The 57,237-nt window shown below is 68.6% G+C and carries 55 protein-coding genes and 1 tRNA gene (2 of these 56 cut by a window edge); 24 read left to right on the plus strand and 32 right to left on the minus strand.

Annotated features, from left to right (window positions below):
* Positions 1–965: the 3' portion of an aldo/keto reductase gene (locus tag ABD817_RS05070; protein ID WP_344915438.1), read on the plus strand. 64 nt of this gene lie to the left of the window's left edge; only the last 965 of its 1,029 coding nucleotides appear in the window; the start codon falls outside the window, past its left edge; the stop codon is at positions 963–965.
* Positions 966–1,080: 115 nt separating this feature from the next.
* Here ABD817_RS05070 and ABD817_RS05075 read toward each other — a convergent pair whose 3' ends face one another.
* From ABD817_RS05075 to ABD817_RS05085, 3 genes are read right to left on the minus strand one after another with little or no spacing between them, the layout of a single operon-like run.
* The gene (locus tag ABD817_RS05075; RefSeq protein WP_344915440.1) at positions 1,081–1,854 is read right to left on the minus strand and encodes an ABC transporter permease; all 774 of its coding nucleotides are present in this window, start codon (positions 1,852–1,854) and stop codon (positions 1,081–1,083) included.
* Positions 1,851–2,789, minus strand: a complete 939-nt coding sequence (locus tag ABD817_RS05080) for an ATP-binding cassette domain-containing protein (RefSeq protein WP_344915442.1) — start codon at positions 2,787–2,789, stop codon at positions 1,851–1,853. Before ABD817_RS05080 ends, ABD817_RS05075 begins: the two co-directional genes overlap by 4 nt.
* An 11-nt stretch (positions 2,790–2,800) precedes the next feature.
* Positions 2,801–3,469, minus strand: a complete 669-nt coding sequence (locus tag ABD817_RS05085; protein WP_344915444.1) for a DUF4097 family beta strand repeat-containing protein — start codon at positions 3,467–3,469, stop codon at positions 2,801–2,803.
* 221 nt (positions 3,470–3,690) lie between these two features.
* Between ABD817_RS05085 and ABD817_RS05090 the strand changes: the two genes are divergently transcribed.
* Positions 3,691–4,446, plus strand: a complete 756-nt coding sequence (locus tag ABD817_RS05090; protein WP_344915617.1) for a GbsR/MarR family transcriptional regulator — start codon at positions 3,691–3,693, stop codon at positions 4,444–4,446.
* A gap of 93 nt (positions 4,447–4,539) precedes the next feature.
* Here ABD817_RS05090 and ABD817_RS05095 read toward each other — a convergent pair whose 3' ends face one another.
* Entirely contained in the window at positions 4,540–5,430 is an 891-nt protein-coding gene (locus ABD817_RS05095) for an SDR family NAD(P)-dependent oxidoreductase (RefSeq protein WP_344915446.1), read from the minus strand.
* A 94-nt stretch (positions 5,431–5,524) separates the two neighbouring features.
* On the opposite strand from ABD817_RS05095, the gene ABD817_RS05100 reads away from it, so the two are divergent.
* From ABD817_RS05100 to ABD817_RS05120, 5 genes are all read left to right on the plus strand, one after another.
* Positions 5,525–5,959, plus strand: a complete 435-nt coding sequence (locus tag ABD817_RS05100) for a MarR family winged helix-turn-helix transcriptional regulator (protein WP_344915448.1) — start codon at positions 5,525–5,527, stop codon at positions 5,957–5,959.
* 84 nt (positions 5,960–6,043) lie between these two features.
* Positions 6,044–6,784, plus strand: coding sequence for a DUF6461 domain-containing protein (locus tag ABD817_RS05105; protein WP_344915450.1), 741 nt, complete (start codon positions 6,044–6,046; stop codon positions 6,782–6,784).
* A gap of 118 nt (positions 6,785–6,902) precedes the next feature.
* The gene (locus tag ABD817_RS05110) at positions 6,903–7,322 is read left to right on the plus strand and encodes a hypothetical protein (protein WP_344915452.1); all 420 of its coding nucleotides are present in this window, start codon (positions 6,903–6,905) and stop codon (positions 7,320–7,322) included.
* A 42-nt stretch (positions 7,323–7,364) separates the two neighbouring features.
* The gene (locus ABD817_RS05115; protein WP_344915454.1) at positions 7,365–7,952 is read left to right on the plus strand and encodes a TetR/AcrR family transcriptional regulator; all 588 of its coding nucleotides are present in this window, start codon (positions 7,365–7,367) and stop codon (positions 7,950–7,952) included.
* A gap of 399 nt (positions 7,953–8,351) precedes the next feature.
* Positions 8,352–8,705, plus strand: a complete 354-nt coding sequence (locus tag ABD817_RS05120) for a PRC-barrel domain-containing protein (protein ID WP_344915456.1) — start codon at positions 8,352–8,354, stop codon at positions 8,703–8,705.
* Between the two features lie 213 nt (positions 8,706–8,918).
* On the opposite strand, the gene ABD817_RS05125 is transcribed toward ABD817_RS05120, so the two are convergent.
* From ABD817_RS05125 to ABD817_RS05150, 6 genes are all read right to left on the minus strand, one after another.
* Positions 8,919–9,761: a helix-turn-helix transcriptional regulator gene (locus tag ABD817_RS05125; protein WP_344915458.1), complete on the minus strand. Its 843-nt coding sequence runs from the start codon at positions 9,759–9,761 to the stop codon at positions 8,919–8,921.
* A gap of 118 nt (positions 9,762–9,879) precedes the next feature.
* Positions 9,880–10,641 carry an SDR family NAD(P)-dependent oxidoreductase gene (locus ABD817_RS05130; protein ID WP_344915460.1) on the minus strand — a complete coding sequence of 254 codons (762 nt, stop codon included), beginning with the start codon at positions 10,639–10,641 and terminating at the stop codon, positions 9,880–9,882.
* Positions 10,642–11,136: 495 nt separating this feature from the next.
* Positions 11,137–12,699 (minus strand): glycoside hydrolase family 43 protein, encoded by a 1,563-nt coding sequence (locus ABD817_RS05135; protein WP_344915462.1) that lies wholly within the window; start codon positions 12,697–12,699, stop codon positions 11,137–11,139.
* 157 nt (positions 12,700–12,856) lie between these two features.
* Positions 12,857–13,699: a carbohydrate ABC transporter permease gene (locus ABD817_RS05140; RefSeq protein WP_344915464.1), complete on the minus strand. Its 843-nt coding sequence runs from the start codon at positions 13,697–13,699 to the stop codon at positions 12,857–12,859.
* Positions 13,696–14,661, minus strand: coding sequence for a carbohydrate ABC transporter permease (locus ABD817_RS05145; RefSeq protein WP_344915466.1), 966 nt, complete (start codon positions 14,659–14,661; stop codon positions 13,696–13,698). The genes ABD817_RS05140 and ABD817_RS05145 overlap by 4 nt, the downstream gene beginning before the upstream one ends.
* Positions 14,662–14,754: 93 nt before the next feature.
* Entirely contained in the window at positions 14,755–16,077 is a 1,323-nt protein-coding gene (locus tag ABD817_RS05150) for an ABC transporter substrate-binding protein (protein WP_344915468.1), read from the minus strand.
* Between the two features lie 216 nt (positions 16,078–16,293).
* Here ABD817_RS05150 and ABD817_RS05155 point away from each other — a divergent pair, with 216 nt between their 5' ends.
* The 3 genes from ABD817_RS05155 to ABD817_RS05165 all read left to right on the plus strand — a co-directional run bounded on the left by ABD817_RS05155 (position 16,294) and on the right by ABD817_RS05165 (position 19,999).
* The gene (locus tag ABD817_RS05155) at positions 16,294–17,298 is read left to right on the plus strand and encodes a LacI family DNA-binding transcriptional regulator (protein WP_344915470.1); all 1,005 of its coding nucleotides are present in this window, start codon (positions 16,294–16,296) and stop codon (positions 17,296–17,298) included.
* A 134-nt stretch (positions 17,299–17,432) separates the two neighbouring features.
* Positions 17,433–19,046 (plus strand): glycoside hydrolase family 26 protein, encoded by a 1,614-nt coding sequence (locus tag ABD817_RS05160; RefSeq protein WP_344915471.1) that lies wholly within the window; start codon positions 17,433–17,435, stop codon positions 19,044–19,046.
* A gap of 281 nt (positions 19,047–19,327) precedes the next feature.
* On the plus strand, positions 19,328–19,999 hold the full coding sequence (locus ABD817_RS05165) for a hypothetical protein (protein ID WP_344915473.1): 672 nt from the start codon (positions 19,328–19,330) through the stop codon (positions 19,997–19,999).
* Positions 20,000–20,060: 61 nt separating this feature from the next.
* On the opposite strand, the gene ABD817_RS05170 is transcribed toward ABD817_RS05165, so the two are convergent.
* Together ABD817_RS05170 and ABD817_RS05175 are read right to left on the minus strand one after the other, a co-directional pair.
* Positions 20,061–20,552, minus strand: coding sequence for an NUDIX domain-containing protein (locus tag ABD817_RS05170; protein ID WP_344915475.1), 492 nt, complete (start codon positions 20,550–20,552; stop codon positions 20,061–20,063).
* A 62-nt stretch (positions 20,553–20,614) separates the two neighbouring features.
* The gene (locus tag ABD817_RS05175; RefSeq protein WP_344915477.1) at positions 20,615–21,874 is read right to left on the minus strand and encodes an NsdA family TPR-like regulatory protein; all 1,260 of its coding nucleotides are present in this window, start codon (positions 21,872–21,874) and stop codon (positions 20,615–20,617) included.
* 143 nt (positions 21,875–22,017) lie between these two features.
* On the opposite strand from ABD817_RS05175, the gene ABD817_RS05180 reads away from it, so the two are divergent.
* Together ABD817_RS05180 and ABD817_RS05185 are read left to right on the plus strand one after the other, a co-directional pair.
* A complete protein-coding gene (locus tag ABD817_RS05180; protein WP_344915478.1) occupies positions 22,018–22,314 on the plus strand; it encodes a hypothetical protein in 297 nt (98 codons plus the stop codon).
* Positions 22,314–22,598 carry a hypothetical protein gene (locus tag ABD817_RS05185; RefSeq protein WP_344915479.1) on the plus strand — a complete coding sequence of 95 codons (285 nt, stop codon included), beginning with the start codon at positions 22,314–22,316 and terminating at the stop codon, positions 22,596–22,598. Before ABD817_RS05180 ends, ABD817_RS05185 begins: the two co-directional genes overlap by 1 nt.
* Positions 22,599–23,074: 476 nt before the next feature.
* Here the strand turns inward: ABD817_RS05185 and ABD817_RS05190 are convergent, their stop codons facing one another.
* Positions 23,075–23,545, minus strand: a complete 471-nt coding sequence (locus tag ABD817_RS05190) for an NUDIX hydrolase (RefSeq protein ID WP_344915481.1) — start codon at positions 23,543–23,545, stop codon at positions 23,075–23,077.
* Complete coding sequence (locus ABD817_RS05195; protein WP_344915483.1) at positions 23,546–24,295, minus strand: DUF5919 domain-containing protein; 750 nt, start codon at positions 24,293–24,295, stop codon at positions 23,546–23,548.
* 190 nt (positions 24,296–24,485) lie between these two features.
* On the opposite strand from ABD817_RS05195, the gene ABD817_RS05200 reads away from it, so the two are divergent.
* Together ABD817_RS05200 and ABD817_RS05205 are read left to right on the plus strand one after the other, a co-directional pair.
* The gene (locus ABD817_RS05200; protein ID WP_344915484.1) at positions 24,486–24,827 is read left to right on the plus strand and encodes a hypothetical protein; all 342 of its coding nucleotides are present in this window, start codon (positions 24,486–24,488) and stop codon (positions 24,825–24,827) included.
* Complete coding sequence (locus ABD817_RS05205) at positions 24,827–25,111, plus strand: hypothetical protein (protein WP_344915486.1); 285 nt, start codon at positions 24,827–24,829, stop codon at positions 25,109–25,111. Before ABD817_RS05200 ends, ABD817_RS05205 begins: the two co-directional genes overlap by 1 nt.
* 322 nt (positions 25,112–25,433) lie before the next feature.
* Here ABD817_RS05205 and ABD817_RS05210 read toward each other — a convergent pair whose 3' ends face one another.
* Positions 25,434–27,191: an AIPR family protein gene (locus ABD817_RS05210; RefSeq protein ID WP_344915488.1), complete on the minus strand. Its 1,758-nt coding sequence runs from the start codon at positions 27,189–27,191 to the stop codon at positions 25,434–25,436.
* Positions 27,192–27,435: 244 nt separating this feature from the next.
* On the opposite strand from ABD817_RS05210, the gene ABD817_RS05215 reads away from it, so the two are divergent.
* The gene (locus ABD817_RS05215; RefSeq protein ID WP_344915490.1) at positions 27,436–28,602 is read left to right on the plus strand and encodes a site-specific integrase; all 1,167 of its coding nucleotides are present in this window, start codon (positions 27,436–27,438) and stop codon (positions 28,600–28,602) included.
* Between the two features lie 69 nt (positions 28,603–28,671).
* Here the strand turns inward: ABD817_RS05215 and ABD817_RS05220 are convergent.
* The 10 genes from ABD817_RS05220 to dnaA form a co-directional block, all read right to left on the minus strand.
* Positions 28,672–28,745 (minus strand) — tRNA-Ile (locus ABD817_RS05220).
* A 140-nt stretch (positions 28,746–28,885) separates the two neighbouring features.
* Positions 28,886–29,524 (minus strand): DUF3566 domain-containing protein, encoded by a 639-nt coding sequence (locus tag ABD817_RS05225; RefSeq protein ID WP_344915492.1) that lies wholly within the window; start codon positions 29,522–29,524, stop codon positions 28,886–28,888.
* Between the two features lie 182 nt (positions 29,525–29,706).
* On the minus strand, positions 29,707–32,238 hold the full coding sequence (gene gyrA, locus ABD817_RS05230) for a DNA gyrase subunit A (protein WP_344915494.1): 2,532 nt from the start codon (positions 32,236–32,238) through the stop codon (positions 29,707–29,709).
* 31 nt (positions 32,239–32,269) lie between these two features.
* The gene (gyrB, locus tag ABD817_RS05235; protein WP_344915496.1) at positions 32,270–34,222 is read right to left on the minus strand and encodes a DNA topoisomerase (ATP-hydrolyzing) subunit B; all 1,953 of its coding nucleotides are present in this window, start codon (positions 34,220–34,222) and stop codon (positions 32,270–32,272) included.
* 299 nt (positions 34,223–34,521) lie between these two features.
* Positions 34,522–35,169 carry a DciA family protein gene (locus ABD817_RS05240; RefSeq protein WP_344915498.1) on the minus strand — a complete coding sequence of 216 codons (648 nt, stop codon included), beginning with the start codon at positions 35,167–35,169 and terminating at the stop codon, positions 34,522–34,524.
* Entirely contained in the window at positions 35,159–36,334 is a 1,176-nt protein-coding gene (recF, locus tag ABD817_RS05245) for a DNA replication/repair protein RecF (protein ID WP_344915500.1), read from the minus strand. Before recF ends, ABD817_RS05240 begins: the two co-directional genes overlap by 11 nt.
* A 103-nt stretch (positions 36,335–36,437) precedes the next feature.
* Entirely contained in the window at positions 36,438–37,382 is a 945-nt protein-coding gene (gene gnd / locus ABD817_RS05250; protein ID WP_344915502.1) for a phosphogluconate dehydrogenase (NAD(+)-dependent, decarboxylating), read from the minus strand.
* Positions 37,383–37,414: 32 nt separating this feature from the next.
* On the minus strand, positions 37,415–38,272 hold the full coding sequence (locus ABD817_RS05255; RefSeq protein WP_344915504.1) for a 3-keto-5-aminohexanoate cleavage protein: 858 nt from the start codon (positions 38,270–38,272) through the stop codon (positions 37,415–37,417).
* A 38-nt stretch (positions 38,273–38,310) separates the two neighbouring features.
* Entirely contained in the window at positions 38,311–39,450 is a 1,140-nt protein-coding gene (gene dnaN, locus ABD817_RS05260; protein WP_344915505.1) for a DNA polymerase III subunit beta, read from the minus strand.
* Positions 39,451–40,025: 575 nt separating this feature from the next.
* The gene (dnaA, locus tag ABD817_RS05265) at positions 40,026–41,768 is read right to left on the minus strand and encodes a chromosomal replication initiator protein DnaA (protein ID WP_344915506.1); all 1,743 of its coding nucleotides are present in this window, start codon (positions 41,766–41,768) and stop codon (positions 40,026–40,028) included.
* 531 nt (positions 41,769–42,299) lie between these two features.
* Here dnaA and rpmH point away from each other — a divergent pair.
* The 8 genes from rpmH to ABD817_RS05305 all read left to right on the plus strand — a co-directional run bounded on the left by rpmH (position 42,300) and on the right by ABD817_RS05305 (position 48,076).
* Entirely contained in the window at positions 42,300–42,437 is a 138-nt protein-coding gene (gene rpmH, locus ABD817_RS05270; protein ID WP_329088117.1) for a 50S ribosomal protein L34, read from the plus strand.
* 109 nt (positions 42,438–42,546) lie between these two features.
* Positions 42,547–42,921, plus strand: a complete 375-nt coding sequence (gene rnpA, locus ABD817_RS05275; protein WP_344915508.1) for a ribonuclease P protein component — start codon at positions 42,547–42,549, stop codon at positions 42,919–42,921.
* Positions 42,918–43,199 (plus strand): membrane protein insertion efficiency factor YidD, encoded by a 282-nt coding sequence (gene yidD / locus ABD817_RS05280; RefSeq protein ID WP_425583256.1) that lies wholly within the window; start codon positions 42,918–42,920, stop codon positions 43,197–43,199. Before rnpA ends, yidD begins: the two co-directional genes overlap by 4 nt.
* A 4-nt stretch (positions 43,200–43,203) precedes the next feature.
* The gene (yidC, locus tag ABD817_RS05285; protein WP_344915510.1) at positions 43,204–44,151 is read left to right on the plus strand and encodes a membrane protein insertase YidC; all 948 of its coding nucleotides are present in this window, start codon (positions 43,204–43,206) and stop codon (positions 44,149–44,151) included.
* A 35-nt stretch (positions 44,152–44,186) separates the two neighbouring features.
* Positions 44,187–44,690 (plus strand): Jag family protein, encoded by a 504-nt coding sequence (locus ABD817_RS05290; RefSeq protein WP_344915512.1) that lies wholly within the window; start codon positions 44,187–44,189, stop codon positions 44,688–44,690.
* A gap of 505 nt (positions 44,691–45,195) precedes the next feature.
* Positions 45,196–45,891, plus strand: a complete 696-nt coding sequence (gene rsmG, locus ABD817_RS05295) for a 16S rRNA (guanine(527)-N(7))-methyltransferase RsmG (RefSeq protein ID WP_344915514.1) — start codon at positions 45,196–45,198, stop codon at positions 45,889–45,891.
* Positions 45,892–46,088: 197 nt separating this feature from the next.
* The gene (locus ABD817_RS05300) at positions 46,089–47,015 is read left to right on the plus strand and encodes a ParA family protein (RefSeq protein ID WP_344915516.1); all 927 of its coding nucleotides are present in this window, start codon (positions 46,089–46,091) and stop codon (positions 47,013–47,015) included.
* Between the two features lie 71 nt (positions 47,016–47,086).
* Entirely contained in the window at positions 47,087–48,076 is a 990-nt protein-coding gene (locus tag ABD817_RS05305) for a ParB/RepB/Spo0J family partition protein (protein WP_344915518.1), read from the plus strand.
* 997 nt (positions 48,077–49,073) lie between these two features.
* Here the strand turns inward: ABD817_RS05305 and ABD817_RS05310 are convergent.
* The 3 genes from ABD817_RS05310 to ABD817_RS05320 form a co-directional block, all read right to left on the minus strand.
* A complete protein-coding gene (locus tag ABD817_RS05310; RefSeq protein WP_344915520.1) occupies positions 49,074–50,132 on the minus strand; it encodes a threonine aldolase family protein in 1,059 nt (352 codons plus the stop codon).
* 533 nt (positions 50,133–50,665) lie between these two features.
* Positions 50,666–51,619: a D-alanine--D-alanine ligase family protein gene (locus tag ABD817_RS05315; RefSeq protein ID WP_344915522.1), complete on the minus strand. Its 954-nt coding sequence runs from the start codon at positions 51,617–51,619 to the stop codon at positions 50,666–50,668.
* Between the two features lie 197 nt (positions 51,620–51,816).
* Positions 51,817–53,049 (minus strand): aminotransferase-like domain-containing protein, encoded by a 1,233-nt coding sequence (locus tag ABD817_RS05320; RefSeq protein WP_344915618.1) that lies wholly within the window; start codon positions 53,047–53,049, stop codon positions 51,817–51,819.
* A gap of 300 nt (positions 53,050–53,349) precedes the next feature.
* On the opposite strand from ABD817_RS05320, the gene ABD817_RS05325 reads away from it, so the two are divergent.
* A complete protein-coding gene (locus tag ABD817_RS05325) occupies positions 53,350–53,970 on the plus strand; it encodes a GNAT family N-acetyltransferase (protein ID WP_326646217.1) in 621 nt (206 codons plus the stop codon).
* Positions 53,971–54,277: 307 nt separating this feature from the next.
* Here the strand turns inward: ABD817_RS05325 and trxA are convergent, their stop codons facing one another.
* The 4 genes from trxA to sigM form a co-directional block, all read right to left on the minus strand.
* Positions 54,278–54,601, minus strand: coding sequence for a thioredoxin (gene trxA / locus ABD817_RS05330; RefSeq protein WP_344915524.1), 324 nt, complete (start codon positions 54,599–54,601; stop codon positions 54,278–54,280).
* Between the two features lie 272 nt (positions 54,602–54,873).
* Positions 54,874–55,806, minus strand: coding sequence for a thioredoxin-disulfide reductase (trxB, locus tag ABD817_RS05335; protein WP_344915526.1), 933 nt, complete (start codon positions 55,804–55,806; stop codon positions 54,874–54,876).
* Positions 55,807–56,056: 250 nt separating this feature from the next.
* Positions 56,057–56,974, minus strand: a complete 918-nt coding sequence (locus ABD817_RS05340; protein ID WP_344915528.1) for a zf-HC2 domain-containing protein — start codon at positions 56,972–56,974, stop codon at positions 56,057–56,059.
* Positions 56,964–57,237: the 3' end of an RNA polymerase sigma factor SigM gene (sigM, locus tag ABD817_RS05345; protein ID WP_329088091.1), read on the minus strand. It continues 374 nt past the right edge of the window; only the last 274 of its 648 coding nucleotides appear in the window; the start codon falls outside the window, past its right edge; it ends in the stop codon at positions 56,964–56,966. Before sigM ends, ABD817_RS05340 begins: the two co-directional genes overlap by 11 nt.

The raw sequence follows: 57,237 nt of genomic DNA on the forward strand, positions 1-57,237 counted from the left end.
TGTTCGGGGCCATCGGCAACCCCGACCACGACGACTCGATCCGCATCATCCACAAAGCGCTGGACGCGGGGATCAACTTCGTCGACACCGCCGACGCGTACTCCCGCGGCGAGTCGGAGGAGATCGTGGGAAAGGCGCTCAAGGGGCGTCGCGACGATGTCGTCCTCGCGACCAAGCTGCATCTCCCGATGGGTGACGATCCCAATCAGCGAGGCAACTCAAGACGCTGGATCATGACCGCGGTCGAGAACTCGCTGCGTCGCCTGCGGACCGACCACATCGACCTCTACCAGATCCACCGGCCGGACCCCGACACCGACATCGAGGAGACGCTCTCGGCGCTCTCGGACCTGATCCACAGCGGTAAGGTCCGGGTGGTCGGATCGTCCACGATGCCCGCCTCCGACATCGTCGAAGCCCAGTGGGTGGCCGAGCGGCGCGGTCTGGAGCGGTTCCGCACCGAACAGCCGACCTACTCGATCCTCAACCGCGGCATCGAAACCGAGGTGCTGCCCGTCGCCCAGCGCTACGGGATGGGCACGCTGGTGTGGAGCCCGCTCGCGAAGGGGATGCTCACCGGGCGCATCCGCAAGGGTCAGCGGACCGACCTCCGCCGCGCCACCTATTTCAAGCAGTTCAGCGACGAGCGTCGTCTCGATGTCGTCGAACAGATCATCCCGCTCGCCGAAGAGGCGGGCCTGCCGATGACGCACCTCGCGATGGCGTTCGCGACCGCTCATCCCGACGTGACCAGCGCGATCATCGGACCGCGCACGATGGAGCAGCTCGACGACCTGCTCGCCGGCGTCGACGTCACCCTTACCGACGAGATCCTCGACCGGATCGACGAGATCGTTCCGCCCGGCACCGACATCGGCGCGTTCGACGAGGCCGCCTACCTGCCCCCGGCCCTCCAGCACTCGAACCTCCGCCGCCGACCCGTCGACGAACGCGCCGCCGCCTGACCGTGTGCTCGCCGAAGGACTTCCGCGGAGGCGTCGCGCCGGCCGGCGCGACGGGCGGAAAGGGCCGAGGCCGTCAGACCCGTTGGTCTGACGGCCTCGGCCGGCCGGTTCACGGTCAGGCCCTGTCGAAGGTCTTCTTGGCCCAGAGGTAGGAGACGACGGCGATGCCCGCGCACCAGGCGATGGCGATGGCGGCGCTGCCGCCGATCGGGGTGCCGAGGAGGAGACCGCGGACGGTTTCCATGATCGGGGTGAAGGGCTGGTACTCGGCGAACCAGCGCAGGGCGGTGGGCATGGAGTCGGTGGGGACGAAGCCGCTGCCGAGGAAGGGCAGCAGGACCAGGGGCATCGGGGCGTTGCTGGCGGCCTCGGGGGTCGGGGACCGCAGGCCGAGGGCGACCGACAGCCAGGTGACAGTCACGGCGAACAGGGTGAGCAATCCGGTGGCGGCGAGCCATTCGACGGCGGTGGCGTCCGGGCGGAAGCCGATCGCCAGGGCGACGCCGACGAGGACCACCATGCCGAGGAGCTGCTGGATGACGCTGCCGACGACATGGCCGGTGAGGACCGACGCCCGGGAGATCCGCATGGTGCGGAAGCGGGCGATGACGCCCTCGGTCATGTCGGTGGCGACCATGACGGCGGTCCCGGTCGCGGCCATGGCGGCCGCCATGAGCAGGATGCCGGGGACGACGTAGTTGACGTACGCGTCACGGCCGCCGCCGAGTCCGTCGCCGAGGGTGCCGCCGAGGACGTAGACGAACAGGAACAGGATGACGACGGGCGTGGCGACCAGCTGCACGGTCATGGACGGGTAGCGGAGCAGGCGCTTGAGCTGGCGCCGGACCATGGTGGAGGAGTCGCGCGCGGCGAGGGCGAGGGTGCTCATCGGGTGGTCTCCTTCTGGCGGCCGGTGAGGGTGAGGAAAACGTCGTCGAGGTCGGGGGTGTGGACGCTCATGTCGTCGAGGTCGATCGAGTGTTCGTCCAGGAGGGCGAGCAGTTCGCGGATCGCGCGGACGCCGCCGTCGCCCGGCACCCGCAGGGTGAGCGCCTCGGGGTCGGCGATCCCCGCGCCGAGGAGGTGGCGAGCGGCGTCGAGCAGGCGCGTGTCGGCGAAGGTGAGCTCGATGTGGCCGCCGGGGATGCGCCGCTTGAGCTCCTCGGCGGTGCCCTCGGCGATCAGCCGTCCGTGGTCGAGGAGGGCGATGCGGTCGGCGAGCTCGTCGGCCTCCTCCAGATACTGGGTGGTGAGGAAGATGGTGACGCCGCCCGCGACGAGTTCACGCACGATCTGCCACATGGAGCGGCGGCTGCGCGGGTCGAGGCCGGTGGTGGGCTCGTCCAGGAAGATCAGGCGAGGGTCGCCGACCAGGGTCATCGCCAGGTCGAGCCGGCGCCGCATGCCGCCGGAGTAGGTTCCGGCCGGTTCGCGCGCCGCGTCGACCAGGTCGAAGCGGTCGAGCAGTTCGGCGGCCCTGCGCCTGCCGTCCCCGCGGGACAGGTGCTTGAGGTCGGCCATGAGGAGCAGGTTCTCCTCGCCGGTGAGCAGCTTGTCGACGGCCGAGTACTGGCCGGTGACGCCGATCGCGCCGCGCACGTCGTCCGGCTCGCGGGCCAGGTCGTGGCCGGCGACCCGGACGGTGCCGCCGTCGGCCCGGACCAGGGTGGACAGGATCTGGATGGTGGTGGTCTTGCCTGCGCCGTTCGGGCCGAGCAGGGAGAAGATCGTTCCTTCGGGGACGGCCAGGTCGACGCCGTCGAGCACGACCTTGTCGCCGTAGGACTTGCGCAGCCCGTTCGCCGCGATGGCCAGGTTGGTCATGATGGTGCTCCTCAGAGGCTGCGGGCGACGATGTCGCCGTAGGCGGTGGTCGCGTGGATGTCGAGCTGGGCGGCGGCGCCCTCGGTGTTCTTGAGCGCGTTGTGGATCCGGCCGCAGGAGGTGCCGGCGTCCAGGGAGGCCGAGACTCCGGCGGCGGCGCCGACCGACACCTCGCCGGCCTCGGTGCGCAGCACGAGCGTGCCGCGTATGGCCTCGGCGACGCGGATGTCGCCCTTGCCGGTGCTGATCCGCGCGGGACCGTTGAGGCGGCCGACCGAGACGTCACCGGCGAGGGTGGTGAGGCGGAGGCTCGCGGCCTCGTCGATCTTGATCGGGCCGTGCGCGCCCTCGAAGGCGAGGTCGCCGAACCGTCCGACGGCCCGGAATTCGGCGGCGGCCGCCTTGGCCTCGACCTGGGAGCCGGCGGGCAGCTGGACCGTCACCTCGATGGAGCCGGAGGGGCCGAGGAACTGGTTCTTCGCCGGGGCCTCGATCCGCAGGACGCCGTCGCGGTATTCGACCCTGGTCTGCTCCGCCATCTTCACGTCGCGGCTCTTGGAGGCGTCCTCGGGCAGGACCTCGACCGCGGTGTCGGCCCGGTCGGCGGCGATGAACCGGACGCGCCCCGCGGGGATGTCGAGGACGGCGGAGATCGGGGTGGGGGTGTCGAACTTCTGCATCGCGCTCTCCTTGCGCTCGTTGTTTCTGACATTGGAAACGCTACGTTGCCTTCGAAAATCCTTCAAGCTACTCGTTGCTTTAAAACAGCATTCATGCAGGTGGAGACCATAAAATCGTTGCGATGGCGCTGCACGTAATGCAACAACAGTCATATATTTGTTGCAATGACTTGCGAGTGAACGCTATGTTGGAGGCACCGACGAGCACGGAGGAGATCGCGATGCCGGGAGGCAGGCTCACCCAGCAGGAACGCCAGCAGATCGCGCTGGGGCTGGCCGACGGCCTCGCCTACGCGGAGATCGCCAGACGTCTCGACCGTCCCACCTCGACGATCACGCGTGAGGTGACGCGGAACGGCGGCCCCACCGCCTACCGCGCCGACCTGGCCCACCGCGCCACCGAACGCCGCACCCACCGGCGCCGACCGGCCGCGCCCCGGGGGCCGGAGGCGGCCCCGCAGCCCCACGGACGCGACGCCGAGGCCGTACGCGAGTACGAGGAGACGTTCACCACCGTCCTCATGCAGGCGGGCACGCCCAAGATGATGGCCCGGGTGCTGGCCTGCCTCCACCTCACCGACGCGGGCAGCCTCACCACGTCCGAACTCGTCCAGCGCCTCCAGGTCAGCCCGGCGTCCATCTCCAAGGCGATCACGTTCCTGGAGGGCCAGGGCCTCATCCGCCGGGAACGCGACGAACGCCGCCGGGAGCGCTACGTCGTCGACGACGACGTCTGGTACCAGTCGATGATCGCCAGCGCCCACGCCACCGCCCACCTCGCCGAGATCGCACGGCAGGGCGTCGGCGTCCTCGGTCCCGCCACCCCGGCCGCCGCCCGCATGGAGAACATCGCCCGCTTCGTCGACTTCGTCTCCGAGAGCATCGTCCGTGCCGCGGAGCAGGCCCGCGAGATCCTCCACACCAGATCCGAAGCGGCCTCGGGCGACACCGTCACGCCAGGTCCGGACCGCGGATAGACAGCCGCCCCGGCGGTCACAGCCGTGGGACAAGGCCGTCGTCACGCCAGACGCCGAGACGGCCCGTCGAGCGAACGGCCCCGGCCGGGCACGTCATGACGTACCGCACGCACCGGTGGGATGGGTGTCGCGGAGGAGTTCGGCGGTGGCGTCCCACAGCGCGCGTTGGATCGCCTCGTCGCGGCCGATCTCGGGGCACTCCAGTGGCTTGGCGGTCTTGGCGGCGAAATAGCCTCCCGTGACACCGGCGAAGGCGGGGTCGGTCGCGAGCCTCACGATGATGTCGGCGCCGTGCCGGGGGTCGCCGATGTTCAGCCGGGTGAGGACCTTCTCCAGGGGCCGGGCGAGGGGGAGTTCACGCCCGAGCCCGGTGACGTTGAAACCCGGACACAGGCAGGTGACCGCGACACCCGTTCCCTCAAGGCGGCGACCGAGCTCCTGGGTGAACATGATGTCCATCAGCTTGGTCCGGCCGTACAGCGGCCCCGACTCGCGGCGGGTGAAGCCCGCCGTGTCGGTCAGGTCCTTGAACGGGTCGATGGAGTGGACCCGACGTGAGGCCCGGGAGGCGACCGTGACGATCCGGGCGGGGGCCGAGGCGGTGAGCTTGTCGCGCAGCGCGTCGGTGAGCACCCAGGGCGCGAGGTAGTTGACCGCGGTCATTTCGGCGAACCCCTCGGAGGTGACCCGCTGGGAGAAGGCGTGCAGACCCGCGTTGTTGATCAGTACGTCGATGCGCGGGTAGTGCGCGTCGATCCGCTCCGCGGCCCGCCGGACATCGGCGAGCAGGGACAGGTCGGCGAGGAAGACGTCGACCGGGGTCCGGGGAGCGACCTGTTCGATCTCCCGGCGCAGCGCGTCCGCTTTGTGCCTGCTGCGGGCGATGACACCGAGGCGGGCGCCGGTGCGGGCCAGGTCGAGAGCGGCCAGACGGCCCAGGCCGTTCGTCGCACCGGTCATCACGATGACGGGCCGGGTGCCCATGGGTTCTCCCCTTCACGGTAATGCTGAGGTACCTCATTAACGTACCATTAGGTGAGGTACCTCACCAATCGGGCGGCGGCGAGAAGAGATGACCGTGAAGGACAGGACGGCGACACCCGCGGAGATCGGCCTGCGATACCTGTCGCTCGGCTACCGCCTGCGCAGAGTCGTCGACGACGGCATGACGTCCGCAGGACTGTCACTGGCCCGTACGAAGGTCTTGCAGGTGCTCGATCGGCATGGCGCCATGCGGCAGTCGTCACTGGCGCGAGAGCTCGGGCACGCCCCCCGGTCGGTCACCCAGTCCGTCGAAGCGCTGGAGCGCGAGGGACTGGTCGAACGAGCGGCGGATCCCACGGACGGGCGCTCCAGGCTCGTCGGCCTCACCCCGGAGGGCGCCAGAGCGCTGGCCGCGGGTACGGCGGCGGGCGAACGGGTCCTGCACGAGATCTTCGGGACGCTGGAACGCGAACGACTGGCGGACCTGGGCGAACTCCTCGACGCCATTGACGCGGGCCTCGGCGGCTGACACGCGCTGCCGGTGTGTCCCGGGTTCGGTGGATTCGGGGTACACCGAGGCTGGATCCCTGTGGTTCCGACCGGGATCCCACACGTGGGCCTCGAACCGGAAGATCTCCACCCGGTATCCCTGAGCAGTGGTAGCACCCTTGTCGGTGACGGCTGGCATCATGACGCGCAACCGATCATGGGAGTCACGGTGACAGACCCGCACGAGGAATTCGGCTGGCTTTCGGAGTTCGGGCCGCTCCACGACGTCTCCTGCGTGTCCTTCGTTCGATCCCTCACCCCCGTCGAGGCGCTGACTCGTCTCGGGGCGGAGACCGGCGGGATCGAAGCGGCCGCCTTCGAAGAACTGCAGGAACGAACGATGAAGTGCGTCGACTCGGACGACAGGATGCGCATCGGTTACGTAGGCGCACTGGAGAAAGACGGCTGGACCGTGCTCATCCAGCTCTGGGGGGCATCGATCGCGGTCGAACGTTCCCTGCTAAGACGGCTTTCTCAGGCGACCGAGGTCGTGTCGATCAACCGCAATCTCCACGCCACGGACTTCTTCGTCTACGCGGCCGACGGCGACCTGGTCACCTGGTTCGACCTGCTGGGTCCCGAGGCGCGCGTGGGCAGCGACCCCGATCGACTTGTCGACATGATGCGCGAAGTCGGACTGGACCCCGATCTGGATCCCGACCTGGACCTGGACGAAGACCTGGAGGACTCTGACCCCGGAGAATTCCCGCGTGCCTTCGCCCTGGCAAGAAAGATCACCGGTTTCCCCTTCTCCCAGAACATGCTCGACACGCGACTCCTGGGTGCCGTGATCAACAGCAGGTGATCACGATCAGGCGGGAACGTGGCATCGACTCCCAGAGGGCTCGCCTCATCCGATCTACCGAAAGCCGTGACTCGACCACCGATTGCCCTTTTTATCCGACTGTGTAATTATTACTCACATGGATAACAAAGCACTGGTGGATCTCCGGCGGATCCGGTCCCTGTTCATCGGGATGGCGGCTGTGTCGCTGGTGACCCTGATCATCGCCACCGCGCTGCGGAACCGGCCCGACCTGGTCAACTGGGTGGTCTGGGTGCGCGGCGGCGCCGTGGCGGCGGCCTCGCTGTGGCTGGTCTCGCTCGCCGGGCAGGCACTCGGGGGCAAACGGCCGGCCTACGTACGGATCAGAACCCTCTCGATCCTGGGCACGATCGGCATCGTGCTGATCTGCGTGGCGCCCGACAGCGGCTACCCGCTGTGGATGAAGGTCGACCAGGGGCTGATCGGCTTACTGCTGGCGGGAGTCGCGGTCCTGGCCAACCGGCGTGCCGTACGGGCGGCGTTCCCGAGTCCCGGCCAGACTGGCAAACTGGGCTGACCAGGCTCGGCGGGAGGGTCGCCGATCACGGAAAGGCCCACCATGCCCACACCCGCACCGGTTGACCGAGCCCAGGCGACCCAGGCCCGCAGAGAGCAGATCGTGCGGGCCACGATCGAGGTCCTGGCCGAGCGGGGCTACACGGGGACGACCTTCGAAGCGATCTGCGGTCACGCGGGACTAAGCAGCAAACGCCTGATCTCCTACCATTTCGCCACAAAGGACGATCTGCTCGCGGCCGTGCTGGCCAAGGTGCTCACCGATGCCGCGGCGTACATGCATCCGAGGATCGTGGCCGCGGAAGGCTCGCGCGAGAAACTGGCGACGTACATCCGCGCCAACGTGGAGTTCATCGCCGCCAATCCCGCCCATGTGCGCGCGGTCCAGCAGATCGCCTTCAACGCGGCACCGGCGCCGGCCGGAACCCAGGACAGGGCCCTGGGCCTGCTGGCCGAGCTGTTCGAGCAGGGCGGCCGGGCCGGCGAGTTCCGCGTCTTCGACGCGCGGCTCATGGCCATGACCGTCCGCGCGACGATCGACGCCGTCGCCGCCCGGCTCCTCGGCGGCCTCGACCCCGCCGTCGCCGCCGAGGAACTGGTCACCACCTTCGACCTCGCCACCCGTAGCTGAAGCCGGGCCTTTCGCACAACATTCCTCGTTTCATCACCGGCTTCGTCTGCGGTACGCGTGGGCGGGGCCAGCGTTCGCCCACGAGTTCCAGGCCCTCCCACCCGTCCGCGGTGCGGACCGCGAGCCGCCGGGAGCTCGGACCTCATCGGGGAGACGGCCCTGTCGGGGCGGCGGTCAAGGGGTGGGCGACGGCATGCAGGTTGGCGACCATCGCCCGGATGGATCATGAGCCGTCGTCCGGTGGCCGATACCGGGTCCAGCGATGGTCTTCAGTGAGGGGATCGTCGCCTCTCGGAGGCGATCGACGAAATTCGCGGGCACATCTGCCGTGGCCTGTTTACCGGCGAGGCCGGGGGTAGAGCGGTGAGGGTCCTACCTTCGACGACGAGGAGAAACGCCGTGACCGAGAACGTGTGGAACTACCGCCCCGAGACCCGCGGCGAGCAGGTCCTGGACCTGGTCGGGTTCGACGTGGAGGCCACCGACGGCAAGATCGGCTCGGTGGACGAGGACAGCAACGCCGTCGGCGAGAGCTACATCGTCGTCGACACCGGTTTCTGGATCTTCGGCAAGAAGGTCGTCCTGCCGGCCGGCACGATCACCGAGATCGACCCCCAGGAGCGCAAGGTCCACATCGCGCGCACCAAGGAGGAGATCAAGAACGCGCCGGAGTTCGACGAGGCGACCTACAAGGAGCCCGACTACCGCGACCGGCTCGGCGGCTACTACGGCCCCGGCACCGGCACCCTGTAGACATCGAGCGCGCGTCGAGCCCCTGCCCAGCGTGGGCAGGGGCTCGACGCGCGTTTCGACGGTGAACGCCCGGCAGGGCGACGATGACCCGGTGGGCGGGCAGGTTCCTCATCGGAAGGAACACGAGGTGGCCGCGTCCCGCCGTGACACGCCTCATCGTCCCGAGCGACCTGCCCCCTCGGGTCTTCGCGATGACCGGGCCGTCTCGCGGGGTCATCGTTGGGATGGGCGGTCCCCGACGACGGACAGGAGCTGGAGTTTGTCGTGGCTGTCGGTGCCGGGGGTGGCGGTGTAGACGAGGAGGGCTTGGGCCTGGTCGGCGTCGAACAGGACCTGGCAGTGGAGTTCGAGGATGCCGAGGTCTGGGTGTTGGATGCGCTTGAGATCCCCCTCGCGGCGCACGCCGATCTCGTGGGCGCTCCACAGCGTGGCGAACTCCCCGCTCTTCTCCAGCAGTGCGTTCACGATCTGGCCGGCGCGTGAGTCGGTTCCCTGCCGTGAGTAGGCGTTGCGCAGTTCGGAGGTGAAGATCCGGCTGTGGGTCGCGTGGTCGGCTTCGGGATAGATCCGGCGGGCGTGGGGGTGGGTGAACCAGCGGTAGGCCAGGCTGCGGTCCAAGCCGGTGTAGCCGGTCTCGTTGCCGACCAGGGCCACGGCCAGGCGGGTTTGCACCAGGGTCTCGGCGAGGGTGCTGATGACCTGGGCGGGGGTGTCGGTCAGGCGGTCCAGGATGCGCATCATCCCGGGGGAGACGTGGTCGGTGCGCAGGGTGCGGCTGGGGGTGTTGTGCCCGGCCATGCGGAACAGGTGGTCGCGTTCGTCCAGGGACAGGTGCAGGCCCCGGGCGAGGGCGGCGAGCATGGGTTCGGAGGGCATCGGGCCGCGCTGCTGCTCGATGCGGGCGTAGTAGTCGGTGGACATGCCACACAGGGCGGCGATCTCCTCGCGGCGCAGGCCACGGGTACGGCGGCGCGGTCCGCGCGGCAGGCCGACGTCCTCGGGCCGCAGGGCCTCGCGGCGGGTACGCAGGAAGTCGGCCAGCTGTGCTCGGTCCATGGTGACGATTCTCCCTTCGGTGACGTGAGACGGGAGCCGGGCACGCTGGTACGGACCGGTCCTGTTTCCCCCGTCCGGCCAGGGTCAGGTGGCCGGGAAACCGACGCCGGTGAGTTGTTCAGAGCAGGGTGCCGCCGGAGGCCTCGATGCGCTGGCCGGTGATCCAGCCCGTTCCCGGGGCGAGGAGAGCGGCGATCACGGCGCCGATGTCCTCGGGCACGCCGACCCGGCCCAGGGCTGCCTGGCTGCCCAGGTGCTCGCGCAGTTGCTCGTTGTCGCGGATCGCGCCGCCGCCGAAGTCGGTGGCGATCGGACCGGGAGCGACGGCGTTCACGCTGACGCCGCGCCCGCCCAGTTCCTTGGCCAGATACTTGCTCCAGGTCTCGATCGCGCTCTTGAGCGAGGCGTACACCGACCACCCCTCGCCCACGAACCGGGTCAGCCCGGTCGAGAGGTTCACGACACGGCCGCCGTCGGCCAGGAGCGGCAGCAGACTCTGAGTGAGGAAGAACACGCCTTTGAAGTGCACGTTCACCAGGAGGTCGAACGCCTCCACCGTGGTCTCGCCCACCGGGGTGGCCGCGGCCACCCCGGCGTTGTTCACCAGGAAGTCGAACGTGTCACGCTCCCACGTGGTCTCCAGCGCGTCCCGGACCGCGACGGCGAAGGCCGCGAAGGTGTCGAACGCCGTGGTGTCCAGTTCCAGCGCGACGGCCCTGCGTCCCAGCGCGGTGACCGCGTCCACGACCTCGGCGGCCTCGTCCTTGTTCGACCGGTAGGTCACGATGACGTCGGTGCCCGCCTCCGCGAGCTTCAGGGCCGTGGCCCGGCCCAGTCCCCTGTTCCCTCCAGTGATCAAAGCGATCGTGTTCAGGCTCATCCCGGACTCCTTCGCCGTTTTGCCATGCTGGCAGGGCCGCCGTGCGGGACACACGGACCGAGATGCCCTCCACCACCAACGATCCGTCCCGCGAACCCGGGGATGAAGGCACAACTCATCCAGGGACAACCGATCCCCCTCTCAGGGGTGACCGCCGGACCGTCTCATCCACCGGTCGGGCGAGTCCCCGCCCTCAGGGGAGGCCCCCGCCCTCAGGGGAGGCCCTCGCCCTCAGGGGAAGCCCTCGCTCTCAGGGGAGGCCGAGACGGTCGCGAAGAACAGCGCGAGTCCCCGCCAGCCCCGCGTTCGCGAACAGACGGCCACATCCCGGCCGAGGCGTTCCGGAACCAGATCTGGAAGCCCGCCCTGACCGCGGCCGATCTCACTGTGAGAACGCGTGTTCACGACCTCCGTCACGCGTGCGTCATGGTCGCTCTCCGGCGGCGCCTCCCCGCCCCGGCCCGCCGGGGCGGGCCGGACGGCGTCCGAGCGTGATCACAGTTCCGTGTAGGCGGGGACTCCGAAGTCGGCCTGGACTCCGCCTCCGGTGAGGTCGACGGCCCAGACGCCGAGGAACGCGCCGGTGAAGCCCCAGGAGCGGCCGTCGGTGGCGTGCTCGTCGGACAGGATGCCCGCGTCGAGCACCGCCGGGAGGGTGGTCCACGTCTCGGCGTCGCGGGAATGGGAGAAGCGCAGGTCGGCCCCGTCGAGTTCCACCCGCAGGTGCACCGGCCTGGCGTCGGGCAGTCTGGTCGGGGCCCCCGCCAGGACGGTGAGCTCGCCGCGGTCACTGGCCAGCAGTTCCAGGCAGCGGCCGATCCCCTCCCGGAAGGTGACGGCGAGGAAGTACCAGCTCTGGGTGTTGTAATAGGCGGTGATCCCGGCCAGCTGCTGGGAGTCCTCCGGGGCGAAGTCCACCGGGACGGTCAGGCCGCAGCGGGTGGAGGTCGCCCGCCGGGCGACCAGGCTGGGCCGTACCCGGGACCAGGGGGACTGGCCGCCGCGCACCCGCAGACGGCCGTCGCGGACGGTCATCCAGTCCTCGTCCGCCGGGCGGCGAAGCGTGCTCCACTCCGTTCCCGTCCAGCCCCCGTCCGGTTGCTCCCGAGGCCACGGGTGGGCTTCGAGCGGGAGTGGTACGACCTCGGCCGGCACACCGCCCTCGACCCGGGGCCAGCCGCCGGCAGGCCAGGTGACGCGCTGCAGCGCGGTCTCGCGACCGAGCACGCACCGCCCGCGCGGCGTCAGCGGGCGGCCGGTCAGGTGGACGAGGAACCAGTCGCCACCGGGGGTGTCGACGAGGCTGGCGTGCCCGGCCTTCTGCAGTGTCAGCGACGGGTCGTGGCGGGCGGTCAGCGCGGGACCGGCCGGGTCCGGCTCGTACGGGCCCAGGATCGAGCGGGAGCGGGCGACGGTCACCTGGTGCTCCCAGCTCGTGCCGCCCTCGGCGGTGACGAGGTGGTACCAGCCGTCCCTGCGATACAGGTGCGGTCCTTCGGTGTAGCCCGCCTCGGTGCCCGTGAAGATCACCTCTGGGGTGCCGATCAGCTTGCCCTCGGCCCGGGAGTACTCCTGGACGATGATGCCCGACGCCCAGGGCATCCCGGGACGCCAGTCGCAGCGGTTGCTCAGCAGCCAGCTGCGGCCGTCGTCGTCGTGGAACAGCGAGGGGTCGAAGCCGCGGGCGTGCAGCGGGACCGGATCCGACCACGGGCCCTCGGGTGACGTGGCGGTGACGACGAAGTTGGGGGTGTCCCAGAAGCCGCCGAAGCTCTCCACGTCGGAGTAGACCAGGTAGAACAGGCCGTCGGCGTAGGACAGGCAGGGTGCCCACACGCCGCCGGAGTCGGGCACGCCGGTCAGGTCGACCTGCGCGGGCCGGGTCAGCGCGCCCCCCAGGCAGCGCCAGTGGGCCAGGTCGCGGGAGTGGTGGATACGCACCCCGGGACACCACTCGAAGGTCGAGGTGGCGATGTAGTAGTCCTCGCCGACCCGCAGGATGGACGGGTCGGGGTGGGAGCCGCGCAGGACCGGGTTGCGGGCGAGGGCGGAGGGCATGCGGGAACGGTCTCCTTGCGTGGACGGGGTGACGGTTGCGGGACGTGCGCGGTCCGCCCGCCGCCGTACGACTCCACACGGCGGGCGCGACGACCGTGGTGGTCACGGTGGCCGCGATGGGACGCGCGGGTCGGCGGGGCGGGGCGGGCGGCGCGGGTCAGGCGGTGACGCTCCCGGCGGCCAGGCCGGCGCGCCAGTGGCGTTGGAGCAGCAGGAACGCGGCCACCAGCGGGACGACCGAGACGAGCGCGCCGGTGACGACCAGGTGGTAGATGACGTTGCCGGAGGAGGGCGGGGTGGAGTTCCAGTCGACCAGGCCGAGGGTGACCGGATACAGCGCCCGCTCGTTCAGCATCACCAGCGGCAGGAAGAAGTTATTCCAGATCGCGACGAACTGGAACAGGAAGATGGTGACCAGGGCCGGTGCCATCAACCGGGCGGAGATCGAGAAGAAGATCGCGTACTCTCCCACGCCGTCCACCCGGGCCGCGTCCATCACCTCGTTCGGCACCGAGGACCGGGCGTAGATCCGGGCCAGGTAGACGCCGATCGGGCTGACGCAGCTCGGCAGGATGACCGCGAGCGGATTGTTGTCCAGGCCGAGGTCCACCATCAGGAAGTACAGCGGCAGCGCCAGGGCGGTGGTCGGCACCAGGACCGCGCCGAGGATCAGCACCGACAGGGTGCCCGAGCCCCGGAACCGGTACTTGGCCATGGTGTAGCCCGCCAGGGCCGCGAGCAGGGTCGCCACCGTGGCGCCGACGCCGGCGTAGAGCACGGTGTTGAGCATCCAGCGCCAGAACAGGCCGTGCTGGTAGGTGCCCAGCTCGGCGATGTTGTCGAAGAGCGCGAACCGCTCGCCGAACGCGAAGCCGATCGTGCTGAACAGGTCCTCGCTGCCCTTGGTCGCGTTGACCAGCACCCAGGCGAGCGGGAGCAGGAAGTAGGCGGCGGACAGCAGCAGCACCAGCTGGGTCAGGGGGAGGCCGAGACGCTTCACAGGGCACCCCTTCGCTGGCCGGCGCGGAGGAACACGAACGAGAAGGCGAACGTCGCCAGCGCCAGCACCACGGCCACGGCCGCGGCGTACCCGGGCTGGGCGTCGGTGAACGCCTTGGAGTAGGCGTAGAGGTTGGGCGTGTAGTCGGCGGTGACACTGCTGGACAGCGGCCGCAGCACCGCGGGCTCGTTGAACAGCTGGAAGGCTCCGATCAGGGAGAAGATGAACGCCAGCAGCATCGCGGGCACGAGCATCGGCAGCTTCACGCGCAGCGCGAGGGCCAGCTCGCCGCAGCCGTCCAGCCGCGCCGCCTCGTACACGCTCGGTGGTACGGCCTGCAGCGCGGCGATCAGGATGATCATGTTGTAGCCGGTCCACTGCCAGACCGCGACGTTGGCGATCGAGCCGAGCAGCGCGTCGCCCTCCAGCAGATCGGGCGTGGCGAGGCCGAGCGACCGCAGCGCGCCGACGATCGGGCTGAACTCCGGCTGGTAGAAGAAACCCCAGACCAGGGTGGCCACGACGACGGGGATCGCGTAGGGCAGGAAGATCGCCATCCGGTGCAGGCGGCGCAGCCGTACGATGCCCGAGTCGAGGATGAGCGCGAACCCGGCCGAGAGCACCAGCATCACCGGGATGGTGAGCAGGACGTAGCCGAGCACCCGCAGCAGCCCGGAGTGGAAACCCGGGTCGGTGAGGACCTCGGCGTAGTTGCCGAGGCCCACGAAGACCTCGCGGGGCCTGCCGAGCAGGCCGGCCCGCTCGGTGCCGTGCAGGCTCTGGCGGACCGCGATGCCCACCGGGACGAGGAAGAACACCGCGAAGAGCGCGGCGAAGGGCGCGACCATCACGTAGGGGACGGCCCGTACACCGATCCCGCGCGGGTCTCGGCGGCGGGGCGCGGGGCGGGGGGCGCCGCCGTCACGGCCGGTACGGCGCGGCGGCGCGGCCACCTGGCTCATGGGAACTCCTTCGAGGGGGTGTCCCGTACGGCCGCCCCGGTTCACGGGCGGGTGCGCCGGAAACGGCCGTACGGAAACCTCTGGTGCGGACCGTCACCCGGCGACCGGGAAGCCCTGCTTGCGCATGTCCTGCACGGCGCGGGTCTGGACCCGGTCGAGGGCGTCGGACAGGGTGCCCTCGCCGTTGACGGCCTTGCCGAACTCGTCCTTGAACATGGCGAACACGGTGGTCATGTTCGGGCCCCAGGTGAAGTCCGGGTCCACGCCCCGCTGCGCCGCCAGGAAGACCTCCTGGGTCTTCTGCCCGCCGAAGAACGGGTCCTCCTTGGTGAAGGCCGGGGAGCTCTGGCCGGAGACCAGGGCGGGGAAGATGCCGTTGGTGTCGACCGCCAGGTCGACGGCCTCGGGATCGGTGTTCAGCCAGGTGATGAACTCCGCGGCCTGCTTCGCGTGCTTGGAGCCCTTGGGCACCGACAGCGCCGAGCCGCCCCAGTTGCCGGCCGCGGTGCCGCCGTCGGCCCACTGGGGCATCGGGGCGACCTTGAACTTACCCTCGGCCTTCTTCATGGAGCCCTTGATGTAGGACTGGGCCCAGGAGGGGGCGATCCAGGTGGCGATGGTGCCGTCGGTCAGGCCCTTGACCCATTCCGGGGAGAAGTCCGCGCCGCCGGCGACGGCCTTGGCGTCGATCATGCGCTGCCAGAGGGCGGCGACCTGCTTGGACCTGTCGTCGTTGAGGGTGACCTTCCAGGCGTCGCTCTCGGCGGTGTACCACTTGGCGCCGTTCTGCCAGGTCAGACCCGCCCACTGGCCGGCCTGCTGGGGGGAGAAGACCGCCATCTTGACCTTGGGGTCGGCCTTGGCCAGCTTCTCGGCGGCCGCGGCGTACTCCTCCCAGGTCCTCGGCACCTCGATCTCGTGCTTGTCGAAGACGTCGGCGCGGTAGTACATGCCCATGGGGGCGATGTCCTGCGGGACGCCGTAGACCTTCTCGTCCTGGGTGGACTGCTGCCAGGACCAGGCGGGGAACTTCTCACCGAGGCCGGCGGGCAGGTGCGTGGAGATGTCCTCCAGCGCGTCGGCGGCCACCATCGTGTTCATCATCTGGTACTCGACAAGGGCCACGTCCGGGGCCGTACCGGCCTTGACCGCGGCCTGCAGCTTGGTGAAGTAGGTGTCCGACGGCAGGCTCTCGTACTTGACCTGGACGTTCGGGTGCGTCTGGTTCCACTTCTCGACCATCTTGGTCTGGTCGATGAAGTGCCAGTAGGTCAGCTCGACCTTCTCCGCGGAGGTCGAGGCCGCCGCACCGCCGCCGGTGGCGGGGGCGTCGGTCGTGCCGCCGCTTCCGCAGGCCGCGGCCAGCAGCAGGCCCGCCAGGCCGGTGGCCATGCCGAGCCGGGTACGGATGCTCATCCCGGACTCCTCTCGGTACTTCAAGGGGTGGTTCTCATGATTGTGATCGAAATTTTCGCGAGATTTTCGAGTACCGTAACCGCGCCCGCCCGCTCAGGTCAATGGCATCGGCGCAGGTCCATGCGTCACGGATCGATGACGTACGCGTCGGAGCTGGTCGGCTGGGTGATTACGAAAATTTCGATGTAGGCTCCGACCCACACGAAGGGGGAGCAGGTGGCGAAGGAACGCGTCAAGATCTCCGACATCGCCGAGGAGGCCGGGGTCTCCGTCGCGACGGTCTCCAAGGTGCTCAACGGCCGCTCGGACGTCTCGTCCGCGACCCGGACCAGGGTGGAGTCCGCGCTACGGCGGCACCGCTACGAGCGTCGCCGCTCCCATCGGCGCGGCGACGTCGGCCTGGTCGACCTGGTGGTCAACGAGCTCGACAGCGCCTGGTCGACCGAGGTCATCCGCGGCGCCGAGGAGGTCTGCCACGAGTCGGGGATCGGCATGGTGGTCTCGGCGGTACACGGCCGCTCCTCGGCCACCCGCGAGTGGCTGGAGAACCTGGCCGCCCGCCGCTCCGACGGCGTCGTCCTGGTGGTCTCGGAGCTGTCTCCGACCGAGCGCGCCCGGCTGGACGCCCTGGGTGTGCCGTTCGTCGTCGTCGATCCCGTCGGCGAGCTCGACCCCGACGTACCGGCCGTCGGCACCACCAACTGGGCCGGTGGGCTCAGTGCCACCGAGCACCTGATCGGGCTGGGCCACACCCGCGTCGCCCACCTGGGCGGCCCCCGCGACCTGCTGTGCAGCCAGGCCCGCGCGGACGGCTACCGGGCGGCGATGGAGCGGGCCCGGCTCGCCGTTCCCGACGGCTACCTGCGCCACGGCCGCTTCACCGACCACTCGGGCCGCGAGGACGCCGCCGCCCTCCTCGACCTGGCCGAGCCGCCCACCGCGATCTTCGCGGCCAGCGACCAGCAGGCTTTCGGTGTCTACGAGGCGCTGCGCGAGCGCTCCCTGCGCGTGCCCGCCGACGTCAGCGTGGTCGGTTTCGACGACGTGCCGGTGGCCCGCTGGGTCAGCCCTCCGTTGACCACGGTGCGCCAGCCCATCGTGGAGATGGCCGCGATGGCCACCCGCCTGCTGGTCCGGCTCGTCGACGGCGAGCCGGTGGACACGCCCCGGGTGGAGCTGGCCACCCGGCTCGTCGTCCGGGAGAGCACGGCGTCCGCGTAAAACAGGATCGAAACTTTCACGAAACATTGACTTTGCGGTCGCCTTCGGATCACCATGGCGCGCAGAGCTCCACATCCGCGGGCGGGTCGGGTGCTGCGAGCCGATCCCCCCCACCATGTGTATTGGAGCATCGCATGCGCATGTTCAAAGGCCTGGGCGCGATCGCCGTGACCGCGGCCGCGATGGCCGCGGTCCTGACCCCGGCGCGGCCCGCACCGGCCGTCGTCGCGGACGCCACCTCGGGCACCGCCTCGGCGGCCGCGGTCAGCGGCCGGAACCTGCCGGCCGACGGCAAGGTGCTGTTCCTGATGGGCCAGGACAGCAGCACCCTGTCCGACTACAAGCGCGACGTGCTGGACCGGGGCCTGACGCCCAGGCCGGGCGGTGTCACGCTCTACACCAACCTCGTCCTCGGCGGCGATCCACCGCCCCTGGCCGGCATGGCGGCCCCCGCCGACTGGGGCGCCGGCCGCGTCGACTTCCCCGCCACCCTGTCGCAGTATCCCGACGGTGCCCTCGCGGTCGGCCTCTACCTGTCCGACACCTCCAGCGGCTGCGGCAACCAGCCGCTGCGGGCCATCATCGCCAACGGCGACGCCGACCTGACCCCGGCGCTGGTCAGCCAGTACCGCGCCAAGGTCGACGAGATGGTCAACCGGCTCAAGGGTTACAACCGGGCGGTCTACCTGCGCATCGGCTACGAGTTCGACGGCCCGTGGAACTGCTACAACGCCGACTTCTACAAGCGGGCCTTCCGCTACATCAAGGGCCGCATCGACGCCCTCGGCGCCACGAGGGTCGCCACCGTCTGGCAGAGCGCCGCCTGGCCGCTCAACACCTCCCCCGAGCGCCCCGAATGGAACTACGTCGTCACCGACCCGGCTCATCTGAGCAAGTGGTACCCCGGTGACGACGTCGTGGACTGGGTCGGCCTGTCGTCCTTCTACAACTCCGCCTCCATCCCCACCCAGTGGGGCTGCCGGACCGCCGACCTGCCTCCCGCCCAGGCGCAGAGCCGGATCCTGGACTTCGCCCGCGCCCACGGCAAGCCCGCGATGATCGCCGAGGCCGCGCCCCAGGGTTACAGCACCGGAACCGGCACCCGCAGCTGCATCTTCACCAAGCAGCCCGGCGCCGCGAGCGCCGAGACGATCTGGAACCAGTGGTACGCCGGGTTCTTCCCCCTGATCGAGAACAACCGCGACGTCATCCGCGCCGTCTCCTACATCAACACCGACTGGGAGAGCCAGTCGCTCTGGAGGTGCGCCGACGGCGCCCAGGCCGGCGGGCCCGGCTGCGCCAACGGCTACTGGGGCGATTCCCGCGTCCAGGGCAACACCCTGATCCGCGACCGCTTCCTCGCCGAACTGCGCAAGCCGATCTACGTCAACGGCACCGGCGTCGTACCCTCCCCGACGCCGACCCCCACCCCCACCGTCACGCCGACCCCCCGTCCGACGCCGACCCCCACCCCCACCGTGACACCGGGCCGTTACACCCAGGGGGCCGACCGCTCACTGATCTGGTTCAGGCCGAACGGTTTCACCGCGAGCTTCGTCACCGTGCGGTACACCGTCAACGGAGGCGGCGAGGCCAACTACTTCCTGACATGGAACGCCTCGGCAAGCCGGTGGGAACTGCCGGTCAGCCTGCGCTCCGGTGACCGCCTGAGCTACTCCTTCAACTTCCAGCCGACCACCCAGACCTACCAGGAGTCCACCCCCACCTTCACCCAGACGATCTCGTAAACCACGGTGGCGGGTACGGCGGCGCGTACCCACCACCTCTCCCGGCCCGGGACCGGCGGACCCCGCCGGTCCCGGGCGCCCCGCCGGGCGGTCCACGCGGCGGAACCCGCGGACGACCAGAGCCTGCGCAACCGCGTAACCACTCCTCTGGCGAGCGGCCGCGCCCATCTCGACGTCCGGGGTCGTTGTCACCCAGTTGGTCACTCATTTTGAGATTCAACCTCCGCACCGGCCACTCTGGGGCCTGGCATAGTGGGCTCGTGCGGGCAGAGGTGGCAGAGGTGAAGGACTGGCCTGGGCCGGTATCGACGTGCTGGAATCACTGGATCGCGGTCCCGACCGGTGACCAGGCGGGCGTCATGGAAGTCTTGAGCCTGTCCTCGCCCACACCGATCACGTTCGCCGAGGCCCAAGAGGTTATCGACGCCGATGCACACGGCAACCCGGATGATCGCCATCACCTGTCGCGAGTCTTTGTCACCCCCGAAGTAGACAGCTGGACCCTGGTCATCGGGGCCTGGTGCAATCCTTGCGACAGCGAGCGTCACGAGGATGTGCTCAGGTTGTGCAAGGCGCTCAGTGCCCGCTATGGAGGGGCCCAGGCCTACTACTACGGTGAGCAAGGGGACGGCTCGGCATGGCTGGTAGCCGAGCACGGCAGTGTCGTACGCCGGTACGCGGCAACCGGCGAGCTCGATGACGAACTGCTCACCCTCGGCGATCCGCTGCCCCAGGAACAGGCACGACGCTTGGAACTAGGGCTTCCGGCCGACGGAGACCCGCAGGCCGCGAGCAGTGAACAGATCGAGGAGTGGACATGGGCCGCCTTCCACCTGGCCCCTGAGATCGCCGCCGCGTACGGCGTCAGCCCGTTCACCTTGACGCGCGAGGCAAAGGTCCGGGGAACCGGGGTGCTCGCGCTGACGCCGGATGCGGCCAGCCACGGAATCTAAGACACAAAAGGTCGGGGGCGCTATCCGGTCACCCCAGCGCGGCACCGGTGTTTCAAAACCTCTACCCCGCTGGATTCCCGACGTAGCCGATGTACGGCGAGACGGTCCCGTCGAGAAAGTGCCCTATTCGGAGTCGCTGGGTGTCGTGCATCGGCAGTTCCTCGAACTCATCGGGACTGATCCAGCGGACGTCGGTCGACTCGTCGCTGACCGCGAGTGACCCGCCGACGACGTGGGCCGTCAGGCAGACGTTGAACTGACGGCGTACCTCTCCGTCGGTGTAAGCGATGATGTGCCGGGCGTCGGTGTAGAGGCCGACCATCCCGGTCACCTCGACGTCGTAACCGGTCTCCTCCCGCACCTCCCGTATGGCCGCCTGCGGCACCGACTCGGTGAGGTCCATCCCACCACCGGGCAGCGCCCACAACCCGTTGTCGGTGCGCCGCTGCATGAGGATGCGACCACGGTCGTCGACGACCACAGCGGACATCCCCACGACCAGACTGTTCGGCTCGGGCGCCTCGGGATCGTCGTAGTACTCGGTACGGGCCATCTACGCATCCTTTCCGGGAGCCGAGACTGTTCCCACGCTGCCTCGAAGCCGGTGGCGTAGGTTCAGCCCCCACCTGTGCGGTCGGCAGCCGTGAGAGCCTCTCGCAAGGTGGCGGCCTGAGATGACCCTCTCTGCCGAACAAGGGCTGCGACATCGACCAGTTCCTTGCGGGCGTGGCGGTTCAGCTCCACGGCGTCGGCCACGACGGGAAGACTCACCTCTACGGCCGCCGCCGCGTCTCCGGCCTGAGCGTGGGCCTTGGCCAGACACGAGCCGTACCAGGCGCGATCTCGCTTGTAGCTCCTCGGCAGGCCGGACAGCCCGTCCGTCAGCAGGTCGATCGCCCTGGGCCAGTTGGCCAGATGCAGTTCGGTCATGCCGCGCTGAAGGCGGAACCACGTCTCGTCGTAGAAGTACATCCACACCGGCTCGTCGTCGGCGTGCTCGGCGGCCCGGCGGATCAACGCCTCGGCCTCGTCCAGCAGCGTGCGGGCGGGCCTGGCACCACCGGCGAGCGCGTGACCTCGGGCGGCCATCTGCGCGGCCATCCCCCGCACCCCCGGCGTCACCCGGCCATCGTGCCAGCGGGCCGCGTCGGCGAGCCGGACACACCTGCGGGCGTTGCCCGCGCTCCAAGCCTGGTGGGCCTTCATGCTGAGCGTGGTGGTGGCCATGTTCACGTCATCGATCTCCAACGCCCAATCATGCGCGCGGTCATACCAGGCCAGAGCGGCGGCCTGGTCGTCGACGTCCAGCGACATCCACGCGACGAACTGGGCGTACTGCGCGGCCAGGTCGACCACCGTGTCGGCCAGCGAACCGCGGGCGTTCTGGGCGAGCTCGACCACCACGCCGAGTTGTTGTCGCACGATGCCAAGCAACGGACGCGATCCAATGGTGTCCTCGACCTTGCGGTGTTCGGCAAGACAGGTCGCCAGCCAGTCCACGATGCGCTGGTCCACCCGGCCGGGTTGCTGGACGCTGCGGGCGATCCGCTCGAACAGATCGGCGTCGGGTGCGACGGTCGGCAGGGGCAGCGCGGGCACCGGCAGGCTGGGGCGCTCGGCGAGGTCGAACAGGTCGGCCTCGGTGCTCCGCAGCGCGCGGGCGCACAGCAGGCGGTAGCGCTCGCTGGGGTAGTGGTCGCCGCGTTCCCATCCCCGGATCGTCCGGGTGAGGTCGTCGACGCCGGGCAGCTTGCCGCGCTGTTCTCCGGCGACCTCCTTGAGCCGACGTGCCATGTCGGCCACGGTGCCGACCTTGGCCTTGCGCTCCTCGCGCAGCCGTACGGCCCACTCGGGGGGTGTTCCTGGGGTGCCCATCGTTCACCTCCGGATATTCGCGGCTACGGCCGTATCCCTGGCTGTCTCCCATTGCCATCGTGCCCTGCAGGAGCGCGGCGGCTTAGCTGAACGTGATGATTACTTCACGGGTTTCGACGACTGAGGATCCGGCTCTGCGCTCGATGCAACGACTTCACGCGGAGCTTGAGAGCCTGGGCATCACCTCCGACCTCCACCATGGGCACGGCGCGGCCTTGCTAAGTGTGTGGGTGGATCTGCTCGTCTGGTCCGACGGCGTCCGCTTCATGTGGTGGAACGGCGAGCGCTCCGCGCGGACGGGCCGCAGGAAATACGCGGCACACCCGGCGGAGAATCCGGCAGCGGCGGCTCTCCGGATCGCCGCCCGCTACGCCGATCTCCGCACGACGCACCCCGCGCCTCCGCTGAGAGCGCTGAGAGCAGAGGTGGCACCGATGTGATGGTGTTGGAGACCTGCGTGAGCCCGCACCTGGGCATGGCACAACGCGATCATGTCCGGCTCGACTGGCACACACCCGACCAGGTCTTGGAGCGAGTGCGGCCGGTGGCGTGGACCTGCGTGTGCCGGGCGACGGTCTATGAGCTGTGCGAGGGCGGCGGGCGGGCGTTCATCCGGCGCACCACGCAACTCGACGGCGGCCACCAGGTGGACGAGAGCCACCGCTGGTCGATCACTGAGGCTCGGGCGACCTGGACGGCACTGCTGTCCGGGCACGCCCGCTAGACCGGCGTGGCGGCGCGGATCTGGAGGGACCGCGCCGTCACGCCTCCCAGGAGCCACCATGCAGGCTTCTGGCCCATTTCTCCCCCCGCCCCAGGTGCGCCAGACCGGGACGTGCCTGTCCCCGGAGCCGACCTGAACCGTTGGATCTTCGAACTCGGCGGCGTCTTGATGACCATGCGCGAAGCTCGGGGGCGTGGGGGCCACCCCACACCGGGGGGTTCGGGGGGGCGTCCCCCCGTGTGAACGACGAAGGAGACCTATGGAAGCGGCAAAGCCGCGACCATGGGTCTCCTGTCTCCAAAGTGGGGCTACCAGGACTTGAACCTGGGACCTCTTCCTTATCAGGCAAGGCGGGAGGGGGCGGGACCATGGGCTACACCCGCTCCCACCTGCACATACGGTCCATGGTGATCCACCGATGTCCGGGGCTGTACGTGGCCGTTGTCACTCAGTTGGTCACTCAGGAACGTGCCGGTTCAGCCGATGTACGGCGCGGTCGTCCCGGCGAGAAAGTGCCCGATCCGGAGTCGCTGGGTGTGGTGCATCGACAATGTGTCGATCTCTTCACGACTGACCCAGCGGACGTCGGTGGATTCGTCGCTGACCGCGAGCGCTCCGCCGACGACGCGGGCGGTCAGGCAGACGTTGAACTGTCTGCGGACCTCCCCGTCGGTGTAGGCGATGATGTGCCGGGCGTCGGTGTAGAGGCCGACCATCCCGGTCACCTCGACGTCGTAGCCGGTCTCCTCTCTCACCTCCCGTACGGCCGCCTGCGGCACCGACTCGGTGAGATCCATCCCGCCGCCGGGCAGCGCCCACAGCCCGTTGTCGGTACGTCGCTGCATAAGGATGCGCCCCTCGTCATCGACGACCACGGCGGACACCCCCACGACCAGGCTGTTCGGCTCGGGAGCGTCGGGGTCGTCGTAGTACTCGGTACGGGCCATCTACGCCTCCTTCCCTGGAAGCCGGGCTTGTTCCCACACTGCCTCGAAGCTGGTGGCGTAGGTGTCGAACAACCCTTCCTCACGCATGCGGCGCAGGTGGTAAACCGGAGCGCCATAAGCGTTCATGCCGAAGACGTGCGCGTTGACGATCATGTGGTTGTCCCCCAGGAACAGGGAGTTGTAGAGCGTGGTGTCATGCACGCGCAGCTCGACGTTCGACGACTCCGCCAGGGGGCGGTAGTGCATGAGCGCCACCCGGCACCGTGACTCGATGCCATGCCCGAACCGCTCTTCGGCACCCCGGCCCCGGATGACGGGCGAGTCGGCGTCACCGAGCAGGATGCGCACGCGGCATCCCTCCCGCGCCTTCGACGTGAGAACCTCCTTGAGGTTCGGCCATGACTCGTGCAGGAAGTTCGCGGCGTAGACCAGGACGCCGATGTGCTGCTCGGCGCGCTCAAACAGGGTCCGCCACATGTCCAGGGGCGCAGAGGCGCGGGTGGGGTAGGCAGCGATCAGTTCACCGCTCCCTTGATGGCGTCGCCGCCCCTGCTCGATCGCGGGCCACAGGTTGGCGAGGTCTTCCTGGAGCACGGTCGCGGCTCGGTGGGCGATCCCTGGGTGTGGTGTGCGGCCGGTGTTGACCCAGCGTTCGGCGGTCTTGGGATCGACTCCCACCGCCTCGGCCAGTTGCCGGACGCTGATGCCCGCACTGAGCAGCGCGGACCGTAAGCGCTCGTTGGGTGCCATGGGACGTTTATACGCCTCCCAAGACGTCCCGTCGCCGTCCTCAAACGAAGTTTCCCGTCCCGGCGCTGGTCAGCATGCTTAGGGACGTATCAAGCCTCAACAAACGTCCCGCTATCGCAGGGCGGACACGAGTTGCGGCCACCTGTTTGACCCGCCCCGTCACGACTATCCGAGACCTCCCGGAGAAGCGATGACCCACGACACAGTGATCACAAAAGCCGCCCGTTCCTCTCACGCGGCCGAACAACTCCGCACCGCTCTCGATGATCTCGGGATAACCGCCGATGTCCACCAGGGGCACGGCGTGACCTTGCTGAGTGTGTGGGTGGACCTGCTCGTCTGGTCCGACGGTTTTCGCTTCATGTGGTGGAACGGGGAGTACTCCATGCGGACGGGCCGCAGGAAGTATGCGGCCCATACAGCGGGCAACCCGGCCACGGCCGCGCACCGGATCGCCGCCCGCTACACCGACCTGCGCACAACGCGCTCCGCACCCGCTCCGACAGCAGCGACGCAGGCAGCGCCGTTGTGATGTCGGTTGAGACGTGCGTGAGCCCGCACCTGGGCATGGCACAGCGTGATCACACCAGGCTCGACTGGCACAAGCCCGACCAGGTGTTGGAACGGGCACGGCCAGTGGCATGGACATGCGGATGCCGGGCCACGGTGTACGAGCTGCTCCAAGGCGGTGGACAAGGCTTCATCCGGCGCACCCTCCAACTCGACGGCGGCCACCGGGTGGAAGAGAGCCACTGCTGGTCGATCGCCACGACTCGGGCGACCTGGATGGCGCTGCTGTCCGGGCACGCCCGCTAGACCGGCGTGACGGCGTGGATCTGGAGGGACCGCGTCGTCACGCCTGCCAGAGATCACCATGCACGGCTCCTGGCCCATTCCTCCCCCGCCCCCGATGGCTGCCAGATTGTGTGTCCCGACCGAGGGGTCAACTCCGTCTTCGCGTGTCCGTCCGCCCCGACGTGCACAGCAACTCTCACCCAACAGGTACAGACGGAGTTGACGCCGACCGAGGGACACGAACACTCCGGTAGCGGGGGCGGGGGAGACACCTACCTCAGACATGAATGAATCAATGGCGGAAGTTCTACACTCTTAATTCTTTCGCGCGACTGACAGCGAGTCAGCTTAGATGACTCGCGAATTCGCCATAGATTTGAGAGTTTGCCTCAACCGTCGCTTCAGCCATTGACTGAAAACGCTCAACAGCTTCACGGACTCGATCGTTACTCTTAAGGTCGTTGTCTGCAGCACCGGAAAGCTGATTAACGAAAGGCAGCAGCGCCAGAATCGGCCCATTCCATCGTTCGGCAGCTATTTTCGGAGAGCAGTTATCACGGAATGCAAGCGACCACCGATCGGCTATCACATTCCCGGTGATGCTTTCCATACTTTCAGCAATGGCTGTCACCAACAGCGAGATCGACCCACGCTTGCGAAGAAACGTAAGCTGGCGTCGCTGGGGAGCTGTTCTCTCAGAGTCATCCATCCGAGAAAGATCACGTTTGATCTCCTCAATTGCTCGCTGGAGCGAAAAAGCGAAAACTACATGACCAGCGGTCGTCTTCTCGGAGAAGATGCTTGCATAGACCGCGTCCTCTTCCCAGATTCTACGAGTCTCGTTGTAGGCAATGTTCGGTTTGCCGTGAAACGCCGCCAGCGCCTGAGCGACAGTGTTGTCCGGAAGCAGATTTTTTGAACGCTCAATTGCGTCACGAATCCCGCCCCGCCGACCGCCACGGTAGTCCGCTTCGGGAATATCGGCGAATTCAGTACGCAGCCGCTCTTGGACCGGGTCCTTGCTACGGAAGTCGGTAGCCTCTACTTTATTCTGCGTATTGTTGTATTTAACAATTTCCCCAAGAACCCCCGGGTCGCTGCAGGAAACAAATCGGGCCATAACCTGAACTTCATCGAGGTTTTCAGTATCACTTCCATTGAGCGTTCCCAGCGAACCGGTCGTCTGACCACCGTTGATAACGCCAACCCCACTGATGTCGAGGTATAGATCAGCCCCGTCCTGACGAACAACATATTTGTTCGTCAGGATCGTCAAACCGTTATTGTAGATCCAAAAACGTGCAGGGTTTTCGCGTGCTGTGGTCTTGATTCCATAGTTGATATTGCGCTCACTACGCACAATACCCAGGTATCCACGAACATTAGGAGACATCAAATCCAGTTGATGATCCTGCCAGAGGTCGCGCAGCCATCTTCCTGAAACTGATGTACAATACGCCTTCCATTTATCTCCGCCGATTTCAAATCCACCGGGAACTTTCAGCGTGAATTCCTGCGAGACGATAATGGGGGCTTGCGCACGCCGGTAAAGCTCTTCAAGCCGAGAGCGCCCGATCTCCTGTGCCACGATCGAAGTAACGGATGCCCGTGAAAAGTTCGTTTTAAGAATCCCCGAGGTTGTTGCCACAACTTGATCGAGTTCGGATTTTACGTTATCCGACTCGGGCAAGTTGTGGTTATACCAAATATAAAAATTCGTGATTTGATCTTGCGCAAGCGCATCCCGAACCTCCAGGGCGGCTGACTGGAGTACTTCAGGAAGTTTTTCGGTATCTCCAGTGAGAAGCCAGGTCGCCGCCGTGTTGAGATCACTTGCCTTATTAGCCGGCGCCTCTTTCTTACTCAAATCCTGCGCACAATAACCCTGCGCAAGGACAATGATGCCGCTATCGCGGTCAACATATACTAAGTCACACTTCTTATCATTGGACCCATCCGTCAAAGCCACTGCGGCGACGGAGTCGATGTCTTGAATTCCAAACTGAAGCTGAAGGGCAAACAGCATTAGCCCTTTATCTGCGCCATAGGCCATGAGGTCATCGCGACCCTGCAGGGCGGCAAGGCTTGACGTAAGGGACATATCGGTCCTTCGCACCATGGATCAGTGCTTGGCACTTTAGCGAAAATTGATGAGAGTAGGCGCAGAACGGGAGGACTCCAGCATCTGCGCTGGCGGTGCGGGCCGCGACCGGCCGAAGAGCCGCAGCGCGGCCCGCGACCGGCCAGCGCGCGGCACGCCGTAGGCGGGTCGACTTGAACCAGTAAAGAAACTTTGAGCCAATCCCCGACCCCATGGCCCTTCTCGGACAGGAAGCGAGGGCATCATGACCACACGACGCAGCCGGGGAGACGGCGGCCTGCACTGGGACGAGACCCGCGAACGCTGGATCGCCTCAGTCACCGTCGGCTACACCCCGGCCGGAAAGCGCATCGTCAAGAAGGCCAGCGGCAAGACCAAGACCGAAGCCAAGGCCATGCTCAAAGAGATCATCCGCGACTACGACGACGGCCTGACCACGGCTGCGCACAACTACACCGTGGGCGACGCCGTACGCGACTGGCTGGAGTTCGGTCTCAACGGGCGGGAAGCCTCCACGATCACGAACCGCCGCATCCTGGCGGAGCAGCATGTGATCCCCGCGTTGGGTGCTCGCAAACTGCGGGAGCTGTCCGCCGACGACGTGGACCGGTGGCTGGCTGCCAAGGCGAAGATCCTGAGCACGGAGACCCTGCGTAAGATCCACTCGGTTCTCAAGCGTTCCATCGCCCGCGCCCAGGCGCGCGACAAGGTCAAGCGCAACGTGGTGATGCTGTGCGAGATCCCCAAAGGGCAGGAGGGCCGTCCCTCGAAGTCGCTGACGCTCGACCAGGCGGCGTCGATACTCAAGGCCGCCGAGGGGGCGATCCTGTACGCCTACGTCGTGGTGTCGCTCCTCATCGGCGCCAGAACTGAGGAGTTACGGGCGCTCACCTGGGCGCATGTGGACCTGGACGGCCAGCCGAACGCTGATCCTCCGGTGCCTCCGTCAATCATGGTGTGGCGCTCGGTGCGGGTCGGGGGAGACACCAAGACCGAGAAGTCCCGGCGGACGCTCGCTCTCCCCAGGCTGTGCGTGGACGCGCTGTGTGGGCATCGTGAGCGGCAGGCACTCGCACAGGAGAAGGCGGGGGACCTGTGGCAGGAGAACGATCTCGTCTTCGCGAGCAAGCACGGCACCGAACTGGACGCGGCCAACGTCCGCCGGGCCTTCCGGGTGATCCTCAAGAGGACCGACCTGGACCCTGACGAGTGGACGCCCCGAGAGATGCGGCACAGCTTCGTCTCGCTGCTCTCCGACTCCGGCATGGCCCTGGAGAACATCTCCCGCCTGGTCGGCCACAAGGGGACCGTGGTGACGGAGAAGGTCTACCGGAAGCAACTCCGGCCGGTACTGCTCGAAGGGGCTGAGGCAATGAACCTGATCTTTCCCGGTGAGACCATGGAGGCGTAGTCACTCACTTAGTCACCCGGAAGATCGAAAAAGGCCACTTCCCTGCCGGGAAATGGCCTCTGAGCTGGGTGGGGCTACCAGGACTTGAACCTGGGACCTCTTCCTTATCAGGGAAGCGCTCTAACCGTCTGAGCTATAGCCCCTCATCACACGGGCGAACGGTCTCGCACCCATGTGGAGGAGGCGAACCCGTTCGCTCGAACAGGGAAAAGCTTACCCTGTTTCGGTACCTGCTCGCGCCATGTCCTCGCCCCCGAAAGGGCGAGGACATGCGACGGATCGGCTACTCGGCCTCGCTGAAGGTGACCTCCACGCCGCCGACCAGGTCGGAGGCGACGTTGTAGATCACGGCGCCGAGGGTGGAGAGGGCGGTGATCAGCACGACGTTCACCGCGCCGATCAGGGCGGTGTAGCCCAGGATGCGGACCGGCTCGAACCAGGAGGCGATGTCGACGCCGCTGGTGGCCTTGCCGTCGGCCGTCGTCAGCTGGGTGACCGTCTGGATGATGTTCTCGAACACCCCGAGGCCGGACAGCACCATGTAGAGCACCGCGACCGCGATGAACAGCACCACGAAGCAGACCAGTGACACGACGAAGCTGAACTTCATCGCCGACCACGGCTCGACCCTGCGCAGCACCAGGTGCGCCTTGCGGGGCGACCTGGAGCCACCGACGTCCTTGGCCTTCCTGTCGGCCGCGTCCGACGGGGCCTGGGGCGACGACAGGCTGCCGGGCGACCACGGGGCCCGGTTGTTCTGCTGCCCTGCCGGGGGACGGCCCGGCCCCCCGGACGGGGGCGAGGGCTGCGGGGGCGGTGCGGGCGACTGCAGCGGGGGTGGTGGCGCGGAGGAGGGTGGAGATCCGCTTGGACGGATCCGCACCGTGGTGTCGGCCTGCTTGCCGCCCTCTGTCGTCGTCACTTTTTTCCTGCCCTTGCGATCGTCGGATACCGATTCATCGGTCTCCGGCGCGGGCGCGCTACCGTTAACCGGTGACGAGGCCGCCTCGACGTCCTTCGTTCCAGCGGTCTTGTCCATCTTCTCCGTCGCCTGATCGCGTGTCGATGAGGAGGCGGGGCGCGATCCCGGTTTGCCCTGAGCACTCACGGATTCTCCCCTTCCCTGTTCTCATCGGTCTCCACCTGCACCTCGGCGCTTTCTACGGTTTCCAGCGCCTCCGCGTTACGGGCCAGCGCCACGACGCTGTCCCCTTCCGCCAGATTCATCAGCCGAACCCCCATCGTCTGGCGGCCAGACTGCTTGATCTCCCCGGCACTCGTCCGGATAACCCCTCCGGCGGACGTGATCGCGAAAACCTCGTCCTCGGGCCTGACCATGACCGCGCCAACCAGCTTGCCACGCGCGCTAACGATCTTGGCGGTCAGGACTCCCTTTCCGCCCCTTCCCTGGAGAGGGTACTGATCCACAGGGGTGCGTTTGGCGTATCCGCCCTCGGTCGCGATGAGCACGTTGTCGCCGTCGGCGATCCGGTTCATCGCCAGGAGCTCGTCCCCGTCGAGGAAGCGCATGCCGATCACGCCGCTGGTCGCCCTGCCCATCGGGCGCATGGCCTCGTCGGAGGCCGTGAAGCGGATGGACTGGGCCCCGCGCGAGACGAGGAGGAGGTCGTCGTCCTCCGAAACCAGCCTGGCAGCGATCACCTCATCATCTTCGCGCAAATTGATCGCGATGAGACCACCCGTACGCGGCGAGTCGTACTCGGAAAGGCGCGTCTTCTTCACCAGGCCGCTGCGGGTGGCGAGCACGAGGTACGGGGCGACCTCGTAGTCACGCAGGTCAAGAACCTCCATGACGACCTCGTCCGGCTGCATGGCCAGCAGGTTCGCCAGGTGCTGCCCGCGCGCGTCGCGGCCGGAGTCGGGCAGCTCGTACGCCTTGACCCGGTAGACGCGGCCCTTGTTCGTGAAGAACAACAGCCAGTGGTGGGTCGTGGTGACGAAGAAGTGGTCGACGATGTCGTCCTGGCGCAGCTGCGCGCCCCGCACGCCCTTGCCGCCGCGCTTCTGCGCCCGGTAAAGATCTGTGTTGGTTCGCTTGGCGTAGCCACCGCGGGTGATCGTGACGACCATGTCCTCCTCGGCGAGGAGGTCCTCGATCGACATGTCGCCCTCGTAGGCGACGATCTCGGTCTTGCGGTCGTCGCCGTACCGACCGGTGAGCTCGGTGAGCTCGTCCTGGACGATCGTGCGCTGCCGCTCGGGCGAGGCGAGGATCGCCTGGTACTCGGTGATCTGCGTCATCAGCGCGTCGTACTCGTCGGTGATCTGCTGGCGCTCCAGGGCGGCCAGCTTGCGCAGCTGCATGTCGAGGATGGCCTGCGCCTGGATCTCGTCGATCTCCAGCAGCGTCATCAGGCCGCCCTGCGCCGCGGACGCCGAGGGCGACTGCCGGATCAGGGCGATGACCTCGTCCATCCGCTCCAGGGCCTTGAGCAGCGCGCGCAGGATGTGCGCCCGCTCCTCGGCCTTGCGCAGCAGGTATCGGGTCCTGCGGACCACGACCTCGATCTGGTGCGCCACGTAGTGGCGGACGAACTGGTCGAGCCTGAGCGTACGCGGCACGCCGTCGACCAGGGCGAGCATGTTGGCGCCGAAGGTGGTCTGCAGCTGGGTGTGCTTGAAGAGGTTGTTCAGCACGACCTTGGCGACCGCGTCGCGCTTGAGCACGATCACCAGGCGCTGGCCGACGCGCGAGGAGCTCTCGTCGCGGACGTCGGCGATGCCGCTGATCCGGCCGTCCTTCACCGCCTCGGCGATGGTCAGCGCGAGGTTGTCCGGGTTGACCTGGTACGGAAGCTCGGTGGCGACCAGGCACTGACGGCCCTTGGCGTCCTCCTCGACCTCGACGATCGCCCGCATGGTGATCGAGCCTCGGCCGGTGCGGTAGGCGTCGTCGATGCCTCGGCGGCCGACGATCAGCGCGCCGGTGGGGAAGTCGGGCCCCTTGACCCGGGCGATCAGCGCTTCGAGGAGCTCCTCGTCGTCGGCCTCGGGGTTCTGCAGGGCCCAGACGATGCCTCCGGCCACCTCCCGCAGGTTGTGCGGCGGGATGTTGGTGGCCATGCCGACCGCGATGCCCGCCGCCCCGTTGACCAGCAGGTTGGGGAAACGCGAGGGCAGGACCAGCGGCTCCTGGGAGCGCCCGTCGTAGTTGGGGACGAGATCGACGGTGTCCTTGTCGATGTCGCGCAGCATCTCCATCGCGATGGGCGCGAGCTTGCACTCGGTGTAGCGCATCGCCGCCGGCGGGTCGTTGCCCGGCGAGCCGAAGTTACCCTGCCCGTCGACCAGCGTGTAGCGCAGTGACCAGGGCTGGGCCATCCGCACCACGGTCGCGTAGATCGACGCGTCGCCGTGCGGGTGGTAGGAGCCCATGACGTCACCGACGACGCGGGAGCACTTGAAGTAGCCCCGGTCGGGCCGGTAGCCGCCGTCGTACATGGCGTACAGCACGCGGCGGTGCACCGGTTTGAGGCCGTCACGGACGTCCGGCAGCGCGCGCGAGACGATGACCGACATCGCGTAGTCCATGTAGCTGCGCTGCATCTCGGACTGGATGTCGACCGGCTCGACGCGGTCGATCGGAGGGCCGGGCGGGGTGTTGACTTCCGTCACAGGTCAGGATCCTTTTCTGGTACGGCTACCGCTATACGTCGAGGAAACGGACATCCCGGGCGTTCCTAATGATGAAGGAACGGCGGGCCTCGACGTCCTCACCCATGAGCACGCTGAACAGCTCGTCGGCCTGGGCCGCGTCGTCAAGGGTGACCTGGAGGAGAAGGCGGGTGTCGGGGTTCATGGTCGTGTCCCAGAGCTGGGCGGCGTTCATCTCGCCCAGACCCTTGAAGCGCTGCACGTTGTCGCGCGGCCGGGGGTCGGGCTTGCCCGCCTCGATGCCGGCCTGGATGACCGCGTCGCGCTCGCGGTCGGAGTAGGCGTAGGAGGCGTCCTCGCCCTTCCGGTCCCACTTGATCTTGTAGAGGGGCGGCTGGGAGAGGTAGACGTGCCCGGCCTCGATCAGGGGCCGCATGAAGCGGAACAGCAGGGTCAGCAGCAGCGTCGTGATGTGCTGGCCGTCGACGTCGGCGTCCGCCATCAGGATGAGCTTGTGGTAGCGGAGCTTGGCGATGTCGAACTCGTCGTGCACGCCCGTGCCCATGGCGGTGATCAGCGCCTGGACCTCGTTGTTCTGCAGGACCTTGTCGATCCGGGCCTTCTCGACGTTGAGGATCTTGCCGCGGATCGGGAGGATCGCCTGGAACTTGGAGTCGCGGCCGCCCTTGGCGGAGCCGCCCGCCGAGTCACCCTCGACGATGTACAGCTCGCACTTCTCCGGGTCGCTCCACTGGCAGTCGGCCAGCTTGCCCGGCAGTCCCGAGCCCGACTCCAGCAGTGACTTGCGCCGGGTCAGGTCGCGGGCCTGGCGGGCCGCGAGGCGGGCCCGGGAGGCCTGCAGGGACTTCGTGATGATGTCCTTGGCCTCGCCGGGGTTGCGCTCGAACCAGTCGCGCAGGTGGTCGTTGCAGGCCTTCTGGACGAACGACTTGGCCTCGGTGTTGCCCAGTTTGGTCTTGGTCTGGCCCTCGAACTGCGGGTCGGCCAGCTTCACCGAGATGATCGCGGTGAGACCCTCGCGGATGTCCTCTCCGGCGAGGTTGTCGTCCTTGCCCTCCTTGAGGAACTTCTGCTCGCGCGCGTAGCGGTTGACGATGGACGTCAGCGCCGCGCGAAAGCCCTCCTCGTGGGTGCCGCCCTCGGCGGTGTTGATCGTGTTGGCGAAGGTGTAGACAGACTCGCTGTAGGAGTTGTTCCACTGCATCGCGATCTCGACGGCGATGCCCTCGCCCTGCTCCTCGAAGTCGATCACCGAGACGTGCGCGGCTTCCTTCTTGGAGTTGAGGTGCTTGACGAAGTCGGACAGACCGCCCTCGTAGTGGTAGGTGACCTCCTTGGGCTCCCCCTCCTCGCCGTCGACGAAGTCGGGGCGCTCGTCCCTGATCGAGATCGTCAGGCCCTTGTTGAGGAAGGCCATCTCCTGGAAGCGGCGCGCGAGGGTCTCGAAGTGCCAGGTCGTGGTCTCGAAGATGGTCTCGTCGGCCCAGAAGGTGATCGAGGTGCCGGTCTCGTCGGTCTTCTCCCCCTTGGCCAGGGGGGCGGTGGGCCTGGTCTCGACATAACTCTGGCGCCAGCGGTGGCCGTCGGTGCGGATCTCCACGTCGAGCTTGCTGGACAGCGCGTTGACGACGGAGACGCCCACGCCGTGCAGACCGCCGGAGACCGCGTACGACTTGTCGTCGAACTTGCCTCCCGCGTGCAGCACGGTCAGGACGACCTCGACCGCGGGACGGTTCTCGCCGGGGACGTTCCCCACGGGGATGCCACGGCCGTTGTCGACGACCCGCACGCCGTTGTCGGCGAGCAGGGTGACCTCGATCCGATCGGCGTGTCCGGCCAGGGCCTCGTCGACGGAGTTGTCGACGACCTCGTAGACGAGGTGGTGCAGACCGCGCTCGCCGGTGGAGCCGATGTACATGCCGGGGCGCTTACGGACCGCCTCGAGCCCTTCGAGAACGGTGATTGAGCTAGCGTCGTAGGACAAGTGCGAAATCCTCCTGCCGCGGACACGCGGCAGGGAGACAACATGTAGCCCCGCCGTGCCCGTCACCGTCGTGAATGCCCCGATGCGTTCACCCAGGGAAGCCGGCATGCGCGCCGGGGGGTGACACGCAAACGGACGTGTCCGGAATTCGATTTCATTCTAGCGGCTCAGAGCACATCATGTGGCATTGACGGCCTCTGGAATGGCCTGTCGCGCGACGATCATCGCCTTGAACATCCCCCTACGCGGAGGGGGTTCGTCGCGCCAGGGGAGCCGCTGATCCGTTTTTCAGGCCCGGATCAGCCGTACGTGTCGCCCGGTCCACGGCTCCCGGTGACCCGCAGGCCGCCGCTGGAACGGGGGCCGTTCTGCGGCCCGCGAACTTTTACCTTTTGCACCGTTCCGTCCCCGAGCTCCTCATTCAACCTCCTGACGAGCGTCCTCGCCAGCAGACGGACCTGGGTGGCCCAGGCGGTGGAGTCGGCGACCACCACGACCTCCCCCTCGGCGAAGGTCTCCGGCTTGGTGTGGGCCGCCATGTCGGCGCCGACGATCTCGTGCCAGCGACCGAAAACCCCGCCGATCGCGGCGGGCTGCTCCCAGCCCCGGTCGGACAGCAGGTCGGCGATGGCCCTGCCGAAGAGCTGGGGATCACCGGAGTCCCTGCGCGGCCCCGCCGCCCTGCGCCTCGGCTCCCGGCGGGGAAGCTGACCGCGCCTGGCGGCGTCCGACTTGGCCTGGGCCAGCTTCTCCCTGGCCATCGCGGCCCCCTTGGCGGCGGCACTCCCCGCCGAACCGGCGGCCCCTCCGCCCGCGTCCGTACCGCCTGTGCCACCCGTGTCGCCCGCCCCGGGGTCGGCCGCGCCGCCCCGGCCGCGCCGCCCCGGCTCCGAAACCCGTGGTACGGGCACCGGGCCGCTCACGCCCTCGCCACCGTCATCGGACACGGGCCACGCCTCCCTCGGTCACGTCGAAGCGGCCCCCGGCCAGCTCCACCGGCACGTCGTCGGGAACAGCGGCGGTGATCAGCACCTGCTCCGCGGGGGCGACCATCTCGGCCAGGCGGCGCCTGCGCCTGTTGTCCAGCTCGGCGAAGACGTCGTCCAGGATCAGGACCGGGTCGCCGCCGTCGGCCCTGAGCAGGTCGTAGGCGGCCAGCCTGAGCGCCAGCGCGAACGACCACGACTCGCCGTGACTGGCGTAGCCGCGTGCCGGCAGCTCGCCCAGGCCGAGGAACAGGTCGTCGCGGTGCGGGCCGACGAGGGTGACGCCGCGTTCGAGCTCGGAGGCGCGGACCTCCAGCAGGCCGGCCCGCAGCCGCTCCGCCAGCTCGGCGCGGTCGGTCCCGGCGTCCGCGTGCAGGGTGCCGCGGTACTCCAGCGCCGCGGGGGCGGAGTCGGGCGCGAGGGAGGCGTACGAGGCGGCGACCAGCGGGCGCAGCGTCTCGACCAGCTCCAGCCTGGCCGCGAGCAGCTCGGCGCCGTGCGTGGCCAGGTGGGCGTCCCAGACCTCCAGGGTGGTCAGCGGGTCTCCCGCCCCCGCCTCGGCGAACGCCGCGTCGCTCTCGGCCCGCCGCGCGCTCCTGCCCCGGCCCCGCCGGGCCTGCGCGGCGGTGCGCAGCAGGGCGCCGCGCTGCTTGAGCACCCGGTCGTAGTCGGCGCGCACCCCCGCGAACCTGGGCGTCCTGGCCACCAGGAGGTCGTCGAGGAACCGGCGCCGCTCGGAGGGGTCGCCCTTGACCATGGCGAGGTCCTCGGGGGCGAACAGGACCGTGCGCAGCAGGCCGACGACGTCGCGAGGACGGGAGACGGGGGAACGGTTCAGCCTGGCCCGGTTGGCCCTGCCCGGGTTGATCTCCAGCTCGATCAGCGCGCGCCGGTCGTCGCGCACCACCGACGAGCGGACGATCGCCCGCGCCGCGCCCTGCCGGACCAGCGGCCCGTCGGTGGCGACCCGGTGACTGGCCTGCGTCGCCACGTAACCCAGCGCCTCGACCAGGTTGGTCTTCCCCATGCCGTTGGGCCCCACGAAGGCCGTGACCCCCGGCTCCATGCCGAGGTCGACGGTTTCGTAGGACCGGAAGTCGGTCAGGGAGAGATGGGCGACATGCACCCCAGGAAGATTAGTCGGCCCCGTCCGTCACCGGGGCCTCCCACGTCCGTACGGCTCGCGCCCGGCGGAAAAGGCATGGCGCGAGCCGCAGGGGGACGGCGGGCTATCCGGCCGCCTCGACCGGGGGCGTGACGTCGGCGCCGGGGGAGTCGGCGCCCTTCTCGGCCGAGCCCGCCTTGGAGGTGACCGCGTGGCCGCCGAACTGGTTGCGCAGGGCCGCGACGACCTTCATCGCCGGCGAGTCGTCCTGGCGGGAGGCGAACCTGGCGTACAGGGCGGCGGTGATGACCGGCAGCGGGACCGCGTGCTCGACGGCGGCCTGCACCGCCCAGCGGCCCTCGCCCGAGTCCTGCGCGTAGCCCTCCAGCTCCGCCAGGGACGGGTCCTCGTCGAGCGCGCGGACCATCAGGTCGAGCAGCCAGGAGCGGATGACCGTGCCCTGCCGCCAGCTCTTGAAGGAGCCGGCCACGTCGGTCACGATGTCGGAGGCCTCAAGCAGCTCCCAGCCCTCGGCGAAGGCCTGCATCATGCCGTACTCGATGCCGTTGTGGACCATCTTGGCGAAGTGGCCGGCGCCGACCGTGCCGGCGTGGACGAAACCGTCCTCCCCCTCGGGCTTGAGGGTCTCGAAGATCGGCATCACCCGCTCGACGTTGGCCTCCTCGCCGCCGACCATGAGCGCGTAGCCGTTCTGCAGCCCCCAGACGCCGCCGCTCACGCCGCAGTCGACGAAGCCGATGCCCTTGGCGGCGAGCTCGGCGCCGTGCTTCTGGTCGTCGACATAGTGCGAGTTGCCGCCGTCGACGAGGATGTCGCCGGGCGACAGCAGGTCGCCGAGCGCCTTGACCGTCGCCCGGGTCGGGTCGCCGGAGGGCACCATGACCCACACGGTGCGCGGCGCCTGGAGCCGCTCCACGAGCTCTTCAAGGCTGGGGACGTCACTGACCTCGGGATCGCGGTCGTAACCGACGACGTCGTGGCCTCCGCGGCGCAGCCGCTCGGCCATGTTGCCGCCCATCTTGCCCAGCCCGACCATGCCGATCTGCATACGAGCACCCCCTTCAGGGTTTCATCATTCACCTACGCCAGGCGTGCCCGCGCGAGCCTTACCAGCTCGGCGTTCCCGCCGACAGGGTTACCCACAGGGCTGTGGAGGACGTCCTCCAGGCCGATGCGCGTGGCCAGTCCAGCCTGCCCCGCCTCGTCCAGGAGAATCCACGTCGGCTCCCCTTCGCCGTGCAGCAGTCTCGGGCCGGGGACGCCGAGGTCGGCGAGGCGGCCCAGGACGGCGCGCGCCCGGGAGACGGCGGTGCCCGTGGGACCGCCGATGATCTCGACGAGCACCCGCACGCACCGGAGGCCGGTCGCGGCGAGCGCGTCGGCGTCGTCCACCGACCAGACCCCGGCCTCCACGTCCACCCCGAGCCGTCGCAGATCATGCCACAGGGCCTCGAAACCGGGCTCGGAGAGGTTCGCCGACGCGAAGTCCGGCAGGTCGCCGGGGGCGAGCGCGGCCCAGCCTCGGACGGCGTCGCGCCGCGCGTCCACATCCCCGCCGGTTATCCACAGCCCCGTGCTCACCCCGACGGGGAGGCCGGGGCACGCCTCGCGCACGGCGCGCACGGCCGCCCCGATGTGGGCGGCGCTGAGCGACTCGCTGCCCGCCTCGTCACGCGGATGCATGTGAACGGCGTCCGCACCCGCCCCACGAGCCTCACGGGCCGCTTCAGCGAGCTCCAGGGGGGTCAGGGGGAGGGCCGGGTGGTCGCCGGGTCTCCTGGCACCGTTCAGGCACGCCTTGAGCCACGTCGCTCCCCCTCCGGCCCCGCCGCGCGCTCCCGCGCCCTCGTACGTCGCCGTCGTCGGCGCGGGATCGTTCCCGAGAGCCGTCGCGGGATCGTTCCCGAGAGCCGCCACGGGGCCCGTCGCGGGGTCCACCGGGGGATCCGCCGCGCCGGGCCGTCGCGGGGCCGCCATCAGCTGGACAGGCGGATGGGCATGATCAGGTAGCGGTAGTCGGGGACACCGCCGTCGTCCGCCGGCTTGCCTCCGGTGAGGATGGCGGGCTTGGTGGACGTGGTCATCTGCAGTCGGGCCACGTCGGAGTCGATCGCGCCGAGCCCCTCCAGCAGGAACTGGTGGTTGAAGGCGATGTTGATGTCGTCGCCCTCGAAGTCGACGGGGAGCACCTCGACCGCCTGCGCCTCGTCGCCGCTGCCCGCCTCCAGGACGACCTCGTCGCCGCGGAAGGCGAGCCGTACGGGCGTGTTGCGCTCGGCGACCAGGGCCACGCGCTTGACGGCCTCGACGAAGGCGGACGTCGGCAGCTCCGCGCGGGCGGAGAACTCCGTCGGCAGCAGCGAGCGGTACTTGGGGAACTCGGGGTCGAGCAGCCGGGTGGTGGTGCGGCGCCCCGCGCTGGAGAAGCCGATCATGCCCTCGCCGGTGCCGCCGGCGGAGCTCATCGCGATCTCCACCTCGGCGCCGGTGCCGCCCAGGGCCTTGGCCGTGTCGGCGAGGGTCTTGCCCGGGATCATCGCGATGGCCGAGAAGTCGGGCTGGCCCGGCTGCCACTTCAGCTCCCGCACGGCGAGGCGGTAGCGGTCGGTCGCCGCGAGCGTGACCGTGTCGCCCTCGATCTCCACGCGGACGCCGGTGAGCATCGGCAGGGTGTCGTCCTTGCCCGCGGCCACGGCGACCTGGCCGACGGCCGAGGCGAACACGTCGCTGCCCACCCGGCCCGCGGCGGGGGGCATGGTCGGCAGGGAGGGGTAGTCCTCCACCGGCATGGTGAGCAGGGTGAATCTGGCGCTACCGCAGGTGACGACCGCCTTGGCGCCCTCCACGACGAAATCCACAGGCTGCGCGGGAAGCGCCCTGGTGATCTCGGCCAGAAGCCTTCCCGAGACGAGCACCACGCCCGCCTCGCCCGTCTGCAGTTCGAGGGTCACCTCGGCGGAGACCTCGTAGTCGAAGCCCGACAGCTTGAGCTGCCCGCTCTCCGTGACCTCAAGACGCATGCCGGCCAGCACCGGCACGGAGGGACGCGCCGGCAGGCTGCGCGCCGTCCATGCGACCGCCTCAGCGAGCACGTCTCGGTCGACCCGGAACATCACGTGGATCTGCCTCCTGTGTGTCGAGCGCCATCCGCTCGGTGCCTGGGGTTCAAGTGTTCACTGTCGCGCACCTGCGCTCCCTCGGAACCCCTCTTATGGCTCTTGGGTTTCCTAGTTAGAGATACAAGTGGCCTTCGTAATAGGGGCTGTGGATACTGTGGAAAGCCATTGTTTCCGCAGGTCAAGTGCTGTTTTTTCATCCACCGGGGCTGTGGGCGGAGACTGTGGACAACTCTTGGGGCTGGGGAGAACCTCGGAGTACACACAGGCCGTCCCCAGGTTCGGTGCCCTCTGTCCCCAAGTTTTCCACGAGGTTTCCCCAGGTTATCCACGGGGTAGGAGGTCGTTTTGTCCCTGTGGAAAACTCTCCCCACAGGGCGTCCCCAGGTTATCCACGAGTTGTCCACAGGTTGTCCCCAAGTTCTCCCCAGAGTTGTCCACAGGCGCCGAACAGCGTTCGGACCAGCGGGTTTCCGGATGATCATGGCTGGACGCCCCGGAGCCTCCCGGGCCCCCGCGAACCGTTGATCCACAAGGTTTTCCACAGCCTGTGCATCACTGGGTGAAAAACCTCATCATCCATTGCGGGACTGCTGCTTGATCCGGGTCGTCAGCTCGTTGACCTGGTTGTAGATCGAGCGCCGCTCGGCCATCAGGGAGCGGATCTTCCGGTCGGCGTGCATCACCGTGGTGTGGTCGCGGCCACCGAACTGCTGGCCGATCTTCGGCAGCGACATGTCGGTCAGCTCCCGGCACAGATACATGGCGATCTGCCGGGCGGTCACCAGCACCCGCGAGCGCGACCCGCCGCACAGGTCGTCGATCGAGAGCCCGAAGTAAGCGGCGGTGGACGCCATGATCGTGGCGACGGTGATCTCCGAGCCCGCGTCCTCGGTGATCAGGTCCTTGAGCACGACCTCGGTGAGCTGCAGGTCCACCGACTGCCGGTTCAGGCTCGCGAACGCGGTCACCCTGATCAGGGCGCCCTCCAGCTCACGGATGTTCGTCGAGATGCGGCTGGCGATGTACTCCAGCACCTCCGGCGGCGCGGCGAGGCCCTCCTGGATCGCCTTCTTGCGCAGGATCGCGATCCGGGTCTCCAGCTCGGGCGGCTGGACGTCGGTGATCAGCCCCCACTCGAACCGGTTGCGCAGCCGGTCCTCCAGCGTGACCAGCTGTTTCGGCGCCCGGTCGCTGGAGATGACGATCTGTTTGTTGGAGTTGTGCAGCGTGTTGAAGGTGTGGAAGAACTCCTCCTGCGTCTGCTCCTTGCCCTCCAGGAACTGGATGTCGTCCACCAGCAGGATGTCCACCGCCCGGTAGCGGCCCCGGAAGTTGTCGGCCTTGTGGTCGCGGATGGAGTTGATGAAGTCGTTGGTGAACTCCTCCGAGCTCACGTATCTCACCCGCGCGCCGTCGTACAGGCTCTGCGCGTAGTGGCCGATCGCGTGCAGCAGGTGGGTCTTGCCCAGGCCCGAGTCACCGTAGATGAACAGCGGGTTGTACGCCTTCGCGGGCGCCTCGGCCACCGCGACCGCCGCCGCGTGCGCGAACCGGTTGCTGGAGCCGATCACGAAGGTGTCGAAGGTGTACTTCGGGTTCAGCCGGGCCGGTTCGCCCGGTGTGCGGCTCCCTCGGCCGTCCCACCTGTTCTGCACGCCCCCGGCGCCGCCCGCGGCGGGCACGGGCGGCGCGCCACGGTCGAAGGAGTCGGGCTCGGGCCGAGGCGGGGACGGCTGCGGGGTGTATCCGCGGCCGTATCCGCCGCCCTGCTCCCCCGGAGAGGGGGGCGGCGACGGCTCCGCGGGGAGATATGGCTGGGGCGACTCCTCGCCCTGCTGGTAGGGGTAGGAGAACGGCTGAGCCTGTGGATAGTCGGTGGACGGCTGCGCGGCCTGGCCACCCCCCGGATAGGGGTGCTGGAGCCCGGAACCCCCGTGGTGCTGGCCCTGAGCGGGCTGTGCATAACCCTGCTGGGTCCCGCCCGCCTGTGTATAACCCGGCGGCTGGGCCTGGGGATAAGTGTCCTGACGGGGGGTGAGCGCGGACTCGGGACCCGCCGCGCTGGGGTCGACCATGACCGCCACCCGCATCGGGCGGCCGAACTCCTGGGAGAGCGCCTGGCTGATCAGCGGACGAAGCTTGTTCTCCAGGACATCTCTGGCGAAATCCGTGGGCGCGGCGAGCACCACGGTGTCGTTCATCAGGCCGAAGGGCCGGGTCATGTTGAGCCAGACCCGCTGCTGGGACGGGACGTTCTCGTTCAGGGAGTTCTCAAGGGCCCTCGCCCAGACCGCGCTGAGGTCCGTTCCGTCCATGGTCCGGCTCCCCTCCTCCCGACGCGGCCCGCTGGCCTACCGCGATCTGTTTATCCACAACGGTGGCCGCCGGGCGCACCGGATCTCGTCGTTGTCCACGTGCCGGGAGTCCCCTGGCCCCTTCGTGGGCGCCATACGAAATCCACATCGAATCCACAGGCTGTGCACAGCCCGTTACCTGCGGTCCGACGCGTCCTCGCAGCGGAGAGAGGGTCTGGAAGGGCCGACAGTAGCCCTGTCCACAGCTGTGTACAAGACGTTGTCCACAGCCTAGTGGCGTACGGGGGGGACGGAGTGCACATCCTGTGGACGGCGAGGCGCCGGTGGATAACGTGCCTGTGGAAACGTGGATAACCTGTGAGCGCGTGCTTCGGGAACACTCTCCGGTTTGACCTGGGACACGCCTGACCCGTAACGTACGACGGTCGGCTTGCCACGCGGCGGCTATTTCGCATGCCCCGCATCCGGTAAGCCAGCCACTGTCGAGCGTCCCCATGTGCTGGGGATGCGTCCTGAGCCTGGAGCCCACTCGTGAGCAAGCGTACTTTCCAGCCGAACAACCGCCGTCGTGCGAAGACCCACGGCTTCCGGCTCCGCATGCGCACCCGCGCCGGCCGCGCCATCCTTGCCGCTCGCCGTCGCAAGGGCCGCGCCGAGATCTCCGCCTGACGCATCCGTTGTGCCCGGTCCGCCGGGCCTAGGCAGTAGCGCCCGTCGCCCGTCGGCATCGCTGCCGGCGGGCGACGGGCGTACCTGCCCAGGGTGACCAAGATCTCTCGTGCTGCCGTCCGGGTCCCGCATGCGCCGGGGCGACGAGTTCGCCGGCGCGATCAGAAGGGGAAGCCGAGCAGGCCGCCCCACCCTGGTCGCGCATCTCGGCATGCGTTCTGACAGGGATTCTCCCCCCCTGGTGGGATTCGTGGTGAGCCGTGCCGTAGGAGGCGCGGTCATCAGAAATCGGGTTAAGCGTCAGTTGAGACACCTCATGCGAGACCGTCTCGACCGGCTTCCGAGAGGTAGCCTGCTGGTTGTACGCGCCAATCCACCGGCCGCGTCCGCGCGAAGCGAGCGCATTGCCGCCGAACTCGACGTCGCGCTGGATCGTTTACTCAGGCGGCTGGAGCCCCCCGGGGCTCGCATGGATGGGCGATGATGACGGCGCAGCAGACCGCTGGAATTTCTCCGGCTGCCAGGATCCTGATGGCTCCGATCCGGTTCTACCGGGCCTTCGTGAGCCCTCTGCTGGGTCCCCGTTGCCGCTTCCACCCCTCGTGCAGTGCCTACGGCCTCGAAGCCGTGGCCGTTCACGGCGCGCTGCGCGGCACCTGGTTGACGATCCGGAGAATCGGGCGTTGCCACCCATTCCATCCCGGAGGCTTTGACCCGGTGCCCCCGCGCCCGGGTCGGTCCGACGAAACGCAAGGGAGCTAGCTCGGTGGAGCTGTCCTGGCTGAACTGGCTGTACACAGCCGTCGCCCAAGTAATCACCTGGATTCACCAGGGCTACAGCACCTTCATCCCGAAGGACAACGGGCTCAACTGGGCGCTGACCATCATCACGCTCACCGTGCTGATGCGGTTGTTGATCTTCCCGCTCTTCCTCAAGCAGATGCGCTCGTCGAAGAAGATGCAGGAGCTCGCGCCCAAGGTCCAGGAGATCCGCAAGCGGTACAAGAACGACAAGCAGCGCATGAACCAGGAGGTCATGGCGCTGTACCAGGGACAGGGAGCCAACCCGCTGGGTGGCTGCCTGCCGATCCTGGCGCAGTTCCCGATCTTCATCTCGATGTTCACCGTGCTGCAGGCCATGGCCGCGGGCCACGCCAAGTTCGGCATGACGCAGGAGCTCGTCGACAGCGCGCGGGCCGCGCACATCTTCGGCGCCCCGATCCCGGCGACGTTCTTCACGAGCTCGGCCGACATCCTCAAGCTGGACGCCGACCCGATCATCACCAAGGTCGTGCTCGCGATCTTCGTGGCGGTCAGCTCGCTGACGACCTTCCTCACCGTCCGGCAGAGCGTGACCCGCTCGATCGCCCAGATGCCGGACAACCCGATGGCGCAGCAGCAGAAGATCCTGATGTACGTCTCGCCGCTGTTCGCGATCTTCTCGCTCAACTTCCCCCTCGGCCTGATCCTCTACTGGGTCACCACGAACCTCTGGACCCTCGGCCAGCAGCACTGGTTCTACAGCCGCAACCCCACCCCGGTGGTCGACGCCAAGGGCAACATCACGACCCCCGAGCCCAAGCCGAGCCTGCTGAGCAAGGTCAAGAAGACCACTCCCGAGCCCGAGGCGCCGCCCGTACCGGAGGCCAAGGTGATCCGGCAGCAGCCCACCCGCCAGCCCCGCAGCAAGCGGACCGGCAGCAAGAAATCCTGACGTCTCATCCCGACAGCACGAAGGAGTGGCCGGACGTGACCGAGGCCGAGGCCGAGAAGGAGCCCGTGAAGGCGGCTCCCGATCTCGCCGCCCTGGAGCAGGAAGGCGAGATCGCGGCGGACTACGTCGAGGGTCTGCTCGACATCGCCGACATCGACGGTGACATCGACATGGATGTCGAAGGCGATCGCGCCGTGGTGTCGGTCGTCGACATCAAGGGCGGCGACCTGGTCGGCCCCAACGGCGAGGTGCTGGAGGCCATCCAGGAGCTGACCCGCCTCGCGGTCCACCGCCAGACGGGCGAGCGGTCGCGCCTGATGCTCGACATCGGCGGCTACCGCGACCGCCGCCGGAGCGAGCTGAGCGAGCTCGGCACCAAGATCGCGGCGGACGTCAAGCGGAACGGCGAGCCCAAGTCGCTGCAGCCGATGACCCCGTTCGAGCGGAAGATCGTGCATGACGCCGTCGCCGCGGCGGGCCTGCGGAGCGAGTCCGAGGGCGAGGAGCCCCGTCGTTTCGTGGTGGTCCTTCCTGTTTAGTGCGCCTCAGCTTTAGTGCGCCTCAGCGCGACGGCACGGGCTGACAGAGGCCGCCGCCCCCGGGTTACCGGGGACGGCGGCCTTTCTCATGCCTTTCTTGGGACCTCCGGCCTCTTGGGACCTCCGGCTTCTCAGGATCTCCGCCGCCTCGGGGCCCTGGCTCGCCTCAGGGCCACCGGCTTTTCTCAGGGGCTCCCCCGGACTTCCCTTGGCCTTCTCCCGACCTTCCTTTGACCTTCTTCCGGCCTTTCTCGCGGTCCGTGCCACACGGCCGCCGCCCGCGCCCCAGCCCTGACGCCGCCGTCCGCACATCCCACGATCTCGCCTTATAAGCCGTATAGCCGTATTAGCCGTGGCCGTATGCGTGCCGTACGGTGTCGCGGTTCCGCGCTCTACGGCCTCCGACGGCGCCGTCAACCCCCGTGCTGTACGACGGCGTCGAAGCGGGCCGTTAGCCTTGAGACCGGCCTGACCCCGATATTTCCGAGGGAAGAGTGAGCGTCGAGTGAGTGACCAGATCCCCGAACCGCCCGAGGTCGCGCGCGAGGTGTTCACCGGCGACGCCTGGGCGAGAGCGGAGGCCTTCGCGGAGATGCTGGCCGGTCCCGGGGTGGTGCGCGGGCTGCTCGGCCCGCGGGAGGTACCGCGCATCTGGGACCGCCACCTGCTCAACTGCGCGGTGATCGCCGAGGCCGTGCCCGCCGATGTGCGCCTGGTCGACATCGGTTCCGGTGCGGGCCTGCCGGGCCTGGTGCTGGCGATCGTACGGCCCGACATCACCGTCACCCTCCTGGAGCCGCTTCTTCGCAGAACGGTCTTCCTGGAGGAGTGCGTGGAGTCGCTGAAACTCGACAACGTCGAGGTGCTGCGCGGCCGGGCCGAGGAGTTCGCGGGCAGGCGGGAGTTCGACATCGCCTCCGCCCGCGCGGTGGCACCGCTCGACCGTCTGCTGAAATGGTCGTTACCTCTCCTGCGCGAGGGGGGTGAGCTGCTGGCCATGAAGGGCGAGCGTGCCGCGGAGGAGCTGGCGGACGCCGAGCCGCAATTGCGGTCGAGTGGGGTGCAAACCGCTGAGCTTACATCGGTCGGGCACGGTAAGGTCGAGCCGCCCGCAACTCTCATCCGGGTGGTCGCCGGTCGAGCTCCCGAAGGAGCGCGGAAGGCCTCTCGCCGGAAGGATCGTGCCTCGCGAGGCAGATAAGCGCGAGGCCACCAGATAAACCGAGCAAAGCGAGTACGAGGCCAGTGAACGACCGTTCGAGTGCGATCGCCAGCGCGAGGAGCGGTCTCGGCTGGCCCGAGGTTCCCGCCGTTTTGCCCCATGGACGCCTTTCCGGTCTGGGCTGGCCGGCACCAGCTCCCGGTGCCGTAGTCAGGCCGGTTGAAAGGAAAACGACCGTGACCCAGACCCCCCTTAATCCCGGCGACTCGCCGCTGGTACGAGAGGCACTCAGCTCAGTGGTTTCACGTGAAACATCGGCCCAGAAGACCGCCGTCGCTCCCGGAGGTTCCGCCGGGGTCAGGGACGGAGACTGGCCTCGCCCTGCCAAAACCCGGATTTTCACCGTCGCCAACCAGAAGGGCGGCGTCGGCAAGACCACCACGTCGGTCAACCTGGCGGCGGCGCTCTCCATGCACGGCCAGCGGGTGCTCGTGGTCGACCTCGACCCCCAGGGCAACGCCTCGACGGCCCTGGCTGTCGAGCACCGCGGTGACGTACCGGACATGTACAAGGTGCTCGTGGAGGACCTGCCGCTCGCGGAGGCCGTGAAGGAGGTCCCGGACATGCCGGGCCTCTACTGCGCCCCCGCCACGATCGACCTCGCCGGCGCGGAGATCGAGCTGGTCTCCATGGTCGCTCGCGAGGCCCGCCTGCAGCGCGCGCTGACCGCCTACGACGCCGTCACGTTCGACTACATCCTCATCGACTGCCCTCCCTCGCTCGGCCTGCTGACGGTCAACGCGCTGATGGCCGCGAACGAGCTGCTGATCCCCATCCAGTGCGAGTACTACGCGCTGGAAGGTCTTGGCCAGCTGCTGAGGAACGTGGATCTGGTCCGCGCGCACCTGAACCCCACGCTCGACCTCTCCACCATCCTCATGACGATGTACGACGGGCGCACCCGGCTCGCCTCCCAGGTCGCCGACGAGGTCCGCTCCCACTTCGGCGCGACGGTGCTGAGCACGCTGATCCCCCGAAGCGTGCGCGTCTCCGAGGCGCCGAGTTACGGTCAGTCGGTCATGACGTACGACCCGGGTTCCAGCGGCGCGATGGCCTACATGGACGCCGCCCGCGAGATCGCCTATCGCGGTGTGGCCGTATGAGCACCCGGAATCCCGTGGCCGCGGCCACGGGTATGTCAGTGAGTGCGACACCTTGAGTCTCGGGAGGGGCAGTGAGTAAGCAGCCGAGAGGGCTGGGCAGGGGGCTGGGGGCGCTCATCCCGACCGGTCCGGCCGTCGTCGCGGAGACGCCCGTGTCGATGACCGTGACCATGGTCGCCCCGGAGCCGGTGGTGCCGGAAGCGGTGGTGCCGGAGCAGCCCGGTCCCAAGCCGGTCGCGGGCGCCTACTTCCTTGAGATTCCCGTCGACGACATCGTGCCCAACCCGCGTCAGCCGCGCGACATCTTCGACGAGGAGGCCCTGCAGGAACTGGCCACCTCAATAGGGGAGGTCGGCCTGCTCCAGCCGATCGTGGTGCGCGCCACGGGCGAGGGTCGCTATGAGCTGATCATGGGAGAGCGCCGCTGGCGCGCTTCCAAGGCCGCCGGGCTCTCCGAGATCCCCGCGATCGTGCGGGAGACCCAGGAGGACAAGCTCCTGCTTGACGCGCTCATCGAGAACCTCCAGCGCGAGCAGCTCAACGCCCTGGAGGAGGCGGCGGCCTACCAGCAGTTGCTCGACGACTTCGGCGCGACCCACGAGCAGCTCGCCACCCGCATCGGCCGCTCCCGCTCGCACGTGACCAACACGGTGCGCCTGCTGAAGTTGCCGCCCGGGGTGCAGCGCAAGGTCGCGGCCGGAACGATCAGCGCGGGCCACGCCCGAGCCCTGCTCCGCCTGGACGATCCCGCGGCCCAGGAACACCTCGCCAACCGGATCTCGACCGAGCTGCTGTCGGTCCGCGCGGTCGAGGAGATCGTCGCGGTGGGCGACGCCAAGGCGGCCCCGGCGCCGGTTCCGCGTGCACCCCGGGCGAAGCCCGACGAGGAGCCCGCCCTGCGGAATCTGGCCGACCGCCTCTCCGACCGCTTCGAGACCCGGGTGAAGGTCGACTTCGGCCGTCGCAAGGGGCGCATCGTGGTGGAGTTCGCGACCATCGACGATCTGGAGCGCATCATCGGCACGATGGCTCCGGGGTCGTTGCAGGCGATGGAAGGATGATCTCACCGGCTCAGGAGGCCGTGAACGCGAGCCCGTGGCGCATCCCGCCGAGCCGGTGAATCTCCCCCGAGGCCCCTTCCGGGGTGGCTGCCTTCCGGGATGACCCCCGGCGGCCGGCCTTCCCGGACGGTTCCTCGGATATGAGAGCGGCCTCGCTGTTTCACGTGAAACAGCGAGGCCGCTCTCATATTCAGGGGTGGGCAGGCCGTTCTCGGACCTTTTCCGCTCTGGTGGCACAGCGCTCTCGCGCCCGGCCGCTGCACCTGCTCGGCCGCTCTCCAACTGCTCCAGCGCTCAGCGGCCTTCATACGCGCCTGTTTCCCCGCCCTCCTCCCCGCCTCCTTTCCGCGTCCGGCCTTCCGTGCATGCGCATCCTGTTCCGCGCTCCCTGCCTTCCGGTGCCCCGCACCACCGCCTTCCGTTCGCCCCCTGTGCTTCGCCGTACGGAGTTGCGGCGATCGAAGGGTCCACCGCCTTCCGGTGGCGCCTCGCGGGTGCGTGTGCACGGCCTCGGGGCCGTATGTCCGGTGTCGACGCGACTGCTGCGAGGAGGAGGGGAGAGGCGTCGCGCGGAGAGGGATATGAGAAGAGGGGGAGACGCCACGCCCCGGCGAGGGAGGGGCTTTTTACGCGGTGCCGGAGTCAGTCGCCCGCCGTGGTCGTTTCACCGGGAGGCTCCCGCTGCCGCAATGGCGAGGGCGGCAGCGTTTCACGTGAAACATCGGTCGGCGGGACATGCGGTCGCGGGACATGCGGACCGGCGGTCCTCGGCGAGACGTGAGCCCTCGGTGAGGAGGACGGGCGTATCGGGAGGGGTGAGGATGCCGGACTCTCGTTCTGCGGAACGTCCGGGAATCTTCTCGTGTGGGAGAGGCATCTGCGGAATGCCTGGATCTTGTGCGCGGGAGAGGGGTGGCCCAGGGGGTAGCGGCCGGTGTTTCACGTGAAACAGTCGCTGCTCCTGAGGGAGGGCTGTTTCACGTGAAACAGAGGTCACTCAAGAGCCGACGGCATCCTGGACGGCGAGACGGATGTCGGCGACGAAAGTGTCGACATGCTCGGGGGTGGTGTCGAAGGCGGTCACCCAGCGGACCACGTTCTCGGCCGCGTCCCAGACATGGAAGAGATAGCGCTGCTGTAGTTCCGCGATGGCCTTCTCCGGGAGGGCGGGGAAGACGGCGTTGGACTGCACGGGGTAGCGCAGGGAGACGCCCGAGAGATCGGCGATCCCTTGGGCCAGGCGGTGGGCCATGGCGTTGGCGTGGGCGGCGTTCTCGCGCCAGAGCTCCCCGGTGAGGAGAGCGGTCAGCTGGGCGGAGACGAAGCGCATCTTGGAGGCGAGCTGCATCCCCTGCTTGCGCAGGAACGGCGCCGCGGCGTTCAGCTCCGGACGGAGGACCACGAGCGCCTCGGCGCCCATGGCGCCGTTCTTGGTCCCCCCGAAGCTGAGCAGGTCCACGCCCGCGTCCGTGGTGAGGGAGCGGAGCGAGCAGCCGAGTTCGGCCGCCGCGTTGGCCAGCCGGGCGCCGTCCATGTGCAGGAAGAGGTTGTGCGCGTGCGCGAACTCCGCGAGCTCGGCGATCTCGTCGGCGGTGTAACAGGTGCCGCACTCGGTCACCTGGGAGATGGAGACGACCCTGGGCTGAGAGTGGTGCTCATCCCCCAGCACGGACAGCTGGCCACGGAGATCGTCCACGGAGATCTTGCCGTCCCCCGTGGGGAGGGTGACCAGCTTGGCGCCCAGCACGCGTTCGGCGGCACCGCACTCGTTGGTGTTGATGTGGGCGGTGACAGGGCAGAGCACCGCGTCGTACGCCCGGAGTACGAGCCCGAGGCCCACGACGTTGGCGCCGGTGCCGTTGAACATCGGGTGGGCGGTCGCGTGGGCGCCGAACTCGGTGCGGAAGACGTCCTGCATCGCGGTGGTCCAGGCGTCCCCGCCGTAGGGGAGGGCGTCTCCGGCGTTCGCTTCGAGGATGGCGGTGAGAACCGCAGGGTGTACGCCCGCGTGGTTGTCGCTGGCGAAGCTCTTGGGGAATGGGGTAGAGGTCAGCACACGGCCAGCGTAGGGGGAAGCCCGACCTGTGCACCGACCCGGCCTATCCGCCGACCCGGCTCCTCATCGACCCGGTCCACCTCATCGACCCGGTCCACCTCATCGACCCGGCCCACCCATCGACCCGCCGACCCGATTCGAATCGGCCACCCACCGTGCCCCGTCGACCCGGCCCACCCGCCCGTCCGCTGGTTCGATCCGATCTGCCCGCCGCGACCCGTCGACCCGGCCCGGTCCACCCACCCGTCCGCCGATTTGAGTCGATCTGCCCGTCGTGACCCGTCGCCCCGTCGCCCCGTCGCCCCGTCGCCCCGTCGCCCCGACCCGAACCTGGCCCACCCGTCCGCCGATTTGAGCCGACCTACCCGCCGTGACCCATCGCCTTGTCGACCCGACCCGGCCCGCCCACCCATCCGCCGGTTCGACCCGGCCCGCCCACCGGGATCGTCTCGTTCACAGACCCGGTCCTCGTACCGGGAAGGCCGCCACCGTTCACCGGTGCGGCGGCCCTCGCGGGGAGCCGGGCCAGGGGGTCAGGCCCCGCGGATGGCGGCCTGTTCCAGGAGGACCCGGCAGAGGGTGCCGAGGTCGTCCCCGGCGGCCTCCGCGGCCATGGGGAGGAGGGACGTCTCGGTCATCCCCGGGGCGACGTTCACCTCGAGGAAGTGGGGCAGGCCGTCCGCGTCGACGATCAGGTCGGTGCGGGAGATGTCCCTGAGACCGAGAGCCGTGTGCGCGGTCACGGCCATCTCGGCGCAGGCCGCCGACGCCTCGGGCGAGAGGCGCGCCGGGGCGAAGAACTCGGTGTGCCCGGCGGTGTAGCGGGCCGCGTAGTCGTACACGCCCTCGTTGGCGACGATCTCCACGGGGGGCAGCGCCACCGGCCCGCTCCCGAGGTCGACCACGGAGACGGCGACCTCGACCCCTTCGATACAGCGCTCGATCAGCGCGGTGTCGCCGTAGGCGAAGCAGCCGACCATGGCGGCGGGGAACTCCTCGGCGCTGCGGACGACCGACGCGCCGAGCGCCGAGCCGCCGCGGGACGGCTTGACGAACAGGGGGAGGCCGAGGCGGTCCACGATGCGGGCCAGCACCGCGGAGGCGCCGAGGTCGTGGAAGGTCTCCTTGGGCAGCGTCACCGACTCGGGGGTGCGCAGCCCGACAGAGCGGACGACGGTCTTGGCGGTGGGCTTGTCGTAGGCGACCCGGCAGGCGTCGGGGCCGGCGCCGACGTACGGGACGGAGAGGAGTTCGAGGACCGAGCGGATGGCGCCGTCCTCGCCCGCTCCGCCGTGGAGGGTGACGAAGACCGCGTCCGGCGGGTCCGCGAGCACGGCGGGAACCAGTGACGCGTCGGTGTCGCGGGTCTCCACGGAGATGCCCGCCGCCCGCAGCACCTCGCTCACCCGCCGGCCCGAACGCAGCGAGACCTCTCGCTCGTAGGAGAGCCCGCCCGCCAGGACGAGCACGTGGCCCAGGTCACTCATCCGACATACCTCTCGTCAAGGCCCGCTCCGAGCCTGTCCTGTCGCTCTCGTCACGCGCGGCCCGGTTGTCCCGACGGATCGGGATCGATCACCGCGCACCGGCGCAGGAAGTCACCGTACGGCACCGGGGGGAGGAGCTCATGCCGGAGGTGCCCCGTGGCACGGGACACCTGGCGGGGGAACGGGGTGTGGCGGGGTTACGCGAGGTCGGGGGCCGGGGTGTCGATACCGGCGCGTTCGGCGGGCGAACCGGTCCCGAAGGTGTCGCGGACCCGGAGCTCCTGCCCGATCACCCCGGCCAGGCGGCGGACGCCCTCGCGGATGCGGTCAGGCTCGGGATAGCAGTAGGAGAGCCGCATGTGCCGCGCGCCGCCGCCGTCGGCGAAGAAACCGGTGCCCGGCACGAAGGCCACCCGCTCCGCGACCGCGCGGGGCAGGAGCGCCTTGGAGTCGAGCCCCTCGGGGAGGGTCGCCCAGACGAAGAACCCGCCACCGGGGCGGGTCCAGGTGACGCCGTCGGGCATCAGGGCCTCCAGCGAGGAGAGCATGGTGTCGCGGCGCTCGCGGTAGAGCTCCCTGAACGCCTTGATCTGCTCGCGCCAGGGCTGGGTGGCGAGATACTGGCCGACGGCCAGCTGGGTGAAGGAGGAGTGCGACAGGACCGCGGACTCCATCGCCAGCACCAGCTTCTCGCGGATGGCGTGCGGGGCGAGGGCCCAGCCGACCCGGAAACCGGGGGCCAGGGTCTTGGAGAACGAGCCGAGGTAGACGACGCCGTCGGCGTTGTCGGCGCGCAGCGTCCGCATGGGCTCGCCGTCGAAGCCGAGCATGCCGTACGGGTTGTCCTCGACGATCAGCACGTCGGCCCGCTGGCAGATCTCCAGGACCTGCTGCCTGCGGGCGGCGCTGAGCGTCACGCCCGCGGGGTTCTGGAAGGTGGGGATCGTGTAGAGGAACTTGATCCGGTTGCCCGCGCTCCTCAGGGCGTAGATGGTCTGGGCCAGCGACTCGGGGACGATGCCCTCGCTGTCCATCGCGACGTGGATGACCCTGGCCTGGTAGGCGGAGAAGGTGCCCAGGGCTCCGACGTAGGAGGGTCCCTCGGCGAGCACGACGTCACCCGGGTCGATGAAGATCCGGGTGATCAGGTCGAGGGCCTGCTGGGAGCCGACGGTCACGACGACGTCGTCCGAGTTGGCCTCGATCCCCTCCATCCGCATGACGTCGCAGATCTGCTCGCGCAGGTGCGGGTCGCCCTGCCCCGAGCCGTACTGGAGCGCGACGGGACCGCGCCTGGCGACCAGGTCGGCGACCAGCTCCCCCACCACGTCCAGGGGGAGGGCGGTGACGTACGGCATGCCGCCGGCGAGCGAGACCACCTCGGGCCTCGACGCGACGGAGAAGAGAGCTCGCACCTCGGAGGCGACCATCCCGGTTGCTCGTGCCGCGTAACGGTCGACGTAGGCGTCGATGCGCGACCCTTGGATCGGGGCGATGGTCTGACCGTGATCGTTGTCTTGGGGCACGGTCCACCTCCTAGGTTGTGTGGAGCACACAAAGCGCTCATACCAGAGAAACCAGGGTACGTCAGGGGCTGTAGTCGTCTGCGTGTGGGGACGGGACCTCCTGAAACCAAGACCCGCACTGGGCTACGATGCCAGCTGGAGACGCCGTTTTCGCGCGTTTTTCGCCATGGCTTGCACTCGTCTCGCCAGGATTGGGGCCAACAGGTGTCGCGTCGGCTGGCAAACGTCACCCTCGACAATCTCGACGACCTGCCGCGCCGCTGCCGCCGGTGCGTCTTCTGGGAGCTCGATCCCGTCAACGCGGACCGGGCCGTGAAGGCCGGTGATCCGGGGCTGGAGAAGGAGGCCTGGATCTCCTCGACCCTGCTGGAGTGGGGAAGCTGCGGCAAGATCGTATATGTGGACGGGGTGGCGGCCGGGTTCGTGCTCTACGCGCCACCCCACTACGTGCCGCGCTCGGTGGCCTTCCCGACCTCCCCGGTCAGCGCGGACGCGGTGCTGCTGATGACCGCGCACATCATCCCGGAGTTCTCCGGGGGCGGACTGGGCCGGATGCTGGTCCAGGGCGTGGCCAAGGACCTGACCCGGCGCGGGGTTCGGGCGATCGAGGCGTTCGGCGACCTCAAGTGGGAGCAGCCGGGCGCGTGCCTGATGCCCGCCGACTACCTGCTCTCCGTGGGTTTCAAGACGGTACGCCCGCACCTGCGCTTTCCCCGCCTCCGCCTGGAGCTCAAGAACGCCGTCTCGTGGCGTGAGGACGTCGAGGTGGCACTGGAGAGGCTCCTCGGGTCCATGAGTCCAGAGAGGGCGCTGCGGCCCGTCTGAGACCCTCTGGAGCCCGTACGCCACGCTCTGGGGCCGAACGCCCTCCTCGAAGCCGAACGCGTCCTCCGGGGCCGTGAGCCCGCCTCCGGAGGCTGGTGAGCTCGCCTCCAGAGCCGAGGGCCGTGAGCCCGTCTCCAGGGCGGCCCGTGGGCCCGCCTGGCGTACGACCGGGAAGCCCGCTGTTGGAAGCCCCGCGCATGTGAAAGCCCCCCGCGGTGAGACGGGGGGCTTTCAATGGGTGGGTGTGCCGCTCGGAAGCGGGTGATACGGGCGGACACGCCGTGGGGGGCGGCCGACCGCAGGGGGCCTAAATGATGCCCTCAAGTTCGCGAAGCAGCATGGCCTTCGGCTTGGCGCCGATGATCTGCTTCACAACCTCTCCGTTCTTATAGACGTTCAGGGTAGGAATCTGGAGTACGCCGTAGTTTGTCGCCGTTGCCGGATTCTCGTCGACGTTGAGCTTGACGACGGTGAGTTTCTCGGCGTTCTCGCCGGCGATCTCCTCCAGGATGGGCGCGACCTGGCGGCACGGGCCGCACCATTCGGCCCAGAAGTCGACGATGACGGGCTTGTCGCTCTTGAGGACGTCGGCGTCGAAGCTGGCGTCGGTCACGTGCTTGATGGTGCCCAAGGTTCCTGCTCTCCCTCTTGCCTGAGGACTGTTGCCTGAAGACTTGCCTGAGGACTGTTCCCGATGGCGGTGCCTATGGTGGTGCGCCGCACCCGGCGCTCACCGGGTGCGCGTCTGAGCGTGCTGTTGTCCGGGCGACGCGTGTCCAGCGATGTCCGGCGGCGTGTGACGGCGCTCAAGGCCCTTGAAGGCTCTGAAACCCCTGAAGGCTCTGAGGCTCGCCCTGTCGGGCGGAGGCCCCGCCGTCACATTCCGCCCTCACCCGCCGGTCGTCACGCGTTCTCGTGGTCGGCCAGCCAGCGCTCGGAGTCGAGCGAGGCGGCGCAGCCGGTGCCCGCGGCGGTGATCGCCTGACGGTAGGTGTGGTCGACGACGTCGCCCGCGGCGAAGACGCCGTCGAGATTGGTGCGGGTCGAGGGGGCGTCCACCTTGATGTAACCCTCGTCGTCCAGCTCCACCTGGCCCTTGACCAGCTCGGTGCGAGGGTCGTGCCCGATCGCGATGAACAGGCCGGTGGCCGCCAGCTCGCTCTCCGCGCCGGTCTTGAGGTTGCGCACCCGCACCCCGCTCACCTTGCTCTCGCCCAGCACGTCGACGACCTCGCTGTCCCACAGGAAGCGGATCTTCTCGTTGGCGAACGCCCGATCCTGCATGATCTTGCTGGCGCGCAGCTCGTCCCGGCGGTGCACGACCGTCACCGACGCCGCGAACCGGGTCAGGAAGGTCGCCTCCTCCATCGCGGTGTCGCCGCCGCCGACGACCACGATGTCCTGGCCGCGGAAGAAGAACCCGTCACAGGTGGCACACCAGGACACGCCGTGTCCCGACAGCCGCTTCTCGTTCGGCACGCCCAGCTCGCGGTAGCCCGACCCGGTGGCCAGGATGATGGATTTGGCGTAGTAGGTGTCGGTGGCGGTCTTGACGACCTTGGGGGTGGCGGCCAGGTCGACCTCGACCACGTCGTCGGCGACCAGCTCGGCGCCGAACCGCTCGGCCTGCTTACGCAGCCCGTCCATCAGGTCGGGGCCCATGATCCCGTCGGGGAAGCCGGGGAAGTTCTCCACCTCGGTGGTGTTCATCAGGGCGCCACCCGCGGTGACCGACCCCTCGAAGACCAGCGGCTTGAGGTCGGCACGCGCGGAGTACACCGCCGATGTGTAACCGGCGGGACCCGATCCGATGATGATCACATTCCGGACGTCCATCTGCGCTCGCGCCTCTCCCTCTGTCGATGCCACCGGCGTCAACAGATCCTAGGCGCCGGTGATTCCCGCCCGGCGCGGTGACGGATCCACCGGTGAACGGGAAAGCCCGGCACGGACGAATCCATGCCGGGCACCCACGAAAAGGACGGGGGCTTTGGAAGCGGATTACCCGCCGCCGATCACCCCGGGTGTCTCACCAACGGTCGCCCCGGACGGCCTGTCGAGGTCATCCGGGGCCACGTCGTCCTGGTCACTCCCAGCTTGCGAAGCCTGGCTTGCGCACATCGTCACACTGCGGGCCCACGACGTGGACGCGCACCGTGTTCTCGGCCTGGTTCTGCCAGAAGAGCAGGATGTTGGCCTCCTGCCCGTTGTAGAACCCCTGGTCCACGGCGAAGGGCGACTTGCCGACCTTCGCCGAGACCTGCTGGACACACTGGTCGATCTTGGAGTTGTCGGTCGTTCCGACGATGGTCCCGGGGCCGATGTAGCCGAGCAGCGAGCCGCGGAGCTCGGCGTCGGTGTAGTTCCAGTTGCTGTCGGTCAGCGTGTACTGGATCGTGTCCACCGGCGCGGGCTGCGCGATCTGGTGTACGGGGTCCGGGCCGGACGCCGACAGTGTCCCGACCGTCAGCGCGGTCGCGCCGATCACCGCCGCCGCCACGCCCGCCGCCGCGGCGGGCATCGCCCACCGGCGCCGCCGGTTCGCGCCGCGGCGCCTGGCCGGGGCCACCGGGACCACGGTGCCGTCGTCGCCGACGACCCCCAGCCGCACGGCGGGCTCAGGCTCGGGCTCCTGTTCGGGGAGCGGGGCCCTCAGGGGGGTCGTCTCCCATGGCGCCGGTTCTGCGGGAGAGGAGGTCTCCCACGGCGCGTCGCGCATTATGTCGTCCCAGGCCGGTGCTTCCACCAGGCCCACTCCACCTCCACGGAAGCTCTCTGCCTCGGCGGCCAGCGCGCGGTCGATCCTCAGCGCGACTCCCATCGGCATCGCCGGTGTGGGGGTCGCCGCCAGGACCTCACGGACCGCCGCGAGGTCGGCGAGGCTCTCGCCACAGGGATCGCAGATCGCGAGATGCTCGCGTACCCGCATGGCCGTGGCGGCGTCGAGGAGTCCCTCGGCCAGTTCGGCCAAGATCTCCAGGTCGTAGTGCGTATCACCCGTCACGAAGTTCTGCTCCCTTCGCGGATGAGACGCGAGACAGGTCTGATCGGTTCCGCAAATGGGAAAGAATCGGGGCGAGTTTCGCCCGTCCGCGAGCGCACCGGCTCTTCACCGTGCCGCTCGGCACCTCCAGCACCTGGGCCGCGTCCTCGACGGAGTAACCCATCATGTCCACGAGCACCAGCGCGGCGCGCTGGTCGGAGGGCAGCAGCTTCAGGGCCGCCGAAACCTCCATGGACACCTCGCGCTCGGCCGTCTGGTCGAGC

Source organism: Streptosporangium oxazolinicum (assembly GCF_039537505.1).
GTDB lineage: Bacteria > Actinomycetota > Actinomycetes > Streptosporangiales > Streptosporangiaceae > Streptosporangium > Streptosporangium oxazolinicum.

Excerpts from the sequence above, each read along its gene's own strand:
- ABD817_RS05195 (WP_344915483.1), bottom strand. The coding sequence starts at position 24,295 with ATGGCACCCAACGAGCGCTTACGGTCCGCGCTGCTCAGTGCGGGCATC.
- ABD817_RS05185 (WP_344915479.1), top strand. The coding sequence starts at position 22,314 with ATGGTGTTGGAGACCTGCGTGAGCCCGCACCTGGGCATGGCACAACGC.
- ABD817_RS05145 (WP_344915466.1), bottom strand. The coding sequence starts at position 14,661 with ATGAGCCAGGTGGCCGCGCCGCCGCGCCGTACCGGCCGTGACGGCGGC.
- ABD817_RS05160 (WP_344915471.1), top strand. The coding sequence starts at position 17,433 with ATGCGCATGTTCAAAGGCCTGGGCGCGATCGCCGTGACCGCGGCCGCG.
- gnd (WP_344915502.1), bottom strand. The coding sequence starts at position 37,382 with ATGCAGATCGGCATGGTCGGGCTGGGCAAGATGGGCGGCAACATGGCC.
- ABD817_RS05075 (WP_344915440.1), bottom strand. The coding sequence starts at position 1,854 with ATGAGCACCCTCGCCCTCGCCGCGCGCGACTCCTCCACCATGGTCCGG.
- dnaA (WP_344915506.1), bottom strand. The coding sequence starts at position 41,768 with ATGGACGGAACGGACCTCAGCGCGGTCTGGGCGAGGGCCCTTGAGAAC.
- ABD817_RS05080 (WP_344915442.1), bottom strand. The coding sequence starts at position 2,789 with ATGACCAACCTGGCCATCGCGGCGAACGGGCTGCGCAAGTCCTACGGC.
- ABD817_RS05175 (WP_344915477.1), bottom strand. The coding sequence starts at position 21,874 with ATGGGCACCCCAGGAACACCCCCCGAGTGGGCCGTACGGCTGCGCGAG.
- ABD817_RS05130 (WP_344915460.1), bottom strand. The coding sequence starts at position 10,641 with ATGAGCCTGAACACGATCGCTTTGATCACTGGAGGGAACAGGGGACTG.
- ABD817_RS05135 (WP_344915462.1), bottom strand. The coding sequence starts at position 12,699 with ATGCCCTCCGCCCTCGCCCGCAACCCGGTCCTGCGCGGCTCCCACCCC.
- ABD817_RS05205 (WP_344915486.1), top strand. The coding sequence starts at position 24,827 with ATGTCGGTTGAGACGTGCGTGAGCCCGCACCTGGGCATGGCACAGCGT.
- ABD817_RS05190 (WP_344915481.1), bottom strand. The coding sequence starts at position 23,545 with ATGGCCCGTACCGAGTACTACGACGACCCCGACGCTCCCGAGCCGAAC.
- ABD817_RS05110 (WP_344915452.1), top strand. The coding sequence starts at position 6,903 with ATGGATAACAAAGCACTGGTGGATCTCCGGCGGATCCGGTCCCTGTTC.
- ABD817_RS05095 (WP_344915446.1), bottom strand. The coding sequence starts at position 5,430 with ATGGGCACCCGGCCCGTCATCGTGATGACCGGTGCGACGAACGGCCTG.
- ABD817_RS05150 (WP_344915468.1), bottom strand. The coding sequence starts at position 16,077 with ATGAGCATCCGTACCCGGCTCGGCATGGCCACCGGCCTGGCGGGCCTG.
- ABD817_RS05215 (WP_344915490.1), top strand. The coding sequence starts at position 27,436 with ATGACCACACGACGCAGCCGGGGAGACGGCGGCCTGCACTGGGACGAG.
- ABD817_RS05210 (WP_344915488.1), bottom strand. The coding sequence starts at position 27,191 with ATGTCCCTTACGTCAAGCCTTGCCGCCCTGCAGGGTCGCGATGACCTC.
- ABD817_RS05200 (WP_344915484.1), top strand. The coding sequence starts at position 24,486 with ATGACCCACGACACAGTGATCACAAAAGCCGCCCGTTCCTCTCACGCG.
- ABD817_RS05170 (WP_344915475.1), bottom strand. The coding sequence starts at position 20,552 with ATGGCCCGTACCGAGTACTACGACGATCCCGAGGCGCCCGAGCCGAAC.
- ABD817_RS05315 (WP_344915522.1), bottom strand. The coding sequence starts at position 51,619 with ATGAGTGACCTGGGCCACGTGCTCGTCCTGGCGGGCGGGCTCTCCTAC.
- ABD817_RS05320 (WP_344915618.1), bottom strand. The coding sequence starts at position 53,049 with ATGGTCGCCTCCGAGGTGCGAGCTCTCTTCTCCGTCGCGTCGAGGCCC.
- ABD817_RS05085 (WP_344915444.1), bottom strand. The coding sequence starts at position 3,469 with ATGCAGAAGTTCGACACCCCCACCCCGATCTCCGCCGTCCTCGACATC.
- ABD817_RS05090 (WP_344915617.1), top strand. The coding sequence starts at position 3,691 with ATGCCGGGAGGCAGGCTCACCCAGCAGGAACGCCAGCAGATCGCGCTG.
- yidD (WP_425583256.1), top strand. The coding sequence starts at position 42,918 with ATGATGACGGCGCAGCAGACCGCTGGAATTTCTCCGGCTGCCAGGATC.
- ABD817_RS05125 (WP_344915458.1), bottom strand. The coding sequence starts at position 9,761 with ATGGACCGAGCACAGCTGGCCGACTTCCTGCGTACCCGCCGCGAGGCC.
- trxB (WP_344915526.1), bottom strand. The coding sequence starts at position 55,806 with ATGGACGTCCGGAATGTGATCATCATCGGATCGGGTCCCGCCGGTTAC.
- ABD817_RS05115 (WP_344915454.1), top strand. The coding sequence starts at position 7,365 with ATGCCCACACCCGCACCGGTTGACCGAGCCCAGGCGACCCAGGCCCGC.
- ABD817_RS05180 (WP_344915478.1), top strand. The coding sequence starts at position 22,018 with ATGCAACGACTTCACGCGGAGCTTGAGAGCCTGGGCATCACCTCCGAC.